Annotated in this window: 56 protein-coding genes and 1 pseudogene (2 of these 57 running past the window's edge); 24 read left to right on the top strand and 33 right to left on the bottom strand. The window is 26.7% G+C overall.

The features are described 5' to 3' along the window. The 3 genes from BHAMNSH16_RS04030 to fusA all read right to left on the bottom strand — a co-directional run. Positions 1-392 carry the 5' portion of a hypothetical protein gene (locus tag BHAMNSH16_RS04030; RefSeq protein WP_008731069.1) on the bottom strand. The gene continues 22 nt to the left of window position 1, outside the view, so only the first 392 of its 414 coding nucleotides appear in the window; the start codon lies at positions 390-392; the stop codon falls past the left edge of the window. A gap of 8 nt (positions 393-400) precedes the next feature. After that, positions 401-1,219, bottom strand: a complete 819-nt coding sequence (locus tag BHAMNSH16_RS04025) for a PTS sugar transporter subunit IIA (RefSeq protein WP_008722992.1) — start codon at positions 1,217-1,219, stop codon at positions 401-403. Positions 1,220-1,308: 89 nt separating this feature from the next. After that, positions 1,309-3,399: an elongation factor G gene (gene fusA, locus BHAMNSH16_RS04020; protein WP_008731071.1), complete on the bottom strand. Its 2,091-nt coding sequence runs from the start codon at positions 3,397-3,399 to the stop codon at positions 1,309-1,311. Between the two features lie 314 nt (positions 3,400-3,713). Between fusA and BHAMNSH16_RS04015 the strand changes: the two genes are divergently transcribed. Beyond that, complete coding sequence (locus tag BHAMNSH16_RS04015) at positions 3,714-5,036, top strand: MATE family Na+-driven efflux transporter (protein ID WP_083250051.1); 1,323 nt, start codon at positions 3,714-3,716, stop codon at positions 5,034-5,036. Positions 5,037-5,101: 65 nt separating this feature from the next. Here BHAMNSH16_RS04015 and BHAMNSH16_RS04010 read toward each other — a convergent pair whose 3' ends face one another. After that, positions 5,102-6,796, bottom strand: coding sequence for an amidohydrolase (locus BHAMNSH16_RS04010; protein WP_008731093.1), 1,695 nt, complete (start codon positions 6,794-6,796; stop codon positions 5,102-5,104). 19 nt (positions 6,797-6,815) lie between these two features. Next, on the bottom strand, positions 6,816-7,199 hold the full coding sequence (locus BHAMNSH16_RS04005) for a glyoxalase/bleomycin resistance/extradiol dioxygenase family protein (RefSeq protein WP_008731091.1): 384 nt from the start codon (positions 7,197-7,199) through the stop codon (positions 6,816-6,818). Between the two features lie 239 nt (positions 7,200-7,438). Here BHAMNSH16_RS04005 and BHAMNSH16_RS04000 point away from each other — a divergent pair, with 239 nt between their 5' ends. From BHAMNSH16_RS04000 to BHAMNSH16_RS03980, 5 genes are all read left to right on the top strand, one after another. Beyond that, the gene (locus tag BHAMNSH16_RS04000) at positions 7,439-11,197 is read left to right on the top strand and encodes a phosphoribosylformylglycinamidine synthase (protein WP_069731601.1); all 3,759 of its coding nucleotides are present in this window, start codon (positions 7,439-7,441) and stop codon (positions 11,195-11,197) included. An 81-nt stretch (positions 11,198-11,278) separates the two neighbouring features. Next, positions 11,279-12,082: a Cof-type HAD-IIB family hydrolase gene (locus BHAMNSH16_RS03995; RefSeq protein WP_008731087.1), complete on the top strand. Its 804-nt coding sequence runs from the start codon at positions 11,279-11,281 to the stop codon at positions 12,080-12,082. Between the two features lie 20 nt (positions 12,083-12,102). Continuing rightward, complete coding sequence (locus BHAMNSH16_RS03990) at positions 12,103-12,906, top strand: Cof-type HAD-IIB family hydrolase (protein WP_069731602.1); 804 nt, start codon at positions 12,103-12,105, stop codon at positions 12,904-12,906. Positions 12,907-12,929: 23 nt separating this feature from the next. After that, on the top strand, positions 12,930-14,156 hold the full coding sequence (locus BHAMNSH16_RS03985; RefSeq protein ID WP_008732189.1) for a M20 metallopeptidase family protein: 1,227 nt from the start codon (positions 12,930-12,932) through the stop codon (positions 14,154-14,156). Positions 14,157-14,267: 111 nt separating this feature from the next. Continuing rightward, positions 14,268-16,010 (top strand): LTA synthase family protein, encoded by a 1,743-nt coding sequence (locus tag BHAMNSH16_RS03980; protein ID WP_008732190.1) that lies wholly within the window; start codon positions 14,268-14,270, stop codon positions 16,008-16,010. A 57-nt stretch (positions 16,011-16,067) separates the two neighbouring features. On the opposite strand, the gene BHAMNSH16_RS03975 is transcribed toward BHAMNSH16_RS03980, so the two are convergent. Together BHAMNSH16_RS03975 and BHAMNSH16_RS03970 are read right to left on the bottom strand one after the other, a co-directional pair. Beyond that, on the bottom strand, positions 16,068-16,505 hold the full coding sequence (locus BHAMNSH16_RS03975; RefSeq protein ID WP_008732191.1) for a PepSY-like domain-containing protein: 438 nt from the start codon (positions 16,503-16,505) through the stop codon (positions 16,068-16,070). 200 nt (positions 16,506-16,705) lie between these two features. Beyond that, positions 16,706-17,143, bottom strand: a pseudogene (locus BHAMNSH16_RS03970) (PepSY-like domain-containing protein). A gap of 256 nt (positions 17,144-17,399) precedes the next feature. Here BHAMNSH16_RS03970 and BHAMNSH16_RS03965 point away from each other — a divergent pair. Then, positions 17,400-17,636 carry a hypothetical protein gene (locus tag BHAMNSH16_RS03965; protein ID WP_008723013.1) on the top strand — a complete coding sequence of 79 codons (237 nt, stop codon included), beginning with the start codon at positions 17,400-17,402 and terminating at the stop codon, positions 17,634-17,636. Between the two features lie 37 nt (positions 17,637-17,673). On the opposite strand, the gene BHAMNSH16_RS03960 is transcribed toward BHAMNSH16_RS03965, so the two are convergent. The 4 genes from BHAMNSH16_RS03960 to dhaK form a co-directional block, all read right to left on the bottom strand. Then, positions 17,674-18,147, bottom strand: coding sequence for an ankyrin repeat domain-containing protein (locus BHAMNSH16_RS03960; protein WP_008732192.1), 474 nt, complete (start codon positions 18,145-18,147; stop codon positions 17,674-17,676). A gap of 81 nt (positions 18,148-18,228) precedes the next feature. Next, on the bottom strand, positions 18,229-19,674 hold the full coding sequence (gene dhaM / locus BHAMNSH16_RS03955; RefSeq protein ID WP_069731603.1) for a dihydroxyacetone kinase phosphoryl donor subunit DhaM: 1,446 nt from the start codon (positions 19,672-19,674) through the stop codon (positions 18,229-18,231). A 24-nt stretch (positions 19,675-19,698) separates the two neighbouring features. After that, a complete protein-coding gene (gene dhaL / locus BHAMNSH16_RS03950; protein ID WP_008732193.1) occupies positions 19,699-20,313 on the bottom strand; it encodes a dihydroxyacetone kinase subunit DhaL in 615 nt (204 codons plus the stop codon). A 216-nt stretch (positions 20,314-20,529) separates the two neighbouring features. After that, positions 20,530-21,525: a dihydroxyacetone kinase subunit DhaK gene (dhaK, locus tag BHAMNSH16_RS03945; RefSeq protein ID WP_008732194.1), complete on the bottom strand. Its 996-nt coding sequence runs from the start codon at positions 21,523-21,525 to the stop codon at positions 20,530-20,532. Between the two features lie 266 nt (positions 21,526-21,791). On the opposite strand from dhaK, the gene BHAMNSH16_RS03940 reads away from it, so the two are divergent. The 4 genes from BHAMNSH16_RS03940 to BHAMNSH16_RS03925 all read left to right on the top strand — a co-directional run bounded on the left by BHAMNSH16_RS03940 (position 21,792) and on the right by BHAMNSH16_RS03925 (position 25,068). Continuing rightward, the gene (locus BHAMNSH16_RS03940) at positions 21,792-22,514 is read left to right on the top strand and encodes a HEAT repeat domain-containing protein (protein WP_008732196.1); all 723 of its coding nucleotides are present in this window, start codon (positions 21,792-21,794) and stop codon (positions 22,512-22,514) included. Between the two features lie 221 nt (positions 22,515-22,735). Next, complete coding sequence (locus BHAMNSH16_RS03935) at positions 22,736-23,734, top strand: ABC transporter ATP-binding protein (RefSeq protein ID WP_008732200.1); 999 nt, start codon at positions 22,736-22,738, stop codon at positions 23,732-23,734. Between the two features lie 25 nt (positions 23,735-23,759). Beyond that, on the top strand, positions 23,760-24,467 hold the full coding sequence (locus BHAMNSH16_RS03930) for an ABC transporter permease (RefSeq protein ID WP_008732202.1): 708 nt from the start codon (positions 23,760-23,762) through the stop codon (positions 24,465-24,467). Positions 24,468-24,492: 25 nt separating this feature from the next. Continuing rightward, positions 24,493-25,068, top strand: a complete 576-nt coding sequence (locus BHAMNSH16_RS03925) for an ankyrin repeat domain-containing protein (RefSeq protein ID WP_008732203.1) — start codon at positions 24,493-24,495, stop codon at positions 25,066-25,068. Here BHAMNSH16_RS03925 and BHAMNSH16_RS03920 read toward each other — a convergent pair. Then, on the bottom strand, positions 25,048-25,446 hold the full coding sequence (locus BHAMNSH16_RS03920; RefSeq protein ID WP_008732204.1) for a hypothetical protein: 399 nt from the start codon (positions 25,444-25,446) through the stop codon (positions 25,048-25,050). The genes BHAMNSH16_RS03925 and BHAMNSH16_RS03920 overlap by 21 nt on opposite strands. Positions 25,447-25,563: 117 nt before the next feature. On the opposite strand from BHAMNSH16_RS03920, the gene BHAMNSH16_RS03915 reads away from it, so the two are divergent. Together BHAMNSH16_RS03915 and BHAMNSH16_RS03910 are read left to right on the top strand one after the other, a co-directional pair. Further along, positions 25,564-26,340 (top strand): ankyrin repeat domain-containing protein, encoded by a 777-nt coding sequence (locus BHAMNSH16_RS03915; RefSeq protein WP_008732205.1) that lies wholly within the window; start codon positions 25,564-25,566, stop codon positions 26,338-26,340. Between the two features lie 88 nt (positions 26,341-26,428). After that, entirely contained in the window at positions 26,429-28,021 is a 1,593-nt protein-coding gene (locus BHAMNSH16_RS03910; protein WP_069731614.1) for a tetratricopeptide repeat protein, read from the top strand. Between the two features lie 94 nt (positions 28,022-28,115). Here the strand turns inward: BHAMNSH16_RS03910 and BHAMNSH16_RS03905 are convergent, their stop codons facing one another. Continuing rightward, entirely contained in the window at positions 28,116-29,060 is a 945-nt protein-coding gene (locus tag BHAMNSH16_RS03905; RefSeq protein WP_069731604.1) for an alpha/beta fold hydrolase, read from the bottom strand. 135 nt (positions 29,061-29,195) lie between these two features. Here BHAMNSH16_RS03905 and BHAMNSH16_RS03900 point away from each other — a divergent pair, with 135 nt between their 5' ends. Genes BHAMNSH16_RS03900 through BHAMNSH16_RS03890 form a run of 3 tightly spaced genes read left to right on the top strand, consistent with a single transcriptional unit; the run spans position 29,196 to position 31,647 of the window. Then, on the top strand, positions 29,196-29,978 hold the full coding sequence (locus tag BHAMNSH16_RS03900) for a hypothetical protein (RefSeq protein WP_008731327.1): 783 nt from the start codon (positions 29,196-29,198) through the stop codon (positions 29,976-29,978). Positions 29,979-30,013: 35 nt separating this feature from the next. Then, on the top strand, positions 30,014-30,784 hold the full coding sequence (locus BHAMNSH16_RS03895) for a hypothetical protein (RefSeq protein WP_008731325.1): 771 nt from the start codon (positions 30,014-30,016) through the stop codon (positions 30,782-30,784). Between the two features lie 17 nt (positions 30,785-30,801). Then, entirely contained in the window at positions 30,802-31,647 is an 846-nt protein-coding gene (locus tag BHAMNSH16_RS03890; protein ID WP_008731323.1) for a hypothetical protein, read from the top strand. A 50-nt stretch (positions 31,648-31,697) separates the two neighbouring features. Here the strand turns inward: BHAMNSH16_RS03890 and BHAMNSH16_RS03885 are convergent, their stop codons facing one another. The 9 genes from BHAMNSH16_RS03885 to ispG all read right to left on the bottom strand — a co-directional run bounded on the left by BHAMNSH16_RS03885 (position 31,698) and on the right by ispG (position 40,695). After that, complete coding sequence (locus tag BHAMNSH16_RS03885) at positions 31,698-32,231, bottom strand: Gx transporter family protein (protein ID WP_008731321.1); 534 nt, start codon at positions 32,229-32,231, stop codon at positions 31,698-31,700. A gap of 8 nt (positions 32,232-32,239) precedes the next feature. After that, positions 32,240-32,602: a NusG domain II-containing protein gene (locus tag BHAMNSH16_RS03880; RefSeq protein WP_069731605.1), complete on the bottom strand. Its 363-nt coding sequence runs from the start codon at positions 32,600-32,602 to the stop codon at positions 32,240-32,242. Between the two features lie 16 nt (positions 32,603-32,618). Continuing rightward, positions 32,619-33,635 (bottom strand): CdaR family protein, encoded by a 1,017-nt coding sequence (locus tag BHAMNSH16_RS03875; protein WP_069731606.1) that lies wholly within the window; start codon positions 33,633-33,635, stop codon positions 32,619-32,621. After that, entirely contained in the window at positions 33,632-34,414 is a 783-nt protein-coding gene (gene cdaA / locus BHAMNSH16_RS03870; RefSeq protein ID WP_008726839.1) for a diadenylate cyclase CdaA, read from the bottom strand. The genes BHAMNSH16_RS03875 and cdaA overlap by 4 nt, the downstream gene beginning before the upstream one ends. Positions 34,415-34,486: 72 nt before the next feature. Continuing rightward, a complete protein-coding gene (locus tag BHAMNSH16_RS03865) occupies positions 34,487-35,545 on the bottom strand; it encodes a hypothetical protein (RefSeq protein ID WP_069731607.1) in 1,059 nt (352 codons plus the stop codon). Positions 35,546-35,742: 197 nt separating this feature from the next. Beyond that, positions 35,743-36,579 carry a hypothetical protein gene (locus BHAMNSH16_RS03860; protein WP_008732491.1) on the bottom strand — a complete coding sequence of 279 codons (837 nt, stop codon included), beginning with the start codon at positions 36,577-36,579 and terminating at the stop codon, positions 35,743-35,745. 134 nt (positions 36,580-36,713) lie between these two features. After that, the gene (locus BHAMNSH16_RS03855; protein ID WP_069731608.1) at positions 36,714-38,003 is read right to left on the bottom strand and encodes a hypothetical protein; all 1,290 of its coding nucleotides are present in this window, start codon (positions 38,001-38,003) and stop codon (positions 36,714-36,716) included. Next, positions 37,993-39,345, bottom strand: coding sequence for a tetratricopeptide repeat protein (locus BHAMNSH16_RS03850; RefSeq protein WP_069731609.1), 1,353 nt, complete (start codon positions 39,343-39,345; stop codon positions 37,993-37,995). Before BHAMNSH16_RS03850 ends, BHAMNSH16_RS03855 begins: the two co-directional genes overlap by 11 nt. A gap of 282 nt (positions 39,346-39,627) precedes the next feature. After that, positions 39,628-40,695 (bottom strand): flavodoxin-dependent (E)-4-hydroxy-3-methylbut-2-enyl-diphosphate synthase, encoded by a 1,068-nt coding sequence (gene ispG / locus BHAMNSH16_RS03845; RefSeq protein ID WP_069732202.1) that lies wholly within the window; start codon positions 40,693-40,695, stop codon positions 39,628-39,630. A 366-nt stretch (positions 40,696-41,061) separates the two neighbouring features. Here ispG and BHAMNSH16_RS03840 point away from each other — a divergent pair, with 366 nt between their 5' ends. Continuing rightward, positions 41,062-43,059: an ATP-dependent helicase gene (locus BHAMNSH16_RS03840; RefSeq protein WP_008730537.1), complete on the top strand. Its 1,998-nt coding sequence runs from the start codon at positions 41,062-41,064 to the stop codon at positions 43,057-43,059. Positions 43,060-43,178: 119 nt separating this feature from the next. Here BHAMNSH16_RS03840 and BHAMNSH16_RS03835 read toward each other — a convergent pair whose 3' ends face one another. Further along, positions 43,179-43,610 (bottom strand): PepSY-like domain-containing protein, encoded by a 432-nt coding sequence (locus tag BHAMNSH16_RS03835; protein WP_008730539.1) that lies wholly within the window; start codon positions 43,608-43,610, stop codon positions 43,179-43,181. 292 nt (positions 43,611-43,902) lie between these two features. On the opposite strand from BHAMNSH16_RS03835, the gene BHAMNSH16_RS03830 reads away from it, so the two are divergent. Further along, positions 43,903-44,223 carry a hypothetical protein gene (locus BHAMNSH16_RS03830; protein ID WP_008730542.1) on the top strand — a complete coding sequence of 107 codons (321 nt, stop codon included), beginning with the start codon at positions 43,903-43,905 and terminating at the stop codon, positions 44,221-44,223. A 5-nt stretch (positions 44,224-44,228) separates the two neighbouring features. Further along, positions 44,229-45,212 (top strand): DUF2157 domain-containing protein, encoded by a 984-nt coding sequence (locus tag BHAMNSH16_RS03825; RefSeq protein WP_069731814.1) that lies wholly within the window; start codon positions 44,229-44,231, stop codon positions 45,210-45,212. A 60-nt stretch (positions 45,213-45,272) separates the two neighbouring features. On the opposite strand, the gene BHAMNSH16_RS03820 is transcribed toward BHAMNSH16_RS03825, so the two are convergent. The 4 genes from BHAMNSH16_RS03820 to BHAMNSH16_RS03805 all read right to left on the bottom strand — a co-directional run bounded on the left by BHAMNSH16_RS03820 (position 45,273) and on the right by BHAMNSH16_RS03805 (position 49,385). Next, on the bottom strand, positions 45,273-46,082 hold the full coding sequence (locus BHAMNSH16_RS03820; RefSeq protein WP_008730510.1) for a family 1 encapsulin nanocompartment shell protein: 810 nt from the start codon (positions 46,080-46,082) through the stop codon (positions 45,273-45,275). Positions 46,083-46,107: 25 nt separating this feature from the next. Further along, positions 46,108-46,461, bottom strand: coding sequence for a demethoxyubiquinone hydroxylase family protein (locus BHAMNSH16_RS03815; RefSeq protein WP_008723066.1), 354 nt, complete (start codon positions 46,459-46,461; stop codon positions 46,108-46,110). A gap of 190 nt (positions 46,462-46,651) precedes the next feature. Then, positions 46,652-47,524, bottom strand: a complete 873-nt coding sequence (locus BHAMNSH16_RS03810) for a glycine--tRNA ligase subunit alpha (protein ID WP_008723067.1) — start codon at positions 47,522-47,524, stop codon at positions 46,652-46,654. A 199-nt stretch (positions 47,525-47,723) separates the two neighbouring features. Then, positions 47,724-49,385 (bottom strand): methyl-accepting chemotaxis protein, encoded by a 1,662-nt coding sequence (locus BHAMNSH16_RS03805; protein WP_008730512.1) that lies wholly within the window; start codon positions 49,383-49,385, stop codon positions 47,724-47,726. A gap of 239 nt (positions 49,386-49,624) precedes the next feature. On the opposite strand from BHAMNSH16_RS03805, the gene BHAMNSH16_RS03800 reads away from it, so the two are divergent. Together BHAMNSH16_RS03800 and BHAMNSH16_RS14230 are read left to right on the top strand one after the other, a co-directional pair. Continuing rightward, positions 49,625-50,809 (top strand): ATP-binding protein, encoded by a 1,185-nt coding sequence (locus BHAMNSH16_RS03800; protein WP_069731813.1) that lies wholly within the window; start codon positions 49,625-49,627, stop codon positions 50,807-50,809. Between the two features lie 131 nt (positions 50,810-50,940). Beyond that, on the top strand, positions 50,941-51,114 hold the full coding sequence (locus BHAMNSH16_RS14230; RefSeq protein WP_008730520.1) for an FmdB family zinc ribbon protein: 174 nt from the start codon (positions 50,941-50,943) through the stop codon (positions 51,112-51,114). 8 nt (positions 51,115-51,122) lie between these two features. Here the strand turns inward: BHAMNSH16_RS14230 and BHAMNSH16_RS14765 are convergent, their stop codons facing one another. Genes BHAMNSH16_RS14765 through BHAMNSH16_RS03790 form a run of 3 tightly spaced genes read right to left on the bottom strand, consistent with a single transcriptional unit; the run spans position 51,123 to position 52,729 of the window. After that, the gene (locus BHAMNSH16_RS14765; protein WP_338075855.1) at positions 51,123-51,449 is read right to left on the bottom strand and encodes a DUF3226 domain-containing protein; all 327 of its coding nucleotides are present in this window, start codon (positions 51,447-51,449) and stop codon (positions 51,123-51,125) included. A 47-nt stretch (positions 51,450-51,496) separates the two neighbouring features. Then, positions 51,497-51,694, bottom strand: coding sequence for a hypothetical protein (locus BHAMNSH16_RS14470; RefSeq protein WP_241033648.1), 198 nt, complete (start codon positions 51,692-51,694; stop codon positions 51,497-51,499). 3 nt (positions 51,695-51,697) lie between these two features. Continuing rightward, positions 51,698-52,729: an AAA family ATPase gene (locus BHAMNSH16_RS03790; protein ID WP_069731812.1), complete on the bottom strand. Its 1,032-nt coding sequence runs from the start codon at positions 52,727-52,729 to the stop codon at positions 51,698-51,700. 136 nt (positions 52,730-52,865) lie between these two features. Between BHAMNSH16_RS03790 and purE the strand changes: the two genes are divergently transcribed. After that, positions 52,866-53,354, top strand: coding sequence for a 5-(carboxyamino)imidazole ribonucleotide mutase (purE, locus tag BHAMNSH16_RS03785; RefSeq protein WP_008732110.1), 489 nt, complete (start codon positions 52,866-52,868; stop codon positions 53,352-53,354). Positions 53,355-53,475: 121 nt separating this feature from the next. Next, positions 53,476-54,171, top strand: a complete 696-nt coding sequence (gene purC / locus BHAMNSH16_RS03780; protein ID WP_008732109.1) for a phosphoribosylaminoimidazolesuccinocarboxamide synthase — start codon at positions 53,476-53,478, stop codon at positions 54,169-54,171. Positions 54,172-54,253: 82 nt separating this feature from the next. Here the strand turns inward: purC and BHAMNSH16_RS03775 are convergent, their stop codons facing one another. Both BHAMNSH16_RS03775 and purF read right to left on the bottom strand, forming a co-directional pair. Further along, a complete protein-coding gene (locus BHAMNSH16_RS03775; RefSeq protein WP_008732108.1) occupies positions 54,254-54,739 on the bottom strand; it encodes a hypothetical protein in 486 nt (161 codons plus the stop codon). Between the two features lie 96 nt (positions 54,740-54,835). Further along, complete coding sequence (gene purF, locus BHAMNSH16_RS03770) at positions 54,836-56,248, bottom strand: amidophosphoribosyltransferase (protein ID WP_039955060.1); 1,413 nt, start codon at positions 56,246-56,248, stop codon at positions 54,836-54,838. 57 nt (positions 56,249-56,305) lie between these two features. On the opposite strand from purF, the gene BHAMNSH16_RS14225 reads away from it, so the two are divergent. Next, positions 56,306-56,929 (top strand): hypothetical protein, encoded by a 624-nt coding sequence (locus tag BHAMNSH16_RS14225; protein WP_123809068.1) that lies wholly within the window; start codon positions 56,306-56,308, stop codon positions 56,927-56,929. Here BHAMNSH16_RS14225 and BHAMNSH16_RS03765 read toward each other — a convergent pair. Then, positions 56,922-57,671 carry the end of a BspA family leucine-rich repeat surface protein gene (locus BHAMNSH16_RS03765; protein ID WP_069731811.1) on the bottom strand. 1,227 nt of this gene lie beyond the right edge of the window, so 750 of the gene's 1,977 nt are visible here — the last part of the coding sequence; the start codon falls outside the window, past its right edge — the gene reads right to left on this strand; it ends in the stop codon at positions 56,922-56,924. The genes BHAMNSH16_RS14225 and BHAMNSH16_RS03765 overlap by 8 nt on opposite strands.

The raw sequence follows: 57,671 nt of genomic DNA, 5'->3' as shown, positions 1-57,671 counted from the left end.
TCAGCTGTAAATGTGGAATCCTGATTATCTTTTACTGTTGCTTTAGCATTATAAACGGCAGAAGGAAGATATTTACCATTTTTATCAAGTCCGGACCATATACAAGATGCTGTTTTTTTTGAAGCATCAATAATTAAATCTTTTGAATCCATTAAATCACCATTTTGAGAATATATTTCCACTTTTGCACTTATAATTTCACCGCTTTCAATGGATACCTTATATGTAGTATTCTCACCGTTAGAAGGCGAAAAGGGATTAGGGTAGTTATAAAACTCAGAAAGAAGAGAGCTAGGTTTATTAGGCGAGCATGAAATATAAAGGAAAGCTAAAAGAAGTATTATTAAAACATTTCTTTTAGCTGTCCATATTTTTAATAAATTACTTATCATTAATGTTATCAGTCAGTAGTAAATAATATTCTTCCGCAGTGGAAGCACATAATAATTTGATTTTGTCTTCTAACTTCATTAACAGTCATTTTAGGTATAGCAACATTACAAGCACTGCATTTGTAATTTTCTATTTTAGCTAGGGCTTCACCTTTATTTTCTTTAATCCTTTTGTAATTTTCTAATACAGCAACATCAATTTTGCTTAATATAGTGTCTTTGTATTTTTTATACTCTTCTAAAACAACATCAGATTTTTGCTGAGAGTGAGTAGAGCTGTAAAGTTCATAAGCTTTAATTTGTATTTCAGCTCTTTCAAGTTCAATTAAGAATTTAATTTGTTTTTCAGCTTCAAATTTTTCATCTAATTTTTTGAATGATTCTAAAACAGAAGCAAGTTCATCATAGCTTTTAGTAGCCATAACTTTATCAAGTATTTCTTTTTGATTTACCAAGAAGAAAATTTGAGAAAGGTTTAAAAGGTAATCCTGTGGGTTATCAAGATCGGAAAGTATTGCAAATACAAGTTTAACAGGACTTTTTTCATCAGAGTCTGAATCATAGTTAATTTCATCTTTTAAGAAACCAACAAATATATCAGTTTTTCCATAACCTTGTATTCTTCCATGAGGAACAGCAACCCCATTTCCAATGTTAGTAGTGTATTCATCTTCACGTTTTTTGAATGCATCGAATATAGCATCTGCAGAAGCAGAAGCAACTGGTGCAATTTTTTCACTTAACGCTCTAAAAAGTGATTCTTTGTCTTTTGATTCCAAGTCTTCAAATACATGTTCTTTTGTGATTTTGTCAATTATTTTGAGCATACAATCTCCTAGTTTTATACATATTCTAATATTATATGATAGTATATAAAAAATATCAACTTTATTTTTATATACATTACCTCTAATTATTACTCTCCGCTGCCAAGCAATGCTTTTCTTTCCTCTATAACCTTATCGGCTAAAGGTCCTGTAAGCTCTTGATAGTGGGAATGCTCCATTTCAAAAGTACCTCTTCCTGAAGTAGATGCTTTCATTTCTATAGAGTAAGTAAGCATTTCAGATAATGGAACTTCAGCTTTAATCATCTGTATAGTATTTGATGCTGCTTCCATACCCAAAATTTTTCCTCTTTTACCTGTAAGTTCATTCATTATAGCACCTGTAAACTCCTCAGGCACATAAACTGTAACTTTCATAATAGGCTCTAATAATACAGGACTTGCATTTTTGAATGCTTCTTTTGCTGCCATAGAACCTGCTATTCTAAATGACAATTCATTAGAGTCTACATCATGGTATTTACCGTCAAAAAGTCTTACTTTTATATCAACCATAGGATATCTTCCCAAAGGTCCCTGTGCCATAGCATCTTGTATACCTTTTTCTACTCCCGGTATATATTGTTTAGGTATAGCTCCTCCGAATATATCATTAATAAATTCATAACCGCCGTCTCTAGGAAGGGGTTCTGCTTCTAAATGAACTTCTCCGAACTGTCCGCTTCCTCCGGATTGTTTTTTATGTCTGTATTGTGCCTGAGCTTTCTTTCTTATAGTTTCTCTGTATGCTACTCTAGGAACACTTTGTTCTATTTCAGCTTTAGTAAGAGATACTACTCTTTCCAATGCTAATTTTACCTGTAAAGCACCCATAGCTTTAATGATAGTTTCTTTAGTTTCACTGTCATACTCTACATGAAAAGTTAAATCTTCCTGAGCAATAGTATCAAGTACTTCAAGAGCTTTTATATCATTTTTGAGTATTTTAATAGCGGTAAAGTATATAGGCTGAGGGACTTTAAGAGGTAAGAATTGGAATGGGGCAGACGGAGAACTTATAGTATCGCCTGTTCTGCAGTCTGAAAGTTTTGCTAATACTCCTATATCTCCTGCTGTAATAGTGTCGCTTTCTATTTGTTTTTTTCCTCTAGCCATATATATATGAGATACTTTTTCTTTTTTACCTGTTCTGGAATTATATATTTCATCGCCGCTTTTTATACTTCCGGAACGAACTTTAAAGAAAGAGATTCTTCCGGCATATTGATCTATAGTAGTTTTAAACACAAATGCAGCGAAAGGATTATCATCACCTAATATGCTTCTTGTTGCAGGTTCATTAGTTAAAAGGTCTGTACCGTCTGTAACAGGTACATAAGAAGGCGAAGGCATATATCTTATTATAGTATCTAGTACCGCTCCCATACCTATATCTCTTATAGAAGTTCCAAATAGAATAGGTACTACTTTATATTGAAGTATAGATTTTGTTAGAGCTTCTATATATTCTTCATCTGTAAATTTTCCGCCGTCTAAATATCTTTCCATAAGTCCGTCATCAACTTCGCATACTAATTCTTTTAATCTGTCGCGTGTTGCTCTGTACTCTTCATAATATTCTTCAGGTATTTCTGCCTCTACTATTTTTCCATGATCATCTCTGAAATATGCTTTATGATAAATAACATCTATTATACCTTTAAAATCTTTACCATTACCCATAGGAATTTGTATAGGAACTACAGGAGGTTCTTTAAAGTTATTTTCAATTTTTTCTAATAAAGCTTTATGATCAACCATTTCTTTATCTATTTTATTGATAAATACTATTCTAGGTCTTCTGAAATTATTAGCCATCTGCCAATGTTTTTCTGTTTCTATTTGTATTCCGAATTCTGCATCTATAACAACAATACATGATTCAGCCACTCTTAAAGCAGGGTTAATCTCACCGCTGAAATCACCCGACCCAGGAATGTCCAGCAAATTAATTTTATGATCCTTCCATTCTATAAAACTTAAAGAAGTTCTTATGGACATTTTTTGCTTGATTTCTTCGTCTGTATAATCACTGACTGTAGTTCCTCTTTCGATTTCACCTTTTTTATCTATAGATTTAGCTCTATAGAGTAAGGCTTCATTCAAACTAGTTTTACCGCTTCCCACATGTCCTAAAAGTGCAACATTACGAATACTTTCTGGGTTATAAATTTTTCCCATAAACATTCCTCCTTTGGTAACAGAAATTATTTTGATGTAATAGATTATTATTTGTTATATGATTTGACTTGTTTCTAAAGAAGCTTAAAGAATAAGCTGATTCATAGAAAACTAAGTAATGCATGATAACTCAAGTATAGTAAAAAAAATCTCAAAAATCAAATTTTATATGCTATTTTTATTATTAAGCAATAATTAATAAATATTAGTTTTTATTTTATTTATAAAAATTTTATAAATAAAAATATTGATGTAAATATATTGTTGATATATTATAATTTCATATCTATAAAAAATAAATTAGGAAATGAATCATGTCTATAAATTTAATAAAAAGAATTAATTTCAGACTTTTTATCGTTCTTATGATACAGGCTCTGATTCCTTCTATTTATTCAACATTCAGGATATATTTGCTTGACAGTTATCCTAATGCAAGCGGAATAAATATTGCCTCTCAGCAAATGTGGCTTGGAATCATATACGAGGTATTTGAGGAAGCTATAATAGCACCTCTTTTTTTCTTCTTTGGTAAAATAAAAGATAAAGATTCATTTGAAGAAAAATATATATTCATCAATAAAGTAAGAAGCTCTATATTAATAATAACTTTTATATATATAATAATGGCTTTTGTTATAAATGTATTTGCAGGTCATTTAGTTACTGTTATGAAGCAGCAGACAGAACTTTATCAGCAAACTACTGCATATATAAGATTAGAGTCTTTGGCTAATATCACTATAGTATTGTTTAATTTGATGATAATAGTTCATACAGCTTTGGAAAATTATAAATCTATTTTTGTAATAACTACAATAAAAATGTTTTTAACTATTATTTTTGATATTCTTTTTGTTTCTCAATATCCTATATCTTTGAATTTGGGTGTTAATGGTATAGCATATAATAATATAATATCGAATTTAATTTCTGTAATAATAGCTTTAATATTATTAAGTAAAAGCGGATATAATATTTTTGATAAAATAAAACTTCAATTTTTGTGGAATAAGAAAATAAGTTCATTAAATGTAATATCAGGACTTGAATCATTTTATAGAAATTTAATTTATAGTATAGTGCTTTTGAGAATGATTAATATTGTGGGAGAGCAGGGTAATTATTGGGTTGCAAATTCTTTTTATTGGGCTTGGCTTTTAATTCCTATAAATCAAATAGGCACATTGATAAAAACAGATTTATCCAAAGATCATAGCAGAAGTTTAAAGCCTTATGTTCTTCTTACAACTATATGTGTTATTATATGGATAGCATTGATACCTACATACAAATATTTTATGAAGTATATAATGAATGCCCAAAATCTTGAATCTGTTATGTCATTGATTATGATACTTTTTCCTTTTTATATATTCTATGCATATTATAATATCATATCTAATTTATTGTACGCTATAGGACAAATTAAATATATGCTTCTTCAGTCTTTTATAGTTAATACTTTTTTCAATATACCATATTTCATCTTGTATTTAAAAGGAGTATATGAGGTTACACTTTTGAACATAACTTTAAGATTTGGAATTGCTATTTTAATATCTACAGTGATTATATACATAATTTATTTTGTTAAGATTAGAAAAATTATAGAATTGGAAAAACATAATATATAAAAAATTACTGCATTTATTTTTATAAAAAATGCAGTAATTTATCATTTTAATTTTATTTAATCAATTTATAATTCAGATTTTTTTGTATACAAAGTTTTTCCTTCTTTTATAGTTTCAAGCACTTCTATATCTTTTATTTTCATAGGATCGCAAGTTAGAGGATTATCGCTTAATATAACTAAATCAGCTAATTTACCTTCTTCTATAGTTCCTTTTAAATGTTCTTCTTTATTTTGATAAGCTGCATTAATAGTTATAGCCTTTAAAGCCTCATAAGGAGTAACTTTTTGATTTTCTCCTAGTAATACGCCATCTTTAGTAATCCTATTAACGGCACACCAAATAGTTTCAAGCATATTAGGTTTTATTACAGGTGTGTCCTGATGATATGTGAATGCTAAATTATTATTTAATGCTGTTTTTGAAGCACTAATTTGAGAAGCTCTTTCCATACCTAAATTTGCTAAATGAACATCTCCCCAATAATAAACATGTGCTACAAATATAGAAGGTATTATATTAAAATTTGACATAGAAGTATACTGTTCTTCCCTTATTATTTGGCTATGAACTAAAACTGCTCTGTAATTATTTGTTGTATTTCTTTTTATCATAACATTACTGAAAGCATTAATATACTGATCTGCTGCGGCATCTCCATTGCAATGAGCCTGAAGCTGCATTTTATCATCTAATGCAGTTTCTACAAATTTTTCTACATCGCTGTTGCTATATATTCCATATCCTCTGTATCTTGCAGGACCGCTTACATAAGGCTGTTCAAGCCATGCTGTTTTTGCTTGAGGAGAACCGTCCAAAAATATTTTATATCCGCCTATTTTAAATCTGTTCTTGTAATTGCCTAGCATTTCACTATTAGTTTTAGCCAATGAATAAGAATTTTTTAAGTCTATAAATCCTATAATATCTATTTTGAATCTGTTATTAGTTATCATATTATTTATAAGAGGAAATTCTGCCGTAGAAATTAATGCATCCTGTGCTGTTGTAATACCGTATCCCAAATAAACATCTTCTGCCTGATTGATAAAGTTCATCAAATCCTCATCTGTAAAAGAAAATTTAATACTCTGTGCATAATGCATAAATGCTGCCTCTTCCATATATCCTGTAGGTTTTCTGCTGTCAGGATATCTTTCTATTACGCCTCCGGGTATATCAGGGGTATTTTCATTAACTCCGAACTCTTCTAATGCCTTTGAGTTCATAGCTCCGACATGTCCTGAGGCATGCGTTATAAATATTGGGTGAGTAGTTGAAATTTTATCCAAATCATCTCTGTTTGGATTTTTTTTGCCCGGAAGTAAATTATTATCATATCCGAAACCAACTACCCAAGCATCTGGTTTTAATTTATTAACTTCTATATAATTAGTAATTTTTTGAGCAATCTCAAGCATATTAGTAGAGCCTGTCAAATCTACTGTTGTAAGAGCTTGAGCAAATCTCACTAAATGGCTATGAGAATCTATAAATCCCGGCATTAAAGTTTTGCCTTTTAAATCTACCGCTTCAGTATATACATTATTTAAAATACTTTTTTCATCTTCTTCTGTGTATGCTATTTTCATTATTGTATTATCTCTCACTTCAATGGCTCTAGCATAAGAAGGTTCTTCGCCTATCATAGTAAGTATATTGCCATTATGATAAACTTTTATCTTATGAGTTATTTTATCATAACATGAAATGGATAATACAGATAAAATCATTAATAATACAAAATATAATTTTTTCATTTTTATAACCTCTTAATTTTTATATAGTTATCTCTATTTTATTATTTTCATTGTCTAGTATTACACTCTCATAATATCCGTCGCCTGTAGTTCTTGGATATGATGCGATTTTAAATCCGTCACTTTCTAATTCTTTTGTTAGGCTGTCAACTTTTTCTTTGCTTCCAACAGACAAGGCAATATGAGCAAATCCGTATATATCATCGTTAGTGTTTCTATCCTTTATATCCTTTCTAGTCATTATTTCTAATCGGCAGTTATCTTCAAATGTGAGAAAATATGATTCAAAGCCTTTTTTCTCGTTTATATATTTTTCATTGCATTTACAATTAAAATACCTAATATAAAAATTTTTAATACTATCTAAATCTTTAACCCAAACAGCAATATGAGATATTTTCATGTTATAGCCTCATAATAAAATACTTATATTATTATAACATTAATATAAAAATTAAAAATAGCTATTTTCTTTTTATATGAGTAATTACAGTAAAAATAATGAACTATCGACTAAAAATTATATAGAATTTTTTATTAATAAAAATAATTATAACAAAAATCACTTTTCAAAACTATTGATATAATAAGCATTGCATATATAATCATTATATTAAAAAATTAATTAGGAAAATAGTATCAATGAATTATCGTATCTTTATAGAAAAAAAAGACGGCTTTAATTTGGAAGCTAAAAGATTAGAAAATCAATTAAAAGAAAATTTTAAAATAAAATCTAGTATAAGACTTCTTAATGTTTATGATATCTTTAATATAGAAGAAAGTCAGTTAAATAAATCTATTAAAGTAATATTTTCAGAGCCTCCTACTGATAAAATAGTTGAAAAGAAAGACTTTGAAAACTTAAAACATTTTGCAGTGGAATATTTACCAGGTCAGTTTGACCAAAGGGCAGATTCAGCAGTTCAATGCCTTAAACTAATATATAACAATATTGAAAATGTTTCTATAGTAAGCGGTAAGGTTATAGTTTTTGAAGGCAATATTGATGAAAGCACTATAGAAAAAATAAAAAAATTCTATATTAACCCTGTAGAAAGCAGAGAAAAAGATTTAAGTAAATTAGAAATAGAAGAATCTCAAAAAGCTGATGATATAAAAGAAGTAGAAAACTTTATTAATTTCAACAGTGAAGAATTAGCAGAGTATAGAAATAATCTTGATTTGGCTATGACATATAAAGATATAGAGTTCGTACAGAATTATTTCAAAAATGAAGAAAAAAGAAACCCAACAGAAACAGAAATAAAAGTTCTTGATACATATTGGTCAGATCACTGCAGACACACAACATTTATGACAAAAATTAATGATGTGCAGTTAGAAGATGCATTAAAAGAAAATAAAAGTAATTTTGCAGAAGTAATACTTAATACCATTAATAGATACTATGATATGAGAAAAGAGCTTTACGGTGAAGATGTTGACAGTAAAAGAGATATTAACTTAATGGATATGGCTACGGTATCAGCAAAATATATAAAGAAAAAAGGCAAGCTTGAAGATTTAGAGATTTCAGATGAGATAAATGCATGTTCTATTTATATAGATGTTGATGCTGTAGATGAAAACGGAAAAAACAAGATAGAAAAATATTTATTAATGTTTAAAAATGAAACTCATAATCACCCAACAGAGATTGAACCTTTTGGAGGAGCTTCTACTTGTTTGGGAGGAGCTATAAGAGATCCTCTATCTGGAAGAAGCTATGTATATCAGGCGATAAGAGTTACAGGAAGTGCAAACCCCTTAGAAAAATTAGAAGATACTTTGGCTGGGAAACTTCCTCAAAAGAAAATTACTACTACTGCAGCAGCAGGATATTCTTCTTACGGAAACCAAATAGGACTTACAACTTGCTTAGTTAATGAAATATATGATGAAGGATATAAAGCAAAAAGACTTGAAGTAGGTGCAGTAGTAGGAGCTGTTCCAGTAAGCTATGTAAGAAGAGAAAAACCAAAAGCAGGCGACATTGTTATAGTGCTTGGCGGAAGAACAGGAAGAGACGGATGCGGAGGAGCTACAGGTTCATCAAAAAGCCATACTGACACATCTTTAAGACTATGCGGTGCTGAGGTACAAAAGGGTAATGCCCCAGAAGAGAGAAAAATACAGAGACTATTTAGAAATAAAGAAGTTACAAAATTAATAAAAAAATGTAATGATTTCGGTGCGGGCGGAGTTTCAGTTGCTATTGGAGAATTATCTGACGGAATTGACATTAATCTTGATGTGCTTCCTGTAAAATATTTAGGGCTAAATGGTACTGAACTAGCAATATCAGAATCTCAGGAGAGAATGGCTGTTGTAGTTGAAAGTAAAGATGCTGATAACTTTATAAAATTAGCCAATGATGAAAATATTGAAGCTACAAAGGTTGCTGTAATAACTGATACTAACAGACTTGTGATGTACTTGAAAGGCAAAAAAATTGTAGATATAAGCCGTAAGTTTTTAGATACCAACGGAGCTAAACAGGAAACTAATGCCGTATTAAAAAATATTGATTTTGAAAATAATCCTTTCAGTACAAAAAATGCATGCTCTTTAAAATCGCATTGGTTTAATATGGCAGAAGATTTGAATGTCGCTTCTCAAAAAGGTTTAATTGAAATGTTTGACTCATCAATAGGAGCTTCTACAGTGTTAATGCCTTTCGGAGGAAAATATCAAATGACTCCAAGTGATGTAAGCATTCAAAAAATACCAATATTTGATAATAATGCAAAAGAAATTAATACAGCTTCTGCTATTACTTGGGGGTATAATCCTTCTATTATGAAATGGTCTGAGTTTCATGGCGGAATATACTCTGTAATAGAATCTATGTCAAAACTTGTTTCTGTTGGAATAGATTATAAAAATATAAGACTATCATTCCAAGAATATTTTGAAAAGTTAGGCAATGATGCTAAAAAATGGGGAAAAGTTTATTCGGCATTACTTGGTACAATATATGCTCAGACAGAGTTTGATATACCAGCTATAGGCGGAAAGGATTCTATGAGCGGTACTTTTAATAATATATCTGTGCCTTCCACTTTAATATCATTTGCAGTAGCAGCTATTGACAGCAATGATGTAATTTCTCCAGAGTTCAAATCTGCTAATAATTATGTTTACTTGATAAAGCATAATATGAAAGAAAATTACATGCCTAATGTAGAAGAGATAAAAGAAAACTTTGACTTTTTACATCAAAATATAAAAGATAAGAAAATACTATCAGCATATACAATTAAATTTGGAGGTATTGCTGAGGCTTTAACAAAAATGTCTTTCGGCAACAGAATAGGCGTTAATATAAAAGATGAGCTTTACTTCTTTAATCTTATGCCTGCTTCATTTATAGTAGAAACTAAAGAAGAATTAAATTATAAAAATGCTATTCTAATAGGAAAAACTATCAATGAATACAAAATAAAAGTATGCGGTGAAGTTGTAGACTTAGAAGAAATAGAAAAATCATGGCTTGAAAAATTATCGTCAGTATTCCCTTATAAAACTAATGAAGAAATAGAAATTTATCCTCTAGCTATTTATGAGAGAAAAACTCCTTTTATATGCAAAAACAAAAAAGCTAAGCCTAATGTTTTAATAGCTTCATTCTTAGGTACAAACTGCGAATATGATACTCAGAAAGTATTTTCTGATGCAGGAGCTTCAACCGACATATTTGTATTTAGAAATATAAAACCAGAGTACATAAAAGAGTCAATAGAAGAGATGTCTAAAAAAATAGATAATTCTCAAATATTTATGATACCGGGCGGATTTAGTGCAGCTGATGAGCCAGACGGTTCTGGAAAGTTTATTTCAGCAATACTTACAAATGAAAAAATAAAAACTTCTATACATAAATTATTAGAACGAGATGGGCTTGTTTTAGGTATATGCAACGGTTTTCAGGCTTTAATAAAGTCTGGGCTTCTTCCTTATGGAAAAATAGGTAACATTACAGAAAACTCACCAACTCTTACATTCAATAAAATAGGAAGGCATATTTCTCAAATGGTTACAACAAAGGTAGTGTCAAATAATTCTCCTTGGCTTTACAATATACCTGTTGGAAGCGAATTGGTTGTTCCTGTTTCACATGGTGAGGGCAGATTCTTTGCCGATGAAAATATTATAAAAGAGTTAATAAAAAAAGGACAAGTTGCTACCCAATATGTCAATTTTGAATCAGAACCTACTAATGAGTTTAGATTTAATCCTAATGGTTCGGCTTATGCTATAGAAGGTATAATTTCAGAAGATGGAAAAGTATTGGGTAAAATGGGACATAGTGAAAGATACGCAAATAATCTATACAAAAACATCATCACAAAAGATATTTACAATATTTTTGAAAATGGTGTAAATTATTTTAAATAAAAAATAATTAATATTATAAACAAGTATATATAAATATTTTAACTATACCTGTTATATTTTTTTAATGTATAAGGATATATTATGAATATTTCAAAAGAAAAAATAAAATTAATAGCAGCTGACTTGGACGGCACTTTGCTTAACGGCAATAAAGAAATTTCAGAATATAATCAACAAATAATTAAAAAACTTATCAATGAATATAATATAAACTTTATATTATCAAGCGGAAGACCTTATGAAGGAATAAAAAATTATAATGAAATATTAGAAAATAATACTTACTCTATAATATTCAATGGAGCTTCTATTGCTGATAATAATGGAAAAATAATATTTAGAAAGACTTTAGATGAAGATGCATCCAAAGAAATAATAGAGTTATCAAAAAAATATGATGTATGTATTCATGTTTATGATAATGGAAAATATATAGTATCAAAAGAAGATTTTCCAATAAAATCTTATGTTCAAAGAGAAAATAAAGTTAATGTAGTTATGGGACTTGAAAATATCAATGACTATAGATTTGATAAAATGCTTATATTAGGTCAAAGAGATATTTTAGAAAAATTAAAAAAAGAAATTGATGAATTAAATAGTGTTCATACTTGTTTTTCAGGTACTTTATTTTTAGAAGCTGTAGATAAAGAAGCAAATAAAGGCAATGCTTTAAAATGGATTTGTGAAAATAAAAAAATAGATATAAAAGATACTATAGCATTTGGAGACAATTTTAATGATATAGAGATGATAGAATATTCTGGTATTGGAGTTGCTATGGAAAATGCTGAAGAAATTGTAAAACAAAAAGCTGATTATGTTACTCTTTCTAATGAGGAAGATGGAGTAGGAAGGTTTTTAAAAAATTTTTTTGAATTATAATTTATATTTAAGGATAAATAATGAATATCTCAAAAGATAAAATAAAATTAATAGCTACAGATTTAGACGGTACTTTACTTAACAATAAAAAAGAAATAGGAAATTATACTAAGGATATATTAAATAAACTTATTAATGATTATAAAATAGAACTTATATTATCAAGCGGAAGAGGATTTGACGGAGTAAAGAAGTATAATGATATTTTAGATAATAATAATTATTCTATTGTTATGAATGGCTCTAATATTATAGATTTTAATGGAAATATTTTATACAGAAAAAGACTAGATGAAAATATATCAAAATGCATTATTAAATTAGCAGAAAAATATAATGTATGTTTGCATTTTTTTGATGATTTAAAATATATAGTGTCAAAAGAAGACTTTCCTATAAAATCATATGTACAAATTGAAAAAACCAGAGAAATTACTGTTGGTATAGAGAACATAGAAGATTATAGATTTGATAAGATAATCATTTTTGGAAATAGAGAAATTTTAAATAAATTAAAAATGGATATAGAATCTAATTTTGATGTTAATTCTTGTTTTTCAGGCGAAACATTATTAGAAATAATATGCAAAGATGTAAGCAAGGGTAATGCTTTGAAATGGATTTGTAATAAAAAGGGTATAGATATAAAAGATACAATTGCTTTTGGTGATAATTTGAATGATATTGAAATGATTGAATGTGCCGGTATTGGTGTTGCTATGGGAAATGCTGAAGAAACTGTAAAACAAAAAGCTGATTATATTACTCTTTCTAATGATGAAGATGGGGTTGGAAAGTTTTTAAGCCGCATTTTTTCAATATAATAAATTTAAAAGATAGTTGTTTTATGGAAGAATTAGATTTAATAAAAAATAAAATAAAAAGCATAAAAAAAGAATTAATCAGCATAAGAAGAGATATACATTCCAATCCTGAACTATCGAATGAAGAGTTTAGAACTATGGAATTAATATCCAAATATTTAACATCTCATAATATAAGGCATAGAACAAAATCTGCCGGTACAGGTATCATAGCTGATATTGATGGTATTGATAAAAATTTTACTGTTGCTTTTAGGGCGGATATTGATGCTCTCCCAATAGAGGATTTAAAACATTGTGATTATTCCTCTAAGAATAAAGGTATTTGCCATGCTTGCGGACATGATGTGCATACTACTGTTAATATGGGAATAGCAAATATATTTTCAAATAGTGCTGATAATAAAGAAAAAATTATTCCTCCTTGCAATGTTCGTTTAATATTTCAGCCTGCAGAAGAAACTACAGGCGGTGCTTTGCGTATGATAAAAGACAATGCATTAGAAAATGTTAATGTTATATACGGTCTTCATGTTTCATCTAATGCTGATATTGGATATATACAGGTAAATGATAATATAGTCAATGCTAGCTGTTTAGATTTTATAATAAAAGTTTATGGAAAAAGCAGTCATGGGGCTAACCCTTCAGGAGGTGTTGATGCTATAGTTATTGCATCAAAAATAATAAATGATTTACAAACAGTAATAAGCAGAAATATTGCGGCAGAGGATAGTGCCGTTGTTACAGTAGGTACTATTAATGGAGGAACTGCTACAAATATAATATGCGATTATGTTGAAATGACAGGCACCATAAGAGCTTTAAAAGAAAGTATTATTGATAGAGTAAAATCTAGAATAAAAAAGATTATAAAGTTTGCAGCAAATTCTTTTGACGGCGATGCTGAGTTTATAGAAACTGTTTATTTTGCAAGTCTTGTAAATTGGAAAGATGCTTCAGATATTATAAGAGATAATGCTTCTAAGTTGTTGGGTGAAAATAAAGTATTAGAATTAAGTCCTTCTTTAGGTTCTGAAGATTTTTCTTTTTTTATTCAGAATAAACCGGGGGCATTTTTTTATATAGGTGCTAGGAATGAAAAGAAGGGGATAGTATATAAAGCACATAATGGATTATTTGATGTAGATGAAAATTGTATAGAAATAGGATTGATGCTTCAGATAATGAATCTGTATGAAAGTTATTCAAAAAAAGATTTGTTTTATATTGGAAAAGAAAGAAATTAATATATTTTTATATTATATTTTTTATATAGATAAAAAAATAATAAATAATTGTATAAAAAAATATATATTATATAATATGTATTTAATATTTTAGTTTTTATGGACTCATATATGAAAAATATAAAATTTAAAGATAATAGTTTTTATTTGATTTCTTTATTATTAATATTATTACTGTATTATTCTATAACTCAAATTTTATTTCCGATGTTTTCAGTGATGAAAATGAATTTCAGCATTGCTGATATATTGTATATTTATTTGTTTTCTGTAATATCATATATACTATCTAATAAAAATAATTATATATCTTATTTTTTTATAATAGTTGCCGTATTTTCTTTTTTTGCTATAGAACCATTGGGAATTACTATAGAATCCAAGCCTTTATTTTTTACTGATATGCCGGATTTGTATCCTTCTCTTATAGAGGTTCTTCCGTTATATATGAAAATTATAACAGTATCAGCTACTATTTTGTATTTCGGACTTTTACTTGCCTATGCTTTATATTTTATATATAGATTGATTAAAATGTATAAAATAGATATTAAAAAAGCTGTTATAATGACTTTAATAGTTGCGGCTGTAACTTATATATCATTTTTTAGAAATATCAAAATGGATTCTATATATGTTGATTATATTAATATAGCCAATAAGTACGGTATTATTAACACTATAAGCTATAGAATTTCTTATGATAAATTTATGAAAGTAAATTCAAATATGGAAAATGTACAGGAGGCAGTTAACATATTAAAAGATGCACAGAATAAAAGAGATATATCCCATTTAATACTATCTTATGACTTGGATAAAAAGAGAGATGTATTTGTAATATTTTTAGAATCTTTTTATGATTATGAACATTTTCTTCCTTTAATGGATAAAGATCCGTTTCCTGAAGAATACAGAGAATGGGCAAGTAATTCAACTAAAGTAGGACCTAATGACAGCTATGGAAGTTTATTTGCCAGAATTTCAGGGCTTACAGGAACTTCTCCTATATTTCCTAAAAAACAGAAAACACCTGTATACACAGCTTTGCCTTATTTGATGAAAGAAAATGGATATTATACTATAGCTTTAGAGGAATCAGATGTAACATATTATCTTGATTCATTATTTCCCAATATAGGTATAGATGAGGTCGTATTTAATTTAGGACTTACAAATATAAAAAATTATATAAATACTAATGATTTTGACAAGCCTGTATTTATAACAGGATTTACATTTATGGGACATGCAGGAAGCCATGTTGAAAATGACTTAGATGTATATGAAAATAATAAAAGATTTATGGATAAAATAGATAAAAGAGATATACCTGTTTTAGTTGAAACAATGGAAAATTCTGCATTAACGGCCAAAGATATAATAGATACAAAAAATACTATATTAGAAAAATATCCGGATGCTTTGATAATATTTAAACATGATCATTTGTATCCGTATTTAAAAACTATAATACATAATTCATCTATAGATGATTCAATCAAAGATGATTTCTTTTATTCTTATGATATTTCTCCTATATTGATATGGAATGGAACTAACGGCTATTATAAATTTGAAGAGAATGGATTTCCTCCTGAAAATATACCTATGTTTGTTGCGGTAAATACAGGAGCTGATTATACAAATTCTATAATATCATTATTGTATAAAGATAAAACTGACGGCATTATAAGATTTTATAATTCATTTTACACAAATGATAATGGAAAAATAGTCAGAATAGAAATAGATAAAGATAGTTTGTCATATAAGCAGAATAACGCTCAGAGAATATTATCTCAAGATTTATTTAGAGGACAAAAGTATTTTTATGAATGTATAAATAATTGATTTTCTATAATAATAAGGACTGACAATTAACTGTCAGCCCTTTTTTTTATTAGATTATTAGTCTAATTTATCTCCTACAATTTTGCCGTTGTTATCAACATAAACTTCTCTGTTGTTTCCTAATTTTAATTTAAAGCTTAAATATTCTTTGCTTATTTCTAATACAGGAACTTGAGGATATTTAGCTTCTACTGTTTTAATTATATTAGCAGGTACAAATTTTGTAGTTATAGGCTGATTATTTCCAGCTACATCAGTCCAATCTCCATTTTTATCAAAATCAATTTCTACGCCGCTAGCCAATTCCACTTTATATGATTGTCTGTCCTGCTCAGCATAAACTATTTGATCATTTGCAAAATTAGCTTTCACAAAATCCTGTGCTTTTTTAGGAAGCTGATTTGCCTGTATAGCTATGTCAGCAGCAAAGGCACTAACAGCAAACAGCATCATTACAGATGAGATTAATATAATTTGTTTTAAATGTTTTATCATAAGATAACTCCTTTTGTTTTTTGTTATACTTATATGATAATGCATAAACAGATAAATGTCAAGTTATTTTACAATATTTTAAAAAAAAATTTACTTAAAATATAAAAAAGTAAATAAAAAGTAAATAATGTAAATATATTTTAAATAAAAAAATCCGGCATTAATAAAATATGCCGGATCTTTTATTGATTTTTTAATTATTAATCTAATTTATCCCCTGTTATCTGTCCGTTATTAGATACATAAACTTCTCTATTATTTGATAGTTTTAATTTGTAACTATTATATTCTTTGCTTATATCCAACACTTCAATCTGAGGGTATTTTGTTTTTACAGCATTTAATATTGCAGCAGGTATAAATTGAGTAGGTATAGGCCTATTATTTCCAGATACATCAGTCCAATTTCCAGATTTATCAAAGTCAATTTCTATTCCGCTTGCTAATTCCACTTTATATGATTGTCTGTCTTGTTCTGCATAAACTATTTGATCATTTGGGAAATTAGTTTTTACAAAAGTCTAAGCATTTTGAGGTAATTGATTAGCTTGTATAGGCATATCCTCTGCTGTTAAAATTAGGCTTGAAAGCATCATTAAAGATACTATAGAGATGAAAAGTTTTAATTTTTTCTTCATACGCTTCTCCTATTTATTAAAATCATTTAGCAGTAATTAAAACTTATAGATTTTTTTTGTGTAAAATATTGTTTATGAATAACATCATTTTTTTACAATTTTTTTAATAATATTATATTTTAGTAATTTTATATAATTTTTTATATGAAATTTGTATACAAAAAAACTCTTTATTAAAAATAATTTACAAAAAAATATTGACTTTTTATAAAAAAATCTTAAATTATTCTAATATAAAGTAAAAATAGGAGGGAGTATGGCTCATAACATTATAGATGGATATAGAAAAATAGAGGGCAATTATCCAACTTATAGAGAATATCTAATACATTTCTATTGTAAAGATTGTTCTAATTTTTGGGCAGTAGATGACAAAGAAATTAATATATCAGAAGATGATGATATTTCTCAAATTGATGATATCATTGAAGATTCAGTGTCTCATTGTCCAATATGCGGATCCACAAATATAACAAGAAGCAATAATAATTAATAAATAAAAAAATTAGTATTAAAAGAGAAAATGTATTTTATATATTTTCTCTTTTATTTTCTATAAAATCAACAATTTCTTTGCATCCCATATCTTTAGCTATATTAAGAGCATCTTTGTTATCTTCATTTTTTACTCTTAAATCAGCCCCATTTTCTATAAGCATCTGCGTAGCTTTTATATTATTATTTTTTACAGCTATTATTAAAGCAGTATCTCCTCTTACATCCATATCATTGATATTAGCACCATTTTTAATGAGGTATTCAATAGTGTCTAAAGCACCGTCTTCAGCAGCATACATCAAAGGAGTTTTATTGCTGAAATCTTTTGAATTAATATTAACACCGGAGGCTAGCAGTCTCTTAATTTTTGAAAGATCGCCATATAAACAAGCTATATGTATATTTTCTGAGCTTTCTATTCTAATATTTTTAGTTATTTTTTTTATAATAGGCCATAATATTATTACGGCTACTATTACAACTATGATGATAGTGTTGAAATTCATTGTCTTTTCCAAATTTTATATAAAATTTATATACCGGTAATATGTTTATAAAACAATATAAAATTATTATAGTAAAAGCTATTATTTTTTTAAATAAACAAATTTTCCTTCTTTGTTTTTAGTATCTATAACTATGTCTTTTCCTTTTAATTCCATAGCAGAGTTATATATAATATAAGGTATATTTAATGATTTTAAAAGTATAGCCGCATGAGAAACAGCACTTCCATTTATAGAAATCACACCTTTTATATTCTGCCCTAATTCAGTTACAATAGAAGCATATACATTATCAACTATTAATATTGTATCATCATCACTAGGCATATTAATTTTTATATCTAATAAATATTTTAAAACTTGATATAGTATATCTTCTATATCATATTTTCTTTCTTTTATGTATCCTTCATCTAAAGAATCAAAACTTTTGAATATATTTCTCATTACTTTATTGTATGAATAAGCAGCAGAATATTTTTTATTATCTATTAAATCGTATACTTCTTTTAAAGCATAATCATCAAAAAGCATAGATATATAAGTTTCAAAGATTAGATATTCATTATTTTGAAGATTTTTTTCTTCTATGATTGTTTTTTGTTCTATGAGATCCTTTTTCACATTTTCAATTGCTGTGTTGAATTTATCTTTTTCAGCCTTTGTATCTTTTATATATTCTTTTTTTACATCTATACCAAAATACATATAAACTGCTTTTCCAACTACATATCCGTCAGAGACTATAATAATATTATTATTTATAGTGTTTTGCTGAGGTGTTTTCTTTTTTGTTTCAAATTTTCCATTTACCAAATGTTCAAATCGCTCTAAAACTTGATAAGCATCAGGTCCTTTAGCATATATTTCCATCACATCTCCATATTCTATATTTAATAATGTTACTTTAGTGATACTATCTGCAGATACAGGAGGTTTATGTTTAGTTTTATTTGAAATATACACCTCGCTTTTAGAATTGGCTATCAAATTAATAAACATAAATACAGGTCTTGCATGAAAACCATTTTCTAATAATATCTTATATTCTCCTTTAATATAATCTTTAAATTCTATATTATCTAATACTTCATTATTTGTATTATAATCAACTTTATCTTTAACATAAGATATTTTAGGTGTAAGGCTTTCAAGAGATTCATTAATAACCTCGTCTATATTTTTACCTAATGAAGACTGTATAGCGGCATTTATTCCTCCTTCTATAAAAGGAGCTGAAGTCATTCTAACATTCGCTGATTTTTCTTCATCAAGCATAGATATTGCAAGTTCAGAACTTATCAAAGCACTTCCCAAATCACAAAATATAATAACGCCGTCATCTGAATATACTCTCTCTATTGCATTAAAAACATCAACAGCATCTGTACCAATTTCTTTATGATTATTTCCTGTTCCGCCTGAAAATGATATATCCACATTATTAATATTAGTAACTTCTTTTATGTATTCTGCTGCAATTTTAGCAAGTTTGTAACTATGTGAAACAAATATTAAACTAACCACATTAATTCCTTTTAATATAATTTTTTATAAAATATTTATTAATTCTTTTATCATCATAAATGAAGAAGCTGCTCCCGGATCCTGATGACCTGCACTCCTTTCTCCTAAATAGCTGGCTCTTCCCTTAGTAGCAATCATATCTATAGTTGATTTCATTCCATTTTCTGCCGATGTTAATACTTTGCTTTTAAAATCTTCTATATTTTCATTGTTTTCTTTCATAGCATTAAAAGCCGGCAGCAGAGTATCAAGCATAGTTTTTTCACCTTCTTTGGATTTTCCTAATGCTGATATAGCATTTATTCCTTTATTAAATATTTCTGTTATATCTTTCAATGTTAATTCCTCTTTATTAGCAGAAACTATACTAGCATTAAGAAAGAAAGTACCGTATAAAGGTCCTGAAGCTCCGCCTACATTTTTTATAAGAAGTGTTGCTGTTTGTTTAAATATAGCAGATATTGAAGAATTATCATCTTTACTTAAAGCATCTCTAACAAAACCAAAACCTCTGCTCATATTTATTCCATGATCAGCATCTCCTATATCAGCATCCAATTTTGTAAGATAATCTTTATTTTCATCGTATACAAGAGATAGATTAATAAGCCATTCTTTTATTTTTGCATTATTACACATAAATATATCCTTTATAAAAATAAAAATTGTTTGCTAAAATGTTATGCCAAATAAATTTTCCCGATGCCTGCAATTTTTATATTTATCTTTTTTGTATTTTAAAACTATATTTATTATTGCTATGTTATTAATAAAAAATTTTATTTAAAAAACAATATTAAATTTTTCATTTGACAAACAATCAGCTTATAACTTCATGAATTGATTTGTCTGCTATTATATCCCCCATCTTAAAGCAGCTGTATGTACGGGATAATCCCAAAGTTTTAATATATCATCATTAATTTTCATTAAACTAATAGAAGCACCTGCCATATCTATAGAAGTAACATAATTACCTATTAAGTTTCTTACTATTTTTATTCCTTTTCTTTCAGCTATTTTAACAGCATCATTGTACAATATGTAAAGTTCCATTAGAGGAGTAGCCCCCATACCATTAACCATACATATAACTTCATCTCCATTTTTATACGGTATATCAGAGCATATAGCCTCCATCATTATTTCTGCTATTTCAGAAGATGTTTTCAGTTTTGTCCTTTCTCTTCCCGGTTCTCCATGTATTCCTATACCCATTTCCATTTCATTATCAGATATATCAAATGTAGGTTTTCCGACTGCCGGAACTATGCATGAAGTTAAAGCCATGCCCATAGATCTGGCATTTTCTTTACAATAATTTGCATATTCCAAAACTTTATTTATATCATCGCCTCTCTCAGCAGAAGCTCCGCATATCTTTTCAAAAAATACAGTAGCTCCGACTCCTCTTCTTCCTGTGGTGTATAAACTGTCTTTTACAGATACATCATCATCTATAATAATACTTCTAACATCAATACCTTCAGCTTTACATAATTCTTCAGCCATTTGAAAATTCATAACATCTCCGGTATAATTTTTTACTAGAAATACGATTCCTTTATCATTATTTATTGATTTTGCAGCTTCTTCCATTTGATCCGGAGTAGGTGAAGTAAATATCTCACCCGGACAAGCTGCATCAAGCATACCATATCCTACAAATCCGGCATGTAAAGGTTCATGCCCTGAACCTCCTCCTGAAATTAGCGATACTTTACTATTTTTATTGGCTCTTATTACATATATAGGATCATAATTAACTTTTAAAATATTAGAATATGCTTTTTCCATGCCTTGAAGTTCCTCTAATATTATATTATTTATATCATTAATTATTTTTTTCATAATTCCCGCTCCTATATTTTTTTATTTTGTATATATTATGTTACTTAATATATTTATATTATAAAACACATACATCTTTTTGCAATAGATATATAGAATTTATTAATAATTAATTTAAAAATTATCCGTTAATAAAAATTTAGTATATATGAGAAATACAGTATTTTTATATATGATTATTTTTTTATAAATTTTTTAAATTTGCTTGCAATTATTGAATAATAATAGTATTATTAATAGAAGTTAATATATTAAGGGGTTGTATAATGCTCAAGAAAATATTTATCGTAACATTAATGTTTGCATTTTCTTTATCATCTGTTTTTGCTCAAGATACTGCTGCCACAACTACTGCCGATACAGAAACTACAGGCAATAAGCCAAGAGAACAATTAGCTCAAAATTTTGTGGATGCATTGGCTGCTCAAGATGAAAAACTTTTAATATCAGCTATAGAAGGCGGCAGTCCTCAAGTTAAAGCTATGTGCTTCAAAGCTTTAAGTGAAAAAGGTGCTAGTTCTGAAACTCTATTAGAAGCAATTAACAGATATGTAAGCTATGGTTTAAATGCACCTAGCAGTCAAAATTCTGATTCTATGGTTCGTTATCAGGCTTTACAGGCTGCTAAAGCTGCTAAGTCAGAAACTTCTGTAGAATATATATCACAAATGTTATATTCTGAACAAGAAACTTCTAATATTATAGCTGCTGCTCAGGCATTAGGCGAAATAGGAAGTCCTAAAGGTGTAGCTGCTTTGCTTTTCCAATTAAGATTAGCTAAAACTCAGGCTATAGTTTATGAAGTTGCTGTTGCTTTAGGTAAAATAGGTGATCAGGCTGCTTTAAGTGATTTAATAGATTTAGCTCAAAATGATCAATACTTTGTAGTTGTTAGACAAGCTGCTGTTGATGCTATAAAAAATATTAAACCTTCATCAGATAGCGGAAATAACAATACAACTACTACTACTGATACTGCAGCTCAGTAATATTAGTTAATAAAAACATTAATTTAATTTAGAATAAAAAAAGTCTGTCTAAGTAGGCAGGCTTTTTTATTTATATAATTTTTAAGTATTGATGATAATTTTTTATTACTGAAAAAATATTATTTTGCGATAATATATAATTAAAATATATATTGATAAATTATAATTTTACTGTAGAATATAACATTCTTTTGTTGTAATTAATATTTAAAGGATTTTTAATGATCAAAGTTGATAATATAGTTAAGTATTATGGAGAACATATAGCATTAAAAAGAGTATCCTACACTATAAACAAGGGAGAAATAGTAGGTTTTTTAGGTCCGAATGGAGCTGGCAAAAGCACCATGATGCGTATAATTACAGGTTATCTTCCTGCTACAAGCGGATATGTTTATTTAGATGATTATGAGGTTTACGACAATCCTATAGAAATTAAAAAAAGAATAGGGTATATGCCTGAAAATGTTTCTCTATATACTGAAATGACAGTTATAGATTATCTTAGATTTTGTGCAAAACTTAAAGGCATACCAAGAAAACATATAAAAACTGCTTTGGAAAATACTATAGAAATAACAGGACTCACAAAATACAGAAATAGAATAATAGGGCATTTATCAAAAGGTTATAAGCAGCGTACAGGAATAGCACAGGCAATAATACATGATCCTGAAGTTTTGATATTAGATGAACCTACAAGCGGTTTAGACCCTAATCAATTAATAGAAGTTAGGTCTTTAATAAAAAGTTTAGGCGGAACAAGAACTGTTATACTTTCTACTCATATATTAAGCGAAGTTGAAGATACTTGTGAAAGGGCTTTAATTATAGACAGCGGAGAGCTGATTGCTGAAGACACAATAGAAGGTTTAAAAATGGCTATGGATAGAGAAATATTAGGAGGTAATATAGAACTTAAAGTAGCTGACAGATATAATGATGCTCTTTTATGTGTTAGGGAAGTTAATGGAGTTATTCAGGCAGAAGCTAATTCTTATGGGGATATTCTTATTGAATGCGAGAGAGGTAATGATTCTAGGGCACAAATAGTTAAGCATTTAGTTAATAATAATTTTGATGTTCTGGAGATAAGGGCTAAAGAAAGATCGTTAGAAGAAGTATTCATTTACTTTACAGATAAGAAGAAAAATGAGGATTTTGATAAATCTAAATATATCAGAGATGCTGTATTGAATGCAGAAAATAATAAAGAATAAATAATTAATTAAGAGGTTAAGATAAATGAGAAATATATATGTTGTATTTTCAAGAGAAATTCAATCTTTTTATGTATCGCCATTATATTATATATTAGGATTTATATATCTTGCTTTGACAGGATACTTTTTTACTATAGAAATCTATTATAGCAGACTTGCCGTTATGGAAAATACTATGTATAATATTGGATTTTTTACAATATTATTCCTTTCTATTCTTTGTATGAAACTTATAGCAGAGGAAAGGGCTTCCGGAACTTTTGAACTTATAATGACAGCACCAATCACTTCATTACAATATGTTTTAGGAAAATATTTATCTGTATTGGTTGTATATGCTTCACTTCTTGTGATGACTTTTGTTTATCCTATACTTCTTATGGTATTTGGCAAGCCTGATATTGGAGTAATATTCAGCGGATATTTGGGATTATTTCTTTTAGGTACTGCAATACTTGGACTTGGACTTATTGCAACAAGTATATCTAAAAGTCAGTTAGTAGCTGCTATTTTGGGTGTTTCTATGGGAATATTTGCCTATATAATAAATTGGCTTAGTGAAATGTTTACAGGAGCAAGCAAGATATTGAATGCTATTTCTATAACAACATACTTTTCTGATTTTACTAAGGGTATGATAGATATACAGAATGTTATATTCTTTTTAATTTGGGCTGTTGCATGTATATCAATATCTACTATGTTTGTAGAATCTTATAAATGGCAGTAATTTTATTTAAGAGGGCTTTACCAAAATGTCTGATATAGTTGAGTATGTGAAAAATAATGATATAGAGAATGTGAAAAAATGTTTGGAGTCTGATAATACTTTGGCAGATGCCAGAGATGAAGAATCTAAATTTACATTGCTTATGATTTGTTCTAAGAAAGGTTATTTTGATATAGCCAAACTTTTAGTAGAAGAAGGTGCTAATTTAAATTCAAGAAGCAGAACAGGAATAACCGCTTTAATGTTCGCATGTGCTGAGAAACAGGTGAAAATAGCTGAGTATTTAATAGATTCTGGGGCTGATGTTAATTTAAGAGATAAACCTTTATTTTCAGCTCTACTTTATGCCTCTCTAACAAAAGAGCATGATATAATAAGGGCATTGATTGAGGCGGGTGCTGATGTTAATGCTAAGAATTTCAAACTTGTAACACCATTAATGTTTGCTGCTGGTATAAATGATATAGAAACAATGAAATTATTAATAGAAAATGGGGCAGATATAGAGCATAAAAATAAAGACGGTGAAAGAGCTTTAGAATTTGCTATTCGTAAAGAGCAGAAAGAAGCAGCAGAGTATTTAAAAACTGTTTCTAAATAATTTTTTTAAAACATATTCATTTATATGATTTTTAAAAACACAAATACTAGAAATAATTATACTTTCTAATATAAAAATAAAAGTAAATATTACATTTCCAAGATACACTTGATTATCTTTATCTATAAATGTATTTAAATCTGTGCCATAAGTATTTACATTGTATAAAAGCCTAATGATGAAATAAGTACTAATTAATATATTAATAGATACGAATGAAATAATATGAAGTTTATCTAATAGTTTTTCTTCTATATGAAAGAATCTAATCAAAAAAACATTTATCATTTTTATAAAATAGTATAATACAATAAATAATAATAATGTTATTAAACTTTGAGCGATTAGTATTGGGCTAAACATTACTATTTCAAACATAATTGTATTCATATTTTTATTATACAGCATGTTATTATTTTTTCAATTATAAAAAATATTTAACATAATTTTATATAATCCGTTATATATATTTATAAATTTATTGCGGATATTATTATGCAAAAATATTTAATTTTAATATTTATCATATTTAATGGTTTTTTATATTCAGAGTATATAATAAGCGACAATAAATATGATATCAATAGATATGAAGATAAAATTTTTATATATGTTCAGCAGAATAATTATAAAGGAGTAAAAGAGTTATTAGATAATGGAATTGATACCAATATACTTGACATTGATAAAATATCTCCTTTAATGATTGCTTCTTTTAACGGATTTAATGATATAGTTGATTTACTTATAAAAAATAATGCTGATGTAAATATAGTTAATAATTTCGGATATAGTGCTATTATGGCAGCAGCTGCCGGAGGACATTATGATATTTTTAATGTCTTATTAGAAAATGGTTCTAATATTAATCAAGTAAATAATGACGGAAACAATGTATTGATAGAGTCTTGTTTTTCCAAGAATACGGATATGGTTAAAAAAATATTAGAGTTTGACATTGATATTAATCATCAAAACAATATGGGATATACTGCATTAATACAGGCGGTTATAAATTATTATGAAGATGCTGTTAATATTTTATTAGACAATAATGCTGATATTAATATTGTTAGTAATGATGGTAAAAGTGCATTGATTTTTGCTGTTATAAGAGAAAATATTGATATAATTAATATTTTACTTAAATATAATCCTAATATTAATATTGGAGATAATGATTCAAATACGGCTTTAGATTATGCTTATGATACAGGTAATGAAAAAATTATTAATATGATTAGAGAATATTACGAGAATAATAACATTTAAAAAATACGATTAAGTTATCATATTTATTTCTTTTTATGAAATGCAATCCGATAAATATCTTACTTAATATCGGGATTTTTGCATGGAAATGGAAGAAGAACATAATTTTATAAAAAATGAAGAAAATTATGAACCTGAAATAGAAAAATCTTCTTCAAATGTTGTTATGTTAACAACATTGTTCCTTATTTTATTGATTGCCGGAATATGCTATTGGATATATAGTTCAAACACATATACTAAATTCTATTCATATAAAAATAATATACAGACTAATACTCAATTAAGCAATAAAAATGATATTCTAAATAGAAATAATATAAAGAAAAATTTAGATTATTTACTAGAAATAAAATATAAAGAATATATTGCCCCCCATGTTAATAGTTTCAATTCAATTATAGATAGAAGCGGACTATTAAATGTAGATACTAGAACTATAGCTATTATATTTGCAGGCACCGTATTTACTATTATTGCCTCTATGTTTTTATTTAGTGGGAATAAGTCTGAAGCATTAGAAAATGCTGATTCAGATGTTAGTTTTTTTAATAAAGACAACAATGATAATAACGAAGGTAAAAAAGATGAAAGTATTAATAAATTGGATGCATCAGGTGTTATTAATTCAATAGGTTTAGATAATGGGCAAAAAATTATTGATACAAATAATGATGGGGATAAATTAGTTTTGAAAAATGATTATTATAAATACAATAAGAATGGAGATAATTTATTTTGGAATGTTATAAAGAAAAATAAGAATGATGAAAATTTAGATATAAATGAATTATCCCTTATGGCTTTAAGAGAGGTTGAAAATGGAAATGATGATAATGCCATAAACATATATACGAAAATATTGAGTTTTGATGATAATAATACGGCTGTATTGAAAAGCAGGGCATTGCTGTTTAATAAAAAATATGAAGAAACTTCTGAAGATAAATATTTTGATGCTGCTTTAAAAGATTATAATAAAATAATAGATATTAATAGTTTTAATGAATATAGCAGCACAGACACTTTGAAAGACAGAGCAGTTCTTTATACTAAAAAATATCATTATACATCTAATGAGAATTACTTTAATTTAGCTTTAAATGATTATAATAGGATAGTTAGTGATAATAATGATAAAGATGATTTAAGCACATTACTTATATATTCAGATCTTTATAATGAAAAATATAAAAATACTCATGATAAAAAATATTTTCAGATGTCTTTAGATAATTATAATAAGGCTCTTACTATAGATGATAATAATACTTCTATATATATAAACAGAGGATGGCTTTATTTGACAGATTATAAAATTTATAAAGATATAGAAAGTTTAGATAATGCTGAAAAAGATATAAAGCATGGACTTACTTTAGAAAAGGATAATTTTTATCTTTTGAATAATGGCGGTATAACATCACTTTATAAATACAAATTAGAAAAACAGGTAAAAGATTTAAAGGAATCTGAATATAGCTTTTTAAAATCTATTAAGAATAATAAATCAAATTCTGTTTTAGCTGAAAGTTATTATTATCTATCATTGGTTTATGATGAATATGCAAAACTTACAACTATTACAGCTGAAAAGATGAAGGAATATACTGAAAAAAGCAAGTATTATTTTGAAGAATCAAGGAAATTAGGCTATTCTCCTGAGCCAATATCTAAATAAATTTTTTGTAATTTAGATAAATAATCAAATATTATTTTTGTCTATTATGCACAATATGGAACTTTAAAATCTATAGACTTTGAAATTTGGAAGATTAATGTCCGTTTACCCTGCTGCATATACCTTCTACTATAGTGTTATAATCTTTTGTATTTTCTATATTGAGAAGATGTCCTGCATTTTCTGCTATAAATAAATCTTTATCAGGGGCTGTTATTGTTTTATAGTATTCTTTTACAATAACAGTTGGTACCTGCCAATCATTAGCACCGCATATAAAAAATATAGGTATACTGAAATTTGTAAATTTACTTGTGTCATAATCAATTATATAATATATAAGATTTTTATTTAAGATTAATGAATTATTATTAAATATATCTTTAAATGAGTATATGGGACTTTGTTTAATTATTTTATTTAATTTATCATTGCCTTCATAATATCCGGCTAATTTATATTTTACTTGTATCTCTCTGAAATTTTTAAATATTTCAAATACATTATTTTTATTAATAATAAAGGGATAATTTTTTAATTTTTCTATTTTTTTGATATATTTCTGATTATTGCTTTTTTGCACAATATCATAACAATAATCGAATCCGGTTTTCTCTCCAATTTTAAAATTTACAAGCTGTCCCATACCAATATAGGCAGAAACTAAATTAGGAAATTTTTTTATGAATTCAATTCCTAAAACACTTCCCCAAGAATGCCCAAGCAAAATAGTATATTTAGAATTATATCTTAATTTAATATAATTAATTGTTTCTTTCAAATCTATAAGCAGTTTATCTATAGTTATATCTTTATCTTTTGATTTATTTCTTGCCTGAGTTTTTCCTGTACCTCTTTGATCATAGTACACTAAATTATAATTTTGAGTTTTTGAATGCATTTCATATAGAAAATATGCTTCGCTTTCTCCAGTACCTCCATGCAAAAACAATAAAGTTGTATCCGATTTTTTGGGGTAATGTATAAAATATTGTTCTATACCATTTATATTTACATATTCTTCAAAAAATATATCCATAATTTAGTATTATATAGAATAATAGTTATTATTACAATGATAAAAATAACTAATTAATTTTATAATAATACCGTTTGATTAATATGACAACATGTGTTATTATATAAAAATAGAATATAAAAATTAAGGGTTACAATGAAATTATGTAAAATATTAGCGGTGTTATTTGTTCTTTCTTATTCGGTATTTGCAAAAAGCGGATTAGAGCTTGGCGTTTTTGTTCCTATAGGTTTTAATGTAGGTATTCATTATTATGACAAAGCTCCATCAAGTTTAAATAATCAGCAGGCAGCTACATACAATACTTATGTTACAAATAATACAAGGACTTCTCATATTGGGTTTGATGCGGGTGCTTTATTTCAGGCAGGCTATAGACTAGAATTAAATGAAGAAATTAGTTTTAGTTTTATGGGAGAGCTTGGATACAGCAGAGACACTTTTAATTACAGATTGAAAGACAGTAAAACAGATGTTCCGGCACTTAAACAGCAGAATTATCGTTACTATACTTTTGACAGCCTTGTTATTGGTATTTTACCTAAAGTTAATTATAAAAGATTTTCTTTTGGTGTAGGCGTAGGAATGAAAATATTTTTATCCGGCACAATCAATAATTCAGGCTATAATCAAACATTAGATTATACAGCTGAAACTATAAAAATGATAGATATGAAAAATTACAAAGACTATTTTACTTCAAATATAATAGCATATTTAAAATTAACTTTAGATTATTCAGTATATACATCTAAGAAATTTGATATAGTTTTAGGAGCATATATTGATTATGACTTTGCTTTAAGATATCAGATAAAAGGCTCAAAAATCAATAATCAAATTGATGCCCCTATAGAAAATATATCAAGTGTAGATTTAGGTATACAAGTAGGCGTTAAAATAAGACCTATGAATTAATATTAAGTATTAAAAAAGTTGATAAAGAGAAAATTATGAAAAAAGTATTGAATATATTTATAATAATGTTTTTAAGCTGCCTTACTGTTTTTGCTAAAAGCGGTATAGAATTAGGAATATTTGTTCCATTAGGTTTAAGTATTGGAATAAATCAGTATAGTTTAACTAATAAAAATCCAACATCACAGCAGAAAACTCAATTTGAATCAGCAGTAAAACAGGTAAATAGAAAATCATCAGCGGGATTCGATGCAGGTTTTTTATTTCATATAGGATACAGATTTGATATAAATAAAGATTTTAGTATAAGTGTTTTAGGTGAATTAGGATATAATCATGATGAGTTTTCATTTTATAGTATGAGTGGGGATAAAAAAAATGAAAATAGTTATGTTTATATGTTTGAGAGTATGTCTTTTGGTATATATCCTAAATTTAATTGGAAGAAATTTGCATTCGGAGTGAATGTAGGAATTAAAGTGCCTCTATATGCCAGAGCTATGTCATCTTATATAAATTATGATGCTAAGAATATTGATAGAAATATAGAAAATTATAATGCATTTCAGATAAAAAATGTATTTGATGTGCCTATAATACCATATCTTAGAGTTTCTGTAGATTATGAAGTTTATACGGATAAGAAATTAGCATTAGTATTGGGTGGTTATATAGGAGGAGATTTTGGTATGTCTTTTAAAAATACTATATTAAATAATCAAAGTATAGCTAAAATAACAAAACAAACTATATCTAGTTTTGATATAGGTTTTCAAGTTGGCATAAGAATACTGCCTAATAATTAATTTATAAGGAGAAAAATATGGTAAAAAAATTATTTGTATTTAATTTGCTGCTGCTTGCTGTTTTAGGATGTAATAATAATGCATTAAAGCCTGATGATTTTAGTAAAGAAAGTATTGATAAAAAATACCCATATTGGCAGGTTGGTATAGAAAGTTTTGAGATAGCCAGTGAATTATCAAAATACACAACTATTACAGTTGATGAAAAAAAGTATATGTTAATATGTATGGCTCTTATCAGATTGGCAGTTAATACTGATGAGTTTGCAAGCCGTATAAAGGCTGCGGATGCTGAATTGGGTTCTTCTGTAAATGACAGCTATGACGGACAAGAACTTAAAGTAGGAGAAAAATATAATGCTCAAAAAGTTATAGATACTGTTCGTTCTCTTAAATATGATTTTGTATATAGAAAAATGAATACAGCAGCTGGGGTTGGTACAGGTGAAATGGGAAAATCAAGATATCTTCGTCATGGTCTTCAGCCTGAAAATCAAATACCTACAGGCAGATGGGTAGGATTCAGCAGCGGTAATTGGGGCAGTATAGATTCTGCTTTATTTGGCAACTATTCTACTTATATGGAAAGTCAGGCATACGCTAATACAGCAGGTTTAATGTTTCATGAACATATGCATAATATAGGTTTTCATCATGTAGGGAAATATAAAGTTCCTTATACTCTTCAGGGGGTAGTAACTGACATTTTAAATCAAATATTATGGAAAGATGCAATAAATGGGACTAAACCAAGTTTAAAAAATAAATATGAAAAACAAGTTAATGAGCTTATAGCTTATTATCTTACAGAATATAAATATTTATTGAATGAAGATACTGTTTTTGATCCTAGTCAAAAATAATAAAGTTAATTAATTATAATCTAAAAATATAAAAGGCTTTGATAATTATTTTAATTATTGAAGTCTTTTTTATAATTATCATTGCATAATATCATAGTTATAATGCCGACTATGCTTCCTGTGATAAGTGATAATATAAATACAGGTACTATTAAAAATCTTATATCCGGCAATTTAAATAAATATTTTGATAAAAAAGCCTGAGATAAATTACTTATTAAAGAACCGGCTAAACTCACACCGAATATAGAAAATATATTTTTAAAATAGCTCATTAGTTTCATTACTATAATTGATGTTATACCTCCGCATAATCCTAAATAAAAAGGAGGCGTTAATATATAAGCAAAAGCCAAAGCAACAGAAACATTCTTTATAAATATAAGAAGCAGCAGTTCTCTGAAAGTAAATACATCTACAACCATTAACACAATAACAAAAGAAAATCCTATTCTGAAATATGGTATAGGTCTTGGAAACATATTTTCAACAGCGGCAATAAATGATGATAAAAAAGCAAAAAATATTATATCGTATATTCTTCTTTTGCCTGTATGAGATTTTATATTTTCTAAAAATAACATAAATAATCCTATTGAACTATGGAATCTATTTCTATATTGTTCTCCATATTTTTTTCAAATCTTATAGATATACCATTTGGCATACATATTATAGGTGAATTTTTTAGTGCACCTGCTTTAATGCATAGTTTATCCCTGCATGGAGAGCTTTCAAACATGATTTGTCTATTGCTTATAACGATTTTTGATTCGCCTAATAAACCATTAACAGTGATTTCTCTGTCGGTATTTAAATCATATCTGAAAGATTTTTCATAAGTATCTATTATTATTTTACTGCTTTTATTTGAAATTAAGCTCTTAGCATAAAAAAATGAGAAAATAATTATAAATAAAAATATTAATACATCGCCGTATTTTAATCTTTTCATTATTTACTAATTTACCTTATTCATTAGATACATTATTTAAATTATATTCATTTGTACTTTCATTAGTATCTCTTTCTGTTATTTCAATATCAAAAAATGAAGGTTCTATTTTTAAGAGTCTGGTATGTTCAGGTATATTGGCTTCTACTGATATATTTGAATAAATACCTGCATTAGTTAATTCTTGCAAATCTATATATAATTTAATGTCATCAGGTGATAAATTTGACAGCATTACTTTATTGGCTTCTAAACTTATTTTATTTATTATAAGCGGATTAGCATTGTTTATTTTAAATTTTCCGTCTAGGTTGTCTATTTTAATTGCAATATTATTAAATTCTATTTTTTCAAGGTTTCTATTAAAGATGATACTAACATTTACTCTTGAAACATCAGATTTTATGTTTATAGGTAAATTAATTCTCGATATTGTAGAATAATCCAAATATTTACCTGTTATATCCACATTATAAGTGTTAATTTCATCTATAGATGATACTAAAGTTTTGGGACCTGATATTATAGTGTTGGAAGGATTTACTTTTATATCATCAATTGTAAGTCCGTAAGAAGTTTTTCCTATTATAGGTACTTTTATAGGCACTGTTTTATATGATAGTTCATCTAGTACTATAGGTATTTGACTAGGATTTACTGTAATATTCATTTTAGAGTAATCTATATCACCCTCTAAAAGGACTTCATACATATTGCTGCCTATAACAGCATTTGTAAGATCTATATAGGCACTAAATTCTGTAGGAAGTTCATAAATATTATCTTTAAATCCTTTTAATGTTATTGTAATATTTTCAGGTACATCATTTTCTATTAATAATCTTGAAGGGGTATTTTTTATTTCTATTTTTGTAACATAGTCTTTAGTATATTCTTTTTGATATCTCACGAATAGGAACAATAAAAATGACATTAAAAGGCATAGTAATTTAATACCTAATCTATTAGTTATACGAGCTAATATTTTTTTAAAGTTAAATTTACTTAAATTCGATGTTTTTTTACTTTTCATTTTTTTATCTCTAAAAGTTCCCCAAGCCTTTTATATAATTCTTCTCTATTTAAATTATATTCTAATATACCATTATGAACAATAGATACGCATTGAGTTTCCTCTGAAACTACAACCACCACTGCATCTGTTTGTTCTGAAATACCTAGTGCTGCTCTATGTCTAGTTCCTAGTCTTCTATTTTTTATTTGAGGCTCTATTTCTGTAAGCGGAAGATAAGCACTTGCAGCTGCTATTCTATTTTCCATTATTATGGCAGCACCGTCATGAATAGGATTATTCTTGAAAAATATAGCTTCAATAAGCTCTATGGATATGTCCGCATTAAGCTTTACCGCTCTATCAACTAAAGAATGAAGAGATATATTTCTTTGAAAGACTATTAAAGCACCATATCCTTTATATGATAAATTGAATGTGGCACTCAATATTTTTTGTATTTGATCTTCATCATATCTGAATGACTTTTTTAAAAATGCTCTTCCGCCTAATATTCTTAAAGCATGTTTTATTTCTGCTTGGAATATCACTACAATGGCTATAAGTCCTACTTGAAAGAATTGATCAAATATCCAAGATAATGTAGAAAGTCCGAATACTTTTGCTATTAAGGTTATAAAGAATAGTATTATAAAGCCTATTGCTATACTGTAAGCCCTTGTATTATACATAAGCATATATATAATATAAAATAATACAGCAACCAATATTATATCCAGACCATAAAAGAAATATCGCCAATTTGAAGTTGATATAAAATTATTTATTACATAAAGCATCGCTTTCTCATTATATCACAAATATATAATTTGTAAATATTTTATTAGTATGATAAAAAATTTTATAAGTATCTAATTAGAAAATAAATACTTGTAAAAACTATCAGGTTTTATATAAGGTTTTAATTCCTCAATATTTATATTTATAAAGCTATATTCCATCTTTTCTCTTGTAAAAAAGAAATGAATAGTTATAGAAGCATCAGTATTGAAATATATTTCAGCATAATTAAGAGAGGTTATATATTCATCAAAATATTCTCTGAAATTATCATTCTCATAATTGGGATTTTGTTCTTTTATCTTGTTTTTTAAAAAAGTTCTGAATTTTTCAGTGTCATATACTAAATTTCCTAAATAATTATTTATTTTTACCAATGAATCTATATCAAATATGCTTACAGAAGATTTATAAATCATATCATTTTCCAAATAGTATACATCATAATAATTGATAATAGAAAATATATTATTATCAAAGTAATCTGAAATAGATACAAATTGAGTATTATTCAAATTATCATCATTATATGTTTGCAGGCTTTTATCGAGATTATCATTCATATCAGAGATTAATTCATTTAATGCTGTATTTGTTAACTCGCCTTTATATATAGCCAAAGATTTATCTTCTATGTATATTGCCCCTATAGAACCGGTATTTTCTTTATACTCTTTTTCTATATATATTTCATAAAGACAATGAATAAATTTGATAGTTTTTATGCTGCATCCTGATGATTTATCATTATTTCTCCATTTACCATTTAAATTAACATATATTTCATTTTTTGAATTTATTATATCGTATAATTGATTTTCATTAAAAGTAAAAGCAAAAATTTCATTATTCGGAGTCTTTATAGTCATACCTTTTTTATCAATACTGCCTTCCAATTGTATAGCATTATTATTGCTTACATATTTATAATGCCCTTTTATTGTGCTGATTTTCCCTTCTATAATAGAATCAGGATTTTTTATTTTTATATGCATAGTTATAGGAGAGTTATCTATAGTTCCGTTAAATGTAAGAAGCAGGTATTTATCCGTATAAGTATTGTCTGAAATATTAGGATATATATTAATAGTCATCATAAATAATAATATTAATATATAAATCTTTTTCATAATAAATACCCTTAATTATTAAAATTTCATATTCTTATTAAAGCAAATTCGGTTTTTTTATTGATAAATTTAATTTGTAAATATAAAAATAATAAATTATTATATAAAAAATAATAAAAAACCTGCCTTACAACTTAAAATATAAGACAGGATTTTTATAATATTGATTGTTTTAATTTAACAGCTTATGTCAAAAATTAATTAAAAGCTTTAGGTCCGAATCTGAAACCTACTTGTAATCCTATATCATAAGTAAATAGCATTGAACTGTCATATCTTCTTACAGTTTGACCAGCAATACTTCCTTCCTCCAAAGTTATTTCAGTTCCTGAAACCATATCAACACCTGTATATAAACCTATATTCATAGCTATTTTATCAGTAAAGAATATTGAATAATCAAAAGTTATTTTACCATAAAAACCTACAGGATTTACTATTTTATATTTAGCATTATCTCCGCCCATTTTTCCGCTTTCCCCATTAAGTTCGCCATACATGCTTACAGCCATAGGAACTATGATACCGCCGCCTATACCTATAGAAAATGCATTAATATTGAATTTAGGTAATATACCAATTTTTAAATTATGTGTGTATGTAGATATTTTAAAACCATCAGGATATCTTCCAACAAGCGTACTAGCAGTGTCTTCATCCTTAGCACCTGGAACTTTAAATCCGTCAGTTACATTTGCTTGGTCAAAACTATATTGTCCGAAACTAGAATCAAAACTGTATCCTATTTCTCCTAAAAGGCTTATACCGAAATTATTTAATACCTGCCACATATATCCTACTTGAGCAGATACTCCTGTATCAAATCCTAATCCTGCCGGAGTTTTATAAAGTACATTTGCTGATTGATTCACTGTCCCAGAAGATGAAATATGACTGGAATAATAATTATCTATTGATATTGACATTCCTAACGGTACATTGAGTATGAACTCAAATCCGCTTGCTGCGAATGCCGATGTGCTTAATGCTGCTGCTAATACAGCTGTGAAAATAATTTTTTTCAAGTGTTTCATAAAAAACCCCTTATTAATATTTTTTATTTATAACAATTAAAGATTATTTTCCTTTAATAAGTTATGCTTGGTTAATATAAACTATATTTTGTTAATTGCATTTGAAGTATTAAGTTTTTTAAATACTTCAAAAATTATTTTAAAATTTTTTTGAATATGCTGTATTTTAAAATTAATTCTATATGGCGTGTATATTGTTCTTTAAAATTTTTGTAATAATGTTTTGTGAAATTATAAAGCTCTATATATCCTATGTCTGTTTTTTGATAGTTATTTTTTATTATTATTTTATAAATTGAATCTTCATCTTTTTTTGTTAGCTTTATAGGTTCGTATTCATTATTATTTTCACTATTGATTTTTTTTAATTCTTCTATATTTCTTTTGAAGAATAAAAAGTCATCATTAGAAATCCTATCTGTAAAGTATAAAAAAATTAATATTTTATCATTGAAAAAATTCGTATAATTCTTTATATATCTATTATGTTCTGTCTGATATTCAATTAATTTTTTATTTAAGTCAATATATTTTTCCAGATATGCATCATTTTTATAATCTTCATAAGAAAATACTTCAAATATTTTTATAAGATTTTTTTTATAAAATGTTTCTTTGTTTTCTAGTTTGAATCCCATATATAAATATTCTTTTTTTTCTTTCGTATCTTTTTTTAATGATTTATAAAGTTTTTTGTATGATTTTAAAAGTTCATTATGTTCATTTTCTGTAATTTTCTTATGTTTGAAATTGTCAAAAATGTAAAAAGGTATGAAGTATAATTTATAATCATAATATATCATTTTATCATTATCTTTTGATTTGTAATTTTGAATATTGTTATATAAGCATTTTATTTTGGCATTTATAATATTATAATAATTATTATCTTTGCTGTATAAAATATCTTTTAATTTACTCCTTTCAAGTTCAAAATATTCTGCTATTATGTCAAATAACTCAATTTCTTCTAAAGAATAAAAATAACCTTCTTTTCCTTTTTCTTCGCTTTTCAATTTATATGCAGGAAATACTGATTTTATATATTGACTTTGCTTTATTCTTTCTTTTATTCTTTTTATATATTCTTCGCTGTCTATTTTATTATTATACAATATATTGTAATATTCTATAAAGGCATCTCTGCTTAAAAAATATGTATATGATTTATTTATTATGCTGTTTATCTCATTTTTATTTATATATTTTATCTTTTCAGAACTGTCATAATCAAATATACCATTATTTTTTATGATTACTTTTCTTACTTTATAATCTTTATTAGTGTATTTTTCTCTTCCGGATACGCTTTCAATTATATAAATATTTTTACTAGCATTTATTATCTCATTCAAAGAAGAAATACATTTTTTTGAATCTTTATAATTGAATTCTATATTTTTTGTATTTATATCAAATACCATATTCTATAATCCCCATTATTATTTCTTCTATTCTTTGGTAATATTTGCTTTCTTTTTCAATATTATCTTTGGCTTTATTAAGATAATACAATGCTTCTTCTTTTAATTTATAATCCCAAAAAGATATATCATATAATTCATATACAGCAATTCCTTTAAGATAGAAATACCAAAAATCATTTTTCTCTTTTAAACATTCAATATATTCTAAAGCTTCATTGCATAAATTTCCTGCAATATGAAAATCATTTTCATATTTATAAATATCAGATAATCTTAAAGTATTAATTATTAAATTAATATTGATATTGTTATTAATTTTATTTTCGCATACATTTTTATAATATTTTACTTTGGTATAATTTTTATTGTTTTTATCCACTTTAGAAAATATTTTTAAAGCTTCTTCATAATTTTTTTTATTAAATTTTAATTTGCCGCTATTGTAGTAGCCTTCAGAAAAATCATTAATATCATCATCCACTTCAATATCCAAAAATATTTTTTCATCTCTCTCTAAATTATAATTGCACCAAGCTATGTAATGATCGCATTTTATTATATCTAAAGGCGAATCAAATTGATTTCTTACAAATATTTTCTGTGCCTTTCTGAAATCTTTTAAAGCTTCTTCATAATTTTTTAATGCATAATAAAGTTTTGCTCTGTTATAATAACTTTCAGCCTGTATTGAATTAATACTGATTGATTTATTGAAATCTTCCAATGCTTCATCATATATCTTAAGATTATATTTCAAAAATCCTCTTAGATTATAGACTTTATAATCATCATTATTTTTATTAATAAAAGAGTTATAATTTTCCATTATGTCTATATAATCATATTTCACTTTTTCTCTATTAAAATACTTTATATAGTTTTTTATTTGAGAGGAAGTTTTTAATATAAGTTTCTCTTTATCATAATAGGATAGCGGATTTTTAATGAAATTTTTTATATGTTTTTTTATTATAAAATTATTAGATACATTTTTTAAATATTCTATATCCAGCTTCATTAATCGTTCTAATTCTTTTGTATATTCATTATTTTTTGATTTATACATTTCTAATAATTTTTTACAGGTTTTATATCTATAGCAATATGCTAATAAATAATATTTATTTGATTTTATTGCTTTTGAAAAGTATTCAATAGATATTTTTAATTTATCTTCATCGTTTTCTAACTGCATTAAATAGGCAAATAGAACATATAATTTATAATATTTTAAATCTTCTTTTACTATATCAGATAATAATTTTTCGGATAATAAATATAGATTATTTTTATACGATTCTTTTATGTTTATTATTATATCTTTTATTTTTTTATTCATTTATTACCCCAAATATATTTTCTAGGGTAAGTTTAAAATATAGAATATTTCTATTTACAAAAATAGATGAAAAAAAATTTTTATTTTTGATGTAGTTATGGCTTGCTGTATGCTGTATGCTGTATGCTGTATGCTGTATGCTGTATGCTTCCTCAAATCCTAAAAAATATAATTTTTAATACTCTAACATATATTTTAATTTTTTTCAATATTTATACATTAGCAAAGCTGAATATTTTACTAAATATAAGTACAAATTATTTAATATATGAATAAAATTTGTTAGAACTCTTCTATTTTTTTTGTAAGGAAATTTATAATATTATCTTTAGCTACTTTTATAGGTTCATTTTCCTTTTCAAAAAATATAAAATTGCCGTCTCCTGTTCCAGCCACTCCGAAATCAGCATGCCTTGCTTCTCCCGGACCATTTACAACGCATCCCATAATAGCTATGGTGATATTCTTTTTGATATTCTGAACATGTTTTTCTATAAAGCTGGCTACCTCTTCAACATTTACCTGACATCTTCCGCATGTAGGACATGATATTATTTCTATAGAAGGTTCATTTCTTATGCCTAAAAATTTAAGGAGCATTCTTCCTGCCATTACTTCTTCTACAGGATCTCCTGTTATGGAGTATCTTATAGTATCGCCAATACCCTGCATTATTAAATATGATAAAGCACTTGTACTTTTTATGAGTGAGCTTCTTAAAGTTCCCGCCTCTGTTACACCTAAATGTATAGGATAATTGAATTTTTCTCTAAATAGGGTATTAGCTTCTATTGTAGTTTTTATATCTGAAGATTTTAAAGATACTTTTATATTAGTAAAATCTAAATCTTCCATAAGTTTTATATGTTCAGCGGCACTTTTCACCATGTTTTCAGGAGTTACCTCTTTGTATACGCTTCTGTCCAAACTTCCGCCATTTACTCCAACCCTTATTGTAAGGTTTCTTTCTTTAGCTTCTTTTATAACTTCTTTTACTTTTTCTTTATCTTTTATATTACCCGGATTAAGTCTTAAAGAATCAATACCGCTTTTCATACTTTCTAATGCCAATCTATAATCAAAATGTATATCAGCAATTAAAGGTACTTTGGTTTGATTTTTTATTTCTTTGATAGCTTTTGCAGCATCCATATCCAAAACGGCAAGCCTTACTATATCAACCCCCGCATCTTCAAGAGATTTTATCTGCTCAACAGTATCTTTTATATTTCTAGTATCTGTATTTGTCATAGACTGTATACTAATGGGATTGTTTCCGCCTATTAAAACATTTCCAATTTTTATAGTTTTTACTTTTTTTCTTATATCGTTAATATTATCTATATTCATTTTATTTCCTTACTAAACTAATTGCTTTTTAAAAAATTATATTGTTTATAGTATCATTTTAAAATATTTTTGCAAATGTATTTTAGTAGTTTATATTCAATTTATCAAATATGTTTTATATATATAGAGAGATTTGTTATGAAAATATTAAGTTAATAATTATTAAAGTAATAAATAATTAATAAATATTATATATAATTTAAATAATAATTCTTATAATCAGATTATAGAGTAAATAAATTAATATATTTGAAAACAGTTTTTTTATTTAAAATTAAATAATAGTCAAAAATATATTAATTCTAAATTTTACATTATTTTAATATGATATATAATAGCTTTTCAAAATGAGAGGTATTTTTTATTATGGCATTAATGTTAAATGAAGAACAAAGACAAGCGGTAGAACATATTGACGGACCTTTGCTTGCATTGGCAGGAGCAGGATCCGGAAAGACTAGAGTTATTACAGAGAGAATTGCATATTTAATAAAGCATGGAGTTCTTCCTAGTCAGATACTCGCTGTTACTTTTACCAATAAAGCTGCAGCTGAAATGCGTGAGCGTATAACAAAACTTCTAAAAGAAAAGCCTAAGCAATTAGTAGTAAGCACTTTCCATTCTTTTTGCGTTAGGGTGCTTAAAGGCGATATTGAAAAGTTAGGATACAAAAATAATTTTAGCATTTATTCTTCATCTGACAGCCGTACTTTGATAAGAAATATTTTAAGAGAAATAAAAATTAATACTCTCAATTATGATGAAAATTTATTTGCTTGGTATATAGATAGATATAAAAATAATTTGATGAAGCCTTATGAAGTAGAGCCTCATGATGATTTGGAAAAAATTGCTAAGAGAGTTTATGAAGTTTATCAAAGCTATTTAAAAGGATATAATGCCGTTGATTTTAATGATCTTATTAATCTGACAATAGATTTATATATAGAGTTTCCGGAGGTTCTTGAAAAATATCAGGAAAGATTCAGATATATAATGGTAGATGAATATCAGGATACTAATTTTGCACAGTATAAACTTACAACTTTGCTTGCATCAAAATATAGAAATATTGCCGTTGTAGGAGATGATGATCAGAGTATATATGCATTCAGAGGTGCTGATGTATCAAATATATTATCATTTGAAAATGAGTATCCTGATGCAAAAATAGTAACGCTTACAAAAAATTACAGAAGTACAAAAGCAATACTTGAGGCAGCACATTCCGTAATAAGCAAAAATACACAAAGAAAAGATAAAAAGGTGGTGGCAGAAGGTGAGGAAGGAATACCTCCTACTATAATGCCATGCGAAGATGAGAGGGAGGAAGCTCAATTTGTTGCTGACTCTATAATAAATTATTCTATCACTAAAAGATTAAATTATGAAGATTTTGCTGTACTTTTTAGAATGAATGCTCAGTCAAGACTTTTTGAAGAGGCTTTCAGACTTAGAGGTTTGCCTTATACTGTTGTTGGTGCTTTTCAGTTTTATGAAAGAAAGGAGATTAAAGATATACTTGCTTATCTTAATTTATTTGTTAATCCTGAAGATGAGGTATCTTTGCTTAGGGTTATAAATATACCTAAAAGAGGAATAGGGGCGGTTGCAATAAATAATCTTAATGAAGCTAGTATAAAAAATGGAGTTTCACTCTATGATACATTACTCAATTATGAGAGTATGGAAGAAATTTCTCCTAAGGCTAAAGCAGGGATAAAAGATTTTCTTGAAGTTATAGAGCATTATCATAATTTATTTACTGTTGATAAAAATGATTTAGAGCGTCCTAAACTATATGAGAATATAAATAAGTTTTTAGATGTTATTGCTTATCATAATGAGATTTTAAATTCAAGCGATACAAAAGAGCAGGGTGCTAAGAAAATGGAGAATGTGGAATCTCTTATGAACGGCATACTTGAATATGAAAAGTCTAATAAAAACGCTACTTTAAAAAATTATTTAGATAGAATTTTACTTATGAGCATAGAAGAGCAAAATGATGAAGAGGATAAAAAGAAAGGCATTATGCTTATGAGTATACATGCTGCTAAAGGACTTGAGTTTCCTTATGTTTATATATGCGGAATGGAAGATGGTATTATGCCGCATCAGAAAAGTTTAGATGAAAATGGATTGGAAGAGGAGAGAAGACTTTGTTATGTTGCTATGACTAGGGCTAAAAAGCATTTAACTCTTACATACTGCAGAAGCAGAACCAAGATGGGAAGAAAGGTTGAATGCACGCCTTCTGTATTTTTGGAGGAAATGAGCGAGAATTTGCCTGAAGAAATGGCTATGAATGAAGAGGAATTTTTCTCTAACTTAAAGGCTTCTTTAAAACCTGAAAATAAATAATTTGTTTTTTGTTGTAAGTAATAAACTTGATAAAAATATACGATAAAAAAAGAGAGCTATTTTTTAGCCCTCTTTTTAATTAGTATTTTTCATAAATTAATCTGTATAATATATTTTAATTAATCATCAAATTTTTGTCCCCTTAACTGTCCGTTAGCAGAGATAAATAATTCCATAAAGTTATTTAATTTAACTTTGTAATTACCCCATTCTTTTTCTACATCTATAACAGCAGCCTGAGGATAAGTATTTCTTATAGTGCTGGCTATATTAGCAGGTAAAGCAGAGAAAGGTACAGCGTTATACTCACCGTCTATGCTATGCCAATCGCCATTATATAAGAAGTCTATTTTGGCTCCGTTAGATAATTTTACCTCAAATTTTCCGTCATCTCTTTCTACTTTCCATATTTGTACATTTGGATAAATTTGCTGTATGAAACTTCTAGCTCTCTGAGGAAGTGAAGAAGCAGGTACTACCCAATCAGCAAAAGCACTTGAAGTAGAAATTATAGTTAAAGTTATTAATAAAGCAAATAATTTTTTAGTCATAGTAAATCTCCTTTTGTTTTTATTTTTTATTGTTTTGTTCTATGTAAATTATCTTTACAATTATAAGTATAGCCTAAATCGTATATTTGCCAATATAGTTTACATATAATTTACAAAAAATTTACATAAAATATATGTTTTAATAGATATAATAATACATATTATACATAGTCTTTTATAAATATATATAAAAACTTAATAAATGTAAAGTTTAATTACATTTATTAAAATGTTATACAAATATTCATATTTAGCTATTGCAATTATTTGATTATAATATTTAATTGTATATATGAGCAGTAAAGATTTACAATTAATATCTGATAAATTAAATGAACTCATTTCATATTTGGAAAATAATGATTTGGATAATTTTTTCAAACATAAAGATGAATTTTGCAATTTGATAATATTAGAAAATTCAGACAGTATTAATGATAATATAAAACTTGATATTGAAAATATTGTTCCTTCCAATTTGATGAATACTTTTATAAATTTTATTAAATATACAAGAGCTTTAAGAACTATGAATCATAATGATAATGATTATACTAGATATACATTGGATAATATGCAATTTATAAAAACACAAATATTTAAAGACTATTAAATATCATGGGAAGCAAAAATAGATTTTTACTTAAAGAGTTAAAAAAGTGGAATAAAGATAATCTCATAACTAATGAACAGTTTGAAGTATTATCTAAAATGTATAGAGATGATTATATAGATTGGCAGCCCATTATAAAAGCTATAATGATAACGGGTATTATAATGGTAGCTATTGGATTTATTGCTTTTATAAGTTTCTATATTTTTTCTCTTTATTTTATAGCGTTTTTATTCGCTTTGCTTTTTTTATTAGGATTTATAATTGATGAAATACTTAAAAGAAAAGATATTTACTTACCAAAAACTTCTTCTGCAATAATATCCATTTCTTCTATATTTTTATCAGCATTTATTTTTACTTTATCATATATTATCACTCATAATAAAGATAATTTTATTTTACTGTCTCTTATAAGCATAATGTTATTTTTTATAATAGCATATATAAAAAAAAACTATGCTGTATTATCTATTGCGATAATAGGTTTAATAACTTGGTATGGTTTTGAAGGCTTCGATATATCTGGAATTGATTTAACGCTTAATAATTATATAAGATTTATTATAACAAGCATATTAATGTTTTTAATAGGAATAACTGATATCAATAAAAAAATTTCAGAGAGATATTCTAATTTTTCAATTATATATTATACGGTTGGAATATTATATTTAAATATAATACTTGCAATAATGTCAATATTTGGAAATAATGCAGAGCCTATAATATTTGAATATGGATCGTCTGAATTGTTAATATATAGTTTATTATTTTTATTTATAGATATAATTATTTTTGTAATAGGCTATAAGTTAAAAATTTCTTTAATAGTAGTATATTCAATATTTTTTATTATTCTTAATCTTTATATAAGATATTTTGAATATTTCTATTTGAGAATGAATACTTGGATATTTTTTATAATATTGGGTTTATCAACAATATTAATAGGTGTAATAATAGAGCGGATAATAAAATATAAATAAACCTGCAGATTTTATATAACCTGCAGGCTTATAATTTTTAAAGAGTTATTATGAAACAAACTATTCTAAAACAACTATTGCATTAGAGTCTTTTATTCTAGGTATAATAGTTTCCATTATTCTGAAGCTGTGATTTAAATCTTTCTGTTCTAAATATGCAGTAGACATATCTATTCCAACAGCCAAATCCATATACTGAGGCTCTGAACAAATCAATGCTGCTTTCTTTCCCTTGATAACAGGTACATTATAAAGATTTCCAATCATGCTGGATATTCTCTGTGCCTCTGTCATTCCTGTGCCTTGCTGTATTCTCTGCAAATCAAAATATAATGATTGGCTTAAACATAATACAAATCTTCCTACAATGCCTTTTTCTCTAATCATATTTATAGCTTTTACTATATCAGTATAAGGATTCTCACCTTGTCCCCAATCAGAGATTTTTAATTTTTGTACTCCTTCAGCATTGAGTATTCCTTTTAATTCTAAAAAGTCATTTCCATTGAATATTAAATTATCTTCTTTGTTAGCAAGTGTCTGAGCTGCCTGAGATACAATAGATAAATCTAAAGGAAGTTTATTTGAAATATTATTTTCCAAATCTCTCCATAATAAAGTAAAATCCTGATAAATCTGAGGAAGCTCAACAGATTTTCTTCCTGAAGTCTTTACAAAACCATCTTCAAAAACTTCTTCTCTGTAGCTTTTATCATACTGAACGCTTATAGCACCGGCACCAAGAGGTCCGTAAATAGATAAAAATCTTCTTCCTATAAGTGTTCTGCTTGCTGTTTCAACAACAACTTTATCTATATTCTGCCAAAAATTTTCTTCAAAAGGCGAACTTTCTCTAGCTAAATAATCCATATATATTCTCCTTTAATGTTTATTATTAATTGTCTTTTTTCAAACTTCCAACTGTAAGCCCAGATAAATTAGGCTCTTTTATTCCAAGCTCTTCCATCATCTCTTTAACTTCTAATTGACCGGATTCAAAATGTTCTGCTTCCTTAGGATCTAAATGTCTAAGCAAAGCCATAAGCTCTCCAACATGTGCTTTTTCTTCATCTCTAATGTCAGCTAATACTGCCTTTGCAACAGGGTCATCTGTAGCCATAACATGAGCATCATACAAATATATAGCTTCCAATTCTCCGGCAATATCAAGTCTTACCGCTTGTATTAATTCTTCTTTAGTTACTTTTCTGTTCACATTTGCATTAAATGGATTTGCAAAACTAGGCATAATATTAGTCTCCTTTATTAATTTAGTTACTTAATAGTATTAATTACTAATAAATAGTATATATAATTAAAAAATAAAGTCAATATCATTATAAAAAAATTAATGATTTTTTAAATAAAAAAGCTGCCATTATATAAAATGACAGCTTTTTTATTTAATAAGTATAAAATTAATACTATAAAAAAGAAATTTATTTATTTTTTATTAATGGATAACCTAATTTTTCTCTTGATTCTATATAGGCAGCAGAAACTTTTTTCATAAGTTCTCTTACTCTTGCTATATATCCAGCCCTTTCAGTTACACTTATAGCATTTCTAGCATCAAGCATATTGAATACATGTGAACTTTTCATCACCATGTCATAAGCAGGCAGAACGCAGCCATTAGCCAAGCATCTATCACATTCATTTTCATATTCTTTGAAATGTCTGAAATACATATCAGTATCAGCAACTTCAAAATTGTATTTAGAGAATTCTTTTTCTCCCTGTAAATGTACATCTCCGTATTTTATGCCATGTCCCCATTCTAAGTCATAAACATTATCTATATTTTGCAAATACATACATATTCTTTCAAGTCCGTAAGTAATTTCACCTGTAATAGGTTTTAAATTTATTCCTCCAACTGCTTGGAAATATGTAAATTGAGTTATTTCCATACCATCAAGCCAAACTTCCCAGCCTAATCCCCAAGCACCAAGGGTAGGGGATTCCCAGTCATCATGAACGAATCTTATATCATGATCTTTAAAACTTATGCCTAATGCTTCTAAACTTTGTATATATAAATCCTGAATATTTTCCGGAGATGGTTTCATTATAACTTGATACTGATAATAATGCTGAAGTCTATTAGGATTTTCTCCGTATCTTCCATCAGTTGGTCTTCTTGACGGTTCTACATAGGCTACGCTAAATGGTTCTGGTCCCAATGCTCTTAATGCAGTTGCTGGGTTAAATGTTCCTGCTCCTACTTCTAAATCATAGCCTTGCTGTATTATGCATCCGTTTTCACTCCAAAATTTATTTAAAGTCATAATTAAATCTGTAAAGGTCATAATATATATATCTCCGCTCTTTTTTATTTAATAAAATAATGATAATAATTATATAATATCATTGATTAAAATGCTATATAATTATTATTAAAATATTGAAGTTTTATGTTAATAAACTAATATTAATTTTTTATATAATAAAAAAACAATAACAGTATAGTATACTGTTATTGTTTATATAAAGTATATTTTATAAATATTAAACTTTAAAGAAATTCATCAAGTTAACTAATTCCTGTGCCTGTCCCATTAATGCCTCAGAAGAAGCTGTAGCCTCTTCTACCAAAGCGGCATTTTGCTGAGTGGATTGATCCATTTGTGAAACTGCCATATTTACCTGATCTACTCCTGCCTGCTGTTCTACTGCCATAGCACTAATATCCTGCATAATCTTAGAAGTATCTTCAATTTTTTGTTCTATGTCCATAAATATTTCTTTTGATTTTCTAGCTGTTTCAGTGGCTATTCTAATCTTATCATTAGAGTCAGCAATTAAAGAAGTAATATCTTTAACAGAAGACTGACTAGTTTGAGCTAAGTTTCTTACTTCACTTGCTACTACAGCGAATCCTTTACCTTGTTCACCGGCACGGGCAGCTTCTACTGCAGCATTAAGTGCCAATATATTAGTTTGGAAAGCTATATTTTCTATTATTTTAGTGATATCAGTAATTTTATTACTTGCTTCAAACACAAGTTCTATATTATTAGTAGTAGCCTCTATTATATCCCCAGCTTCCTGAACTGATTTTTCAGAATCCTGCATCATCTGATTACCTCTTAAAGAATTATCAGCAGATGATTTTATTGTAGAGGCAATTTGCTCCATAGATGAAGCTGTCTCTTCCAAATGCGAAGCCTGAGTTTCTGTTCGGCTTGATAAATCAGTATTACCATGAGCTATCTCTGTAGCTGCCTCTGAAATCTCTCTTGAGCTTTCTAAAACTCTTGTTATAATTTCTCTTAAATGAGATATCATGTTATCAAAACTGCTTAGAAGTGAATCAAATTCGCTATTGCCTTTGTATTTGCTTGAATCTATTTTTACAGTTAGATTACCATTAGATATTTCTGAAGCCAAATGAACACATAATCTCAAATTCTTTCCTATTTTTCTTCCTAAAGAAGCCAAGAAAATTACAACAGAAAATCCTACTAAAAATAAACATATAAAAAATAATATAGTATCTTTTTTAACTTCTTTTGCAGCATTTTGTAAACTTAAATTATTATCAGAATCAAGTTTATCAAAAAACTGATTGATAGGTGTCATTATTTGTGCAACACTTTGTTCATAAGATTTACCATTAACAAGCTCTATAGCTTCTAACTGTCTAGCTTTATATTCATCAGGTATGCTTCCATCCGGATTTCTAGGAATACTTTTTATTATTTCCATAGCCTGAACTTCTAATTTTACCAATTCTTCTGAACGGCTTTTAGACAAAGTTAAATAATCAAACATTTCTTTAGAGAAATTCAAATCTTTCATAACATTAGAATATGATTTAGTTTCTCCGTCATAAGAAGGCTTTTGACCACTGCCTAAATAAATAGACCAATACATACCTCTGTCATAATTTAATGGTGTAGGTTTTGTACCGCCTGATATAGCTATACAGTCATTATATGCTTGTTCATATTTGGCATCACCTGTAGCTACATAACTTCTTACAAACTGAGTTAAAAACGCTGAATTTTGCTGATACTGCCTTGCTATAGCAGATGACTTTATAGTATGCTGATAAATGCGGCTATATTCTGTTACACTTCTTACTATTCTTATCTGAAGATATATCAATAATAGAGTTACAACAAAAGTGTATATGCCAAACATAATAAATCGAGTTCTTATCTTCATAGTAAAATATCTCCAGTAAAGTTTTTATTTTTTTATAATGATTTCGGAATTACTTAACCATTTATTTAAAAAAATTAAGTATTTTTCCTATATAAATTATACATTACATGTTAAATATAACAAAAAAATTACATTTTATAGATAAAATTTAAAAAAAAATTACATAAAAAGTGCTTGAATATTATTAATAATAAACTTAAAATATATCACTATAAAAAATAATTACGGAATAATGATAAATGGATAATCAAATAACACAAATAAGAATTGGATTCTCTAATATAGTAATATTCAGAAATATCATAAAAACAAAAGTTATAAAAAAATTATTAAAATTTTTGGAAGTTTATAATGATAATAATGAAATAAAAGTAATAGATTATTATTCTGACTTTTTATATGAACTTTTTAAATATAGCGATACTATAGGCGATTATATATTAGAACAAATATTTCAGGATAATAATATATATATAAATAAATTCTTAAGAAATGAACATATAAATGATACATTAAAAAATGCACTAAAAAATGAATTAAATTTCTTTGATTTTTTATCTTCATTTGATTTTAATACATTATTTTCAGATAAATATTCCAATCAAATATCAAAGTTAGAATGTAAGAAAATAAATTTTTATGAATTATATAAAAAACATATAGAAGAAATTCCTAAGAAAGGTCATGGAATATTTTTTTATAATAATATGTTTACTCTTGATGATAAAAAAAATATTATACCTGCAAAGCATAAGGATATGCAGGATATTAAACAATTATATGGTTATGAAAGAGAGAGAAGCAAGGTTATATCAAATACTAAAAGTCTGCTTGAAGGTAAAAAGGCTAATAATATACTTCTTTACGGTGATGCCGGAACAGGAAAAAGCAGCACAATAAAAGCAATAGCCAATATGTTTAAAGATGAAGGATTAAGACTTATAGAGGTTAAGAAAAGTCAATTATCATTTATAACTGACATAATAGAAGATTTAAGTTTAAGTCCCCTTAAATTTATAATATTTATAGATGATTTAACATTTTCTTCTAATGATGATACTTTCTCATATTTAAAAGCCATACTTGAAGGCGGGGTTAATTCTTTCCCATCAAATGTTGCTGTTTATGTTACTTCAAATTACAGACATTTAATAAAAGAGAATTTTAATGACAGACAAGGTGATGATATACATATAGAAGATACTATTCAGCAGATAATGAGTTTAACTAACCGCTTTGGTATAATTATAACTTTTAAAAGACCTGATAAGGATTTATTTATAGATATTGTACTTTCTTATGCCAAAGAAAATAATATAAAAATGGACAAAGAAGAACTTATAAAGCAGGCTGAAAGTTATGCTATAAGAAGTGCAGGAAGAAGTCCGAGAGTAGCAAAACAATTTATAGAATCAATATTATGATTTTTTATTAAATATAATTATTTTTTAATTAAAGAACAATACAATTTTTAAATTTTTTTAATATAATGTCAAAAATTGTCATGCATATATACTATAATATTATTATATTAAAATTAATTTAGGAGTTTATGATGCTTCCTTTTAATCCGCCTTTTATGTATAGATGTAATTCATGCGGTAAAATTTTTAATAAATCTAAAAAGCCTATTTTGGGAAATACTATATTTTCAATTTTAAACAAACCCAAATGCCCTAAATGCGGAAGCAAAGATACTAAATCTATAGATCATATTATAAAAAAATAAAAGTATTATTATATACTGTCAAAAAACTCTTTTAAAGGATTTAAATATTTATCATTTAAATTCCATAAATTGTTATTAGTATAATCTCTTTTATCTTCTTTTATTGTTTTTTTATCATATGATTTTATTGATTCTAAATATGCATATATTTTTGCTTTTTTAGCTGGAATTACAGTTTCAGGTATTGAAGTTATACAATTTGTGTATTTATCAAAACAATTAATAATATCTTTTATAACGGCTATATTGCTTAATAGATCTTCTAAAGTACCTAAAGAATTATTATTTGGAAATAAAAATATGTTATTATCATCTATATCTAAATTTGTTTTTATATTATTTTTCGATTCTTCAAAATGATTATCAGCATCAAATATTACTGCTAATTTATAATTGTTGTCAATATATTTTTTATATTGTTAATATTATAATCATTAAAACTGTTTCCGCCATTTTCTTCTACAATAATATTATCATTGATATCAGTATCTATTTGGTATTGAAATTTAATATAATCTTTTATAAATTTTTTATCAGCTATACCTTCAACAAGTATTATATATTTTTTATTATTATTCATAAATTAATACCTTATATCTGAATCATTTTCTAATAATTCTTTCACTCCATCAATGTTATAATTATAGGATTGAAAACCTTTATTTTCTGTATTAACTATATTAATAATATTTATCATATCTTTCATATCATTAAATTCTTTATCTGATATTTCAGATAAAAATTTCAATACTTCATAACTATGAGTCGTAAAAAATATTTGCATACTGCTGTTATTTCTAATTAGGCTTAATATACTTCTTAATAAATGCTTAATACTTTTATAATGCAAACCGTTTTCTATTTCATCAATTAATATCATATTATATTGATTTACTACCATAGGAATTATAATTGACAAATATTTTTTTAACCCATCTCCCATAAGATTTAAAAGTATTAGTTCATTCATTTCTTCTATATCCAAATATATATCATTTTTTATTATTTTTATAGATTTTATCTTTTTATTGAAAAATGATACTAAATTTATTAATAATTCTTCATCTTTGTTTTTGATAATATTTGCAAGAGAATCCAATAAATCACGGCATTCTACAACATTATACAAATATAATTCTGATATATTATTAATGTATTCTTTTGTACCAATTTTTTTTATTGTTTTTCTAATACTGCCATTTCTAAAAATATATTTATATTCTTCTATCTTATTTTCTAATTCTACATTAAGTTTATATTCTAATTCGTTAAGCTCATCAGTTTTATTTTCAAATGAAATATCTTTTCTTAATATACTAGATATAATTAAATTATGATTTATATCATCAAATTGATAATCAAATTCTATGTTGTTATTTTTATAATCAAAATTATAAAACAAATTTTTTAATTCGGAATTTTCATTTATTCTTCTTATAGAATTTATATGATAAGCTATTGAACAGTCAGGCATACCTGATATTATAGCTATAGCTTCAAGTATGCTTGTTTTTCCGCAATTATTTTGACCAACTAATAGATTAATTTTATTTAAATTATTTATTTTTAGTTTATCAAATCCTCTAAAATTTTTAATTGATATATTTTGAAGCATAACTAAGACCTATATTCTGATTTTTATAGAATATCGGAATTTTTTTAATAAAATAGATATTATCATTATTGTATTAATTTATTTATTATATTAGAATTAATTAAATTTATAATATATTTTTTATTAGGAGAAAAACATGAAAGTAGCTATAATATTTGGAAGCAGATCTGATACTGATAAAATGAAAGGAGCTGCTTCTTGCTTAAAAGAATTTGCAGTTGAATACAAAGCCTTTGTTCTTTCTGCTCATAGAGTACCGGAACATCTTGAAAAGACTATTAAACATATTGAAGAAAATAATTATGAAGTAATTATAGCAGGTGCCGGACTTGCTGCACATTTGCCGGGTGTTATAGCATCAAAAACAATTCTTCCCGTAATAGGAGTTCCTATTAGTGCAAGCAATCTTGACGGAATGGACGCTTTACTTTCTATAGTTCAAATGCCTAAACCTATAACCGTTGCTACTGTTGGTATTAATAATTCTTATAATGCTGGAATGCTTGCTGTTGAAATGCTTGCTTTAAAATATAGCGATATTAGAAATAAATTAATAGAATACAGAAAAAAAATGAAAGAAGATTTTATTTCTGATAATGAGAAGCCTATAGAATTTGATATATAATTATTTTTATAATTTTACAACATTACTATATAGAAAAATTCTCAAAAAAGTATATAATATACGGAATACAAAAAAGTTTTTACTTATACAGGAGTTTAGATATGTCTAAAGAAAAAAAGAAATGCTCTATGAAGGAAAAGCAAAAAAGGTTTATTCTACTGATAATCCAGATGAAATAATTGTGTATTATAAAGATGATGCTACTGCTTTTAATGGAGAAAAAAAAGGCTCTATAAAAGACAAAGGTGTTATGAATAATGAGATTACTTCATTGCTTTTTAAAATGCTTGAAAAGAACGGAGTAAAAACTCACTTTATAGAAAAATTAAATGACAGAGAACAGCTTTGTCAAAAAGTAAAAATATTCCCATTAGAAGTAATTGTAAGAAATTTAATAGCAGGTTCTATGGCTAAAAGACTTGGTATAGAAGAAGGTACAGTTCCTCCTAATACTATATTTGAAATTTGTTATAAAAATGATGAGTACGGTGATCCTTTAATTAATGATCATCATGCCGTTGCTTTAAAACTAGCTACTTATGATGAATTAAAATATATCTATGAAGTAACTGCAAAAGTTAATAATCTATTAAAAGATGCTTTGGATAAAATAGGAATTACTTTGGTTGATTTCAAAGTTGAATTCGGTAAAAATTCAAAAGGAGAAATACTTTTAGCTGATGAAATTACACCTGATACTTGCAGATTCTGGGATAAAGAAACAGGTAAAAAATTAGATAAAGACAGATTCAGAAGAGATTTAGGTTCTATCGAAGAGGCTTATATAGAAGTTTTAAATAGACTTAATAACCTATAATTTATGGTGTTCATATAAAAATAAAAGACTTTGCATAATATTATATAATGCAAAGTCTTTTTTTATGTTTATTAATTAAATTTTATTTTTGTTCTGGTTCTTTTATTTCTGTTATTTTTACTTCTTTTACTTTTTCATCAGCTGTTTTTTTCAATGTTAGTTTTTCTCTATCATTTTCAGCTATATAATAATTGTTTCTTAATTTTAATATTATATCTTTAGCCCCATTAATACCGTCATTTTTTTTATATGCTTGAATGAGTATTTGTATTAATGATATAGTAGATGGAAGCCCTATATAGATAATTGCCACGCCTGCAGAAGGAATAGTTGCTATTGATGAAGCTATTAATGCTTTATCTTTGCCGAATTTTTTTGATGATACTATAGCAGTAACAGCAACTAGAACACCTCCTATAAGAACACCCCATGCAATTTTACCTGTATTTTTTATGTTAGAAACTTTATTTCCAAGTTTATGTTCTATATAAATAACATCATCATCCGACATAAGAGCATTTACTAACTCTTCTTCATTCATACAAATTTTATAAGAAACTTCTTTCATAATAATTTCTAACCTCAATCTTTATTATATCTTTTGATGATTATATAATAAAGTTATTGATAAAAAAGTCAATTACTAGATAAATATTTTTATATATCAGCAAGTTTTATCAACTGAAAGCTTATTTGGTATTTCAGTAGGATATTTTCCTGTGAAGCATCCTATACAGTAATTGTGATTTTCTAAAGCTTCAAGCATATCTTCTATAGTTAGATATTCTAAAGTATCAGCATTAATTTCCTTTCTTATTTCCTCTACAGAGAGTTTAGCCCCTATAAGTTCTTTTTTAGAAGATATATCTACTCCGTAATAGCAAGGACTATTTATAACGGGTGAGGCAGATCTGAAATGCACCTCTTTAGCACCGGCTCTTCTTACAATATCTATCAATATTTTACTTGTTGTTCCTCTTACTAAAGAATCATCTATTAATATAACTCTTTTTCCGTCTATTAAGTGTTTTAAAGGATTGAATTTTAGTTTAACAGTTTCTTCTCTTGAAGATTGTTCAGGCATAATAAATGTTCTTCCTATATATCTGTTTTTTACTAAACCTATACTATATGGAATTTTACTCTCTGTAGCAAATCCTAATGCCGCTATAGTTCCTGAGTCCTGAACACCTATAACTATATCAGCATCTACTTTATTTTTTTTAGCAAGCAATACACCTGTTTGAAATCTTACATTATAAACATTGATACCGTCTATATTGCTTTCAGGACGGGCGAAGTATATATGTTCAAAAGCACAAGGATAATGTTTAACTTCCTCTTTAATATATTTGAAAGATTTTACACCTTCTTCATCTATTATAACCATTTCGCCGGCTTCTATATCTCTTATAAATTTAGAACCTACCGCATCCAAAGCACAAGATTCAGAAGCTAAAAAATAATCGCCTTTATCATTAGTACCCAAACATAATGGTCTTATTCCATGAGGATCTCTTATTCCAATAAGTTTTCCATCAACAACTATAACAAGAGCAAAAGCTCCTTTTATAATATTTATAGTTTCTTTTATACCTTCTATAAAATTATTTACAGTTTTTCTAGCTATAAGTTTAATAATGACCTCGGTATCAGAAGTGGCATTAAATGTTGCTCCTTCCTCTTCTAGTTTGTATCTCAATTCTTCTGCATTAGTTAAGTTTCCATTATGAGCGATTGAAATCTGACCTAGTCTGAAAAGATTTTCAAGAGGCTGAGCATTTTCTATTTTACTAGCTCCGGTAGTAGAGTATCTTACATGCCCTATAGCAATATTTCCTTCTGTATCTTTAGATATATTACTAGAAAATAAATCTGATACAAGCCCCATAGACTTATAGGTAAATAAATGTTTATAATTGGATATTGTTATTCCGGAACTTTCCTGACCTCTATGCTGAAGTGCATATAGTGCATAATTTAAAGTTTTTAATATATCTTTTTTTATTTCTTTGGAATAAATACCAAAAACCCCGCATTCTTCTCTAGGCTTATCATTCATATCAATATTATTCATCATATACTATTATAACCAACTTTATTTTTATTTTTAACTTGACAATATTATAATTAATTGCATTTTTACACAATAGATTTATTTAATATTTTTTTTATTATTGCTATGCTCGCCTACGCATATAAAAGATGCCAGCTGAAGCTGTCATCTGCTCCGGCTCGCTTTATTATTGCTATGCTCGCCTTTGCATATAAAAGATGCTGTCTAAAACTGTTATCTTCTCCGGCTTGCTTTATTATTGCTATGCTCGCCTACGCATATAAAAGATGCTGTCTAAAACTGTCATCTGCTCCGGCTCGCTTTATTATTGCTATGCTCGCCTTTGCATATAAAAGATGCTGTCTAAAACTGTTATCTTCTCCGGCTTGCTTTATTATTGCTATGCTCGCCTTTGCATATAAAAGATGCTGTCTAAAACTGTTATCTTCTCCGGCTTGCTTTATTATTGCTATGCTCGCATTTGTATATAAAAGATGCCATCTAAAGCTGTCATCTGCTCCGGCTCGCTTTATTATTGCTATGCTCGCCTACGCATATAAAAGATGTGAGCTGAAGCTGTCATCTTCTCCGGCTTGCTTTATTATTGCTATGCTCGCCTTTGCATATAAAAGATGCTGTCTAAAACTGTTATCTTCTCCGGCTCGCTTTTTATTAAATCAAACTTTATATAAAACTATTTAATCAAATTTTCCAAAATCAAAATACTTCCGTACATAAACCTATTAAATAAATCTTTATTATTTTCATTTATGCCTTGAATAGATATTTTTATATCAATTTCATCATTGTAATTTGAATTTCTATCAAAATGAGATTCTACATATAGTGATAAACCGCTGTAATTATCAAAATATTCATAACCATTAACATTTTGATAGTATTCAGAAATCTCTTTGAAGGCAAATTTATTTACGAAGTTTTTTATATTTGATACTGTTGATGTTATGTTGTTATATTTATTGAACTCATTTTCTAAATTATATATTATCTGAATTTGTTTAATTGGCTGTGCTATTTCATAATCTGATAATTGATTAATACACTTTATTATTAAATCTTTGCTTATTTCAGTAGGGGAGGCTAAACTTATTAAATTATTTTCATTTAATGTTATATAATCATCATTTATATCAATGAAACTTCCGTCTCCTAAATATCTAAAAATATTTATAAAATTTTCATTCCCATCGTATAAGTTCCAAAATAAATTTACAGAATACTGACTTAAAAATGAATTATCAATATAAATCTTTTTCCAAAAATCATAACTTAATTTTCTTCCATTCATAAGAAGCATTAATATTTTTTCTCTTTCTCTTTTTACAATATTTTTGATTTCTTTTTTCATAAAGTTTATTTCTGACTTTAATTCAGAAGAAAAAGTTTTTGGAATAGTTTTTAATATTTTTTCTTTTTCTGTTAT

It is taken from the genome of Brachyspira hampsonii, from assembly GCF_002214805.1.
Classification (GTDB): domain Bacteria; phylum Spirochaetota; class Brachyspiria; order Brachyspirales; family Brachyspiraceae; genus Brachyspira; species Brachyspira hampsonii.
This window is presented reverse-complemented; position numbering and strand designations above follow the sequence as displayed.

Bases quoted from the DNA above. Each gene is read 5' to 3' on its own strand.
- BHAMNSH16_RS03855 (WP_069731608.1), bottom strand. From the start codon at position 38,003: ATGGTATTTGATATAAATACAAAAAATATAGAATTCAATTATAAAGAT.
- BHAMNSH16_RS03885 (WP_008731321.1), bottom strand. From the start codon at position 32,231: ATGTTATTTTTAGAAAATATAAAATCTCATACAGGCAAAAGAAGAATA.
- BHAMNSH16_RS14230 (WP_008730520.1), top strand. From the start codon at position 50,941: ATGCTTCCTTTTAATCCGCCTTTTATGTATAGATGTAATTCATGCGGT.
- BHAMNSH16_RS03810 (WP_008723067.1), bottom strand. From the start codon at position 47,524: ATGACCTTTACAGATTTAATTATGACTTTAAATAAATTTTGGAGTGAA.
- ispG (WP_069732202.1), bottom strand. From the start codon at position 40,695: ATGAATATAGATAATATTAACGATATAAGAAAAAAAGTAAAAACTATA.
- BHAMNSH16_RS03895 (WP_008731325.1), top strand. From the start codon at position 30,014: ATGAAAAAAGTATTGAATATATTTATAATAATGTTTTTAAGCTGCCTT.
- BHAMNSH16_RS03880 (WP_069731605.1), bottom strand. From the start codon at position 32,602: ATGAAAAGATTAAAATACGGCGATGTATTAATATTTTTATTTATAATT.
- BHAMNSH16_RS03940 (WP_008732196.1), top strand. From the start codon at position 21,792: ATGCTCAAGAAAATATTTATCGTAACATTAATGTTTGCATTTTCTTTA.
- BHAMNSH16_RS03990 (WP_069731602.1), top strand. From the start codon at position 12,103: ATGAATATCTCAAAAGATAAAATAAAATTAATAGCTACAGATTTAGAC.
- BHAMNSH16_RS03995 (WP_008731087.1), top strand. From the start codon at position 11,279: ATGAATATTTCAAAAGAAAAAATAAAATTAATAGCAGCTGACTTGGAC.
- BHAMNSH16_RS03910 (WP_069731614.1), top strand. From the start codon at position 26,429: ATGGAAGAAGAACATAATTTTATAAAAAATGAAGAAAATTATGAACCT.
- BHAMNSH16_RS03800 (WP_069731813.1), top strand. From the start codon at position 49,625: ATGGATAATCAAATAACACAAATAAGAATTGGATTCTCTAATATAGTA.
- BHAMNSH16_RS03915 (WP_008732205.1), top strand. From the start codon at position 25,564: ATGCAAAAATATTTAATTTTAATATTTATCATATTTAATGGTTTTTTA.
- BHAMNSH16_RS04015 (WP_083250051.1), top strand. From the start codon at position 3,714: ATGTCTATAAATTTAATAAAAAGAATTAATTTCAGACTTTTTATCGTT.
- BHAMNSH16_RS14470 (WP_241033648.1), bottom strand. From the start codon at position 51,694: ATGAATAATAATAAAAAATATATAATACTTGTTGAAGGTATAGCTGAT.
- BHAMNSH16_RS04000 (WP_069731601.1), top strand. From the start codon at position 7,439: ATGAATTATCGTATCTTTATAGAAAAAAAAGACGGCTTTAATTTGGAA.
- BHAMNSH16_RS03905 (WP_069731604.1), bottom strand. From the start codon at position 29,060: ATGGATATATTTTTTGAAGAATATGTAAATATAAATGGTATAGAACAA.
- BHAMNSH16_RS03850 (WP_069731609.1), bottom strand. From the start codon at position 39,345: ATGAATAAAAAAATAAAAGATATAATAATAAACATAAAAGAATCGTAT.
- BHAMNSH16_RS03805 (WP_008730512.1), bottom strand. From the start codon at position 49,385: ATGAAGATAAGAACTCGATTTATTATGTTTGGCATATACACTTTTGTT.
- dhaK (WP_008732194.1), bottom strand. From the start codon at position 21,525: ATGAAAAAAATAATTAATGATATAAATAATATAATATTAGAGGAACTT.
- BHAMNSH16_RS03920 (WP_008732204.1), bottom strand. From the start codon at position 25,446: ATGTTTGAAATAGTAATGTTTAGCCCAATACTAATCGCTCAAAGTTTA.
- BHAMNSH16_RS04025 (WP_008722992.1), bottom strand. From the start codon at position 1,219: ATGCTCAAAATAATTGACAAAATCACAAAAGAACATGTATTTGAAGAC.
- BHAMNSH16_RS03960 (WP_008732192.1), bottom strand. From the start codon at position 18,147: ATGAATTTCAACACTATCATCATAGTTGTAATAGTAGCCGTAATAATA.
- BHAMNSH16_RS03965 (WP_008723013.1), top strand. From the start codon at position 17,400: ATGGCTCATAACATTATAGATGGATATAGAAAAATAGAGGGCAATTAT.
- BHAMNSH16_RS03830 (WP_008730542.1), top strand. From the start codon at position 43,903: ATGAGCAGTAAAGATTTACAATTAATATCTGATAAATTAAATGAACTC.
- BHAMNSH16_RS03935 (WP_008732200.1), top strand. From the start codon at position 22,736: ATGATCAAAGTTGATAATATAGTTAAGTATTATGGAGAACATATAGCA.
- BHAMNSH16_RS03825 (WP_069731814.1), top strand. From the start codon at position 44,229: ATGGGAAGCAAAAATAGATTTTTACTTAAAGAGTTAAAAAAGTGGAAT.
- BHAMNSH16_RS03890 (WP_008731323.1), top strand. From the start codon at position 30,802: ATGGTAAAAAAATTATTTGTATTTAATTTGCTGCTGCTTGCTGTTTTA.
- BHAMNSH16_RS03930 (WP_008732202.1), top strand. From the start codon at position 23,760: ATGAGAAATATATATGTTGTATTTTCAAGAGAAATTCAATCTTTTTAT.
- purC (WP_008732109.1), top strand. From the start codon at position 53,476: ATGCTCTATGAAGGAAAAGCAAAAAAGGTTTATTCTACTGATAATCCA.
- BHAMNSH16_RS04005 (WP_008731091.1), bottom strand. From the start codon at position 7,199: ATGAAAATATCTCATATTGCTGTTTGGGTTAAAGATTTAGATAGTATT.
- BHAMNSH16_RS03840 (WP_008730537.1), top strand. From the start codon at position 41,062: ATGGCATTAATGTTAAATGAAGAACAAAGACAAGCGGTAGAACATATT.
- BHAMNSH16_RS04010 (WP_008731093.1), bottom strand. From the start codon at position 6,796: ATGAAAAAATTATATTTTGTATTATTAATGATTTTATCTGTATTATCC.
- cdaA (WP_008726839.1), bottom strand. From the start codon at position 34,414: ATGCTTTATGTAATAAATAATTTTATATCAACTTCAAATTGGCGATAT.
- BHAMNSH16_RS03815 (WP_008723066.1), bottom strand. From the start codon at position 46,461: ATGCCTAGTTTTGCAAATCCATTTAATGCAAATGTGAACAGAAAAGTA.
- BHAMNSH16_RS03860 (WP_008732491.1), bottom strand. From the start codon at position 36,579: ATGAAACACTTGAAAAAAATTATTTTCACAGCTGTATTAGCAGCAGCA.
- BHAMNSH16_RS03925 (WP_008732203.1), top strand. From the start codon at position 24,493: ATGTCTGATATAGTTGAGTATGTGAAAAATAATGATATAGAGAATGTG.
- BHAMNSH16_RS03820 (WP_008730510.1), bottom strand. From the start codon at position 46,082: ATGGATTATTTAGCTAGAGAAAGTTCGCCTTTTGAAGAAAATTTTTGG.
- purF (WP_039955060.1), bottom strand. From the start codon at position 56,248: ATGAATAATATTGATATGAATGATAAGCCTAGAGAAGAATGCGGGGTT.
- BHAMNSH16_RS03985 (WP_008732189.1), top strand. From the start codon at position 12,930: ATGGAAGAATTAGATTTAATAAAAAATAAAATAAAAAGCATAAAAAAA.
- BHAMNSH16_RS03835 (WP_008730539.1), bottom strand. From the start codon at position 43,610: ATGACTAAAAAATTATTTGCTTTATTAATAACTTTAACTATAATTTCT.
- BHAMNSH16_RS03790 (WP_069731812.1), bottom strand. From the start codon at position 52,729: ATGCTTCAAAATATATCAATTAAAAATTTTAGAGGATTTGATAAACTA.
- BHAMNSH16_RS03975 (WP_008732191.1), bottom strand. From the start codon at position 16,505: ATGATAAAACATTTAAAACAAATTATATTAATCTCATCTGTAATGATG.
- purE (WP_008732110.1), top strand. From the start codon at position 52,866: ATGAAAGTAGCTATAATATTTGGAAGCAGATCTGATACTGATAAAATG.
- BHAMNSH16_RS03775 (WP_008732108.1), bottom strand. From the start codon at position 54,739: ATGAAAGAAGTTTCTTATAAAATTTGTATGAATGAAGAAGAGTTAGTA.
- BHAMNSH16_RS03865 (WP_069731607.1), bottom strand. From the start codon at position 35,545: ATGAAAAAGATTTATATATTAATATTATTATTTATGATGACTATTAAT.
- fusA (WP_008731071.1), bottom strand. From the start codon at position 3,399: ATGGGAAAAATTTATAACCCAGAAAGTATTCGTAATGTTGCACTTTTA.
- BHAMNSH16_RS03980 (WP_008732190.1), top strand. From the start codon at position 14,268: ATGAAAAATATAAAATTTAAAGATAATAGTTTTTATTTGATTTCTTTA.
- BHAMNSH16_RS03900 (WP_008731327.1), top strand. From the start codon at position 29,196: ATGAAATTATGTAAAATATTAGCGGTGTTATTTGTTCTTTCTTATTCG.
- dhaL (WP_008732193.1), bottom strand. From the start codon at position 20,313: ATGTGTAATAATGCAAAAATAAAAGAATGGCTTATTAATCTATCTCTT.
- BHAMNSH16_RS03875 (WP_069731606.1), bottom strand. From the start codon at position 33,635: ATGAAAAGTAAAAAAACATCGAATTTAAGTAAATTTAACTTTAAAAAA.